Origin of the sequence: Bartonella sp. AP19HLJMH (genome assembly GCF_042196245.1) — a bacterium.
In the GTDB taxonomy this organism is placed as follows: Bacteria; Pseudomonadota; Alphaproteobacteria; order Rhizobiales; family Rhizobiaceae; genus Bartonella.
In genome coordinates, this window is record NZ_JBHIPX010000003.1 from 1 (window position 1) to 57,671 (window position 57,671).

Here is a 57,671-nt window from a genome sequence, read left to right on the forward strand (position 1 = left end):
GTGCTCAAAACTTGTAAAACTGAAAGGAAAAAGGGGAAATATTGATGAATAAAGTTCTCATAACAACATTGCTACTTGGCACTGGAATTATCGCTGCTGGATGTGAAAAAACCTATAGCGTCGCAGAATTTAAAAAAGATGAAAAATTACGCCTAGAGTGGGATGCTAAATGTGGATTTGCAGGAACTTCAAAAAATTGTGAAAACATGCGGTTAGCATTTTTAGAACTTGATAAGGAACGTCAGGCACAAGCAGCAGAAAGAGAGCGTCAAGCGGAAGAGAACAATCGCAAAAGATATGAAGAATTTATGGCGAAACAAAAAGCTGATCTTGAAAAAATGGAGGCTCATACTAAAAAAAAATTAGAAGAACAAAGAGCAAAACGACGTGCTGAGGAAGAACAAGAAGCAAAAGAGCGCGCGGCAAAACAACAACAAAATAACCATTAAGACATAATGAAAAGCGGAGCATCTCAATGGCAATAATAACGAAAGGCGTATTTACTGATATAGATGATATGTTGATGAACCCCATTACAAAAACAATGGATAGCGCCATTACACACCGCTATTGCGCTTTAGCTGCTCAACTTAAAGAACCTTACAGACTATACAATAGATTTATGGCAACATTATGTCTCTGCCCTAGATTTATCATCACTGGTTATAAAAAACCGATAACACAAGCAGAATTTAAAGATTGTGCTCAAAACTTGTAAAACTGAAAGGAAAAAGGGGAAATATTGATGAATAAAGTTCTCATAACAACATTGCTACTTGGCACTGGAATTATCGCTGCTGGATGTGAAAAAACCTATAGCGTCGCAGAATTTAAAAAAGATGAAAAATTACGCCTAGAGTGGGATGCTAAATGTGGATTTGCAGGAACTTCAAAAAATTGTGAAAACATGCGGTTAGCATTTTTAGAACTTCAGAAAGAATATGAAGCAAAAGCAGCAGAAAGAAGCCGTAAAATTGAAGAAGAAAATCGCAAAATAGATGAAAAGTTTCAAGCTGAACAAAAAGCTTGGATTGAAAAAATGGAAGCTAATACTAAAAAAAAATTAGCTGAACAAGAAGCAAAGCGACGCGCTGAGGAAGAACAAGAAGCAAAAGAGCGCGCTGAAAAAAAACAAAATAACCATTAAGACATAATGAAGAGCGGAGCATCTCAATGGCAGTAGAAAGCAAAGGCATATTCACTAAGATAGACAATATGTTAATGGATCCCATTACAAAGGCAATGAATGACGCCATTTCTAATCTTTCGTCAGGTTTAGGTGCTCCGCTTAAACTGTCTTGTACAATCTACATTATATTTATGGGCTACAATATCATCTATGGGCGCTCTTCCATGCCCTTATGGGAATTTATAGTAACAACTTTCAAACTCGGCATCGTTGTTTCACTTGCTACAAACGCTGCTCTTTATAATGAGTGGGTCAGTGGTATATTTTTCCATGATCTGCCGAATGCCATTGCAAATGTCACACAAGGAGCACATGTGGATCGAAATGTATGGGACAATATGATAAACAAAGCTGGAGCACAGGTTTTGGACGCAGCAAACCAGTACACAGGTCTGACTCAAATGGGGATGTTTATTGCGACATGGATTGCTGGTTTTATCTGCCTAGTTGCTGCTATCTTATTTTGTCTAGTCGGTTTTGTTGTTTCATTATTTGCTAAATTGGGTTTGTTTCTTGTCATATCAATAGGACCACTCTTCATAAGCCTCTATATGTTTTCCTCAACCAGAAAATTCACAGAAGCATGGTTAGGGCAAGTTGCAAACTTCATCATTTTATATGTGTTAGTCGTGCTGCTTGGTAGTTTATATGTTAACATTTCAATGAACGTTTTTTCAAGAGGTGTTGACAATATCATCACTACTTTAATTCAGTTCTTGGTTGTTGGTATTGGTGGTATTCACCTTTTCCTCAGACTCCCTGATATCGCATCAGCTTTAGCCTCTGGGGGGGCTTCTCTTACAGGATCAGGACCAGTCGCTAAAACAACGGCTCAACTAACAGGTAAAGCTGCTAAAGCAACAGCCAACACGATAACGAAGGGCATTAAAAAATTAGCATCACTATTAAAATAAAAAACTAGCATTACTATTAGCAAAGGTCTAAGTTCAAATGCGGGAATTTAAAAAAATTGGGGTCATCTTACCATTTCTCTTTCTCAGTGGCTGTGTGTCTTCACCAAACACACTGAAGTCACTCCCAAAATGTGATGGATATTCTAAACGTCCACTCAACAGATCAATGTGGAATTGGGAAGGGAAAAAACCCACGCCCACGCCCATTATCATCAGTAACAACACCCCTTCACCCCTAAAAGAAGGTAAGCTGGAAATGCTTCTGGCACAAAAATTAACGGATGAAGAAATCAAATCTTACAAAAATTGCGGGCAAAAAGCATGAAAGAAAAAGATATAGAACAATACATTGCTGAAGCACGCTCGTTCGATCAAGATCGCATGCTCGCCTCACGCCGCACCACCCGCGTCTCTCTTGCCATTGCCGGCATCGCGGTTGCTGTTGCAATACTGTCTTCTCTCGCAGTCATCACCCTCACGCCCCTTAAAACCGTGGAACCTTTTGTCATCCGCGTCGACAATTCAACCGGCATCACCGAAGTTGTGGAAGCCTTAAAAGAAGGTCCCACCAATGTCGACGAAGCAATCACACGCTACTTTGCTGCAAAATATGTCCGCTGCCGTGAAGGCTTCACCACAGAAGAAACACAACACAACTTCCAAACCGTCTCCCTCCTCTCTTCCTCTGAAGAACAGGAAAGATTTGCCAGCTGGTATGGAGCAAGAAATCCCCAAAGTCCTCAAATTCTCTATAAACACGCCGCCGTTACAATAACAATAAAATCAATCTCCTTTATCAATGACGATGTCGCCCAAGTGCGTTACTACAGAACCATTCATGACAACGACAACAACAAAGAATTCATCACCCACTGGGTTGCAACACTTACCTTTGAATACATCAATGCCCCTATCTCTGTCCAAAACCGTTTGATAAATCCTCTAGGGTTTATTGTTAGTGAATATAGAACCGATCCGGAAGTGGTCAACTGATCATGACAAAAAAAATTCTTTTTCTCATTCTTAACATCGCTATTACCCTTTCTTTAACGCCTAGCCATGCCAGTATTTTTCCCACCCGCGCGCCAAGCGATAGCCGCATTCGCTTTATCAACTATGATGCCTATAATGTCACAAAAATTATTGGCTCCATACGCTCATCGGTACAAATAGAATTTTCTCCCAATGAAGAAATTGCCCATGTGGCAATTGGCAACAGCGTTGCATGGGAAGTCGCTCCCGCTGGCAATATTCTTTTTCTAAAGGCAAGAGAAGTCCAACCCATTACCAATCTCCAAGTCGTCACCACAAAGCTTGATGGCTCAAAGCGCTCCTATCAATTTGAACTCATGGTCAAAGATGGGGAAATTTCATCTGGACAAGAAACATATTTCCTTGTGAAATTTCGCTACCCACAAGAAGAAGCAGAACAAAGAAGACTCGCAGCCCTTATGCGACAAGAAAAACAACAAGCCCAGCGTATCGATAATGTCTTCAACGCTTCTGAAACCTATGGACCACGCAATTGGGCTTACACCGCTCAAGGATCGAGCGTGCTCGAACCCTCCTCCGTTTATGACAATGGCAAAACCACAACATTTACATTTCCAGACAACCAAGAAATCCCTGCCATTTACATTGTCAGCAATGACGGTACAGAATCGCTGGTTCCCAAAACCACAAGAGGCAACATGGTGATAGTCCATGCCATTAGCGCACGCTTCACCCTAAGACAGGGCAAAAACGTCCTATGCGTCTTTAACGAAGCCTATCAACCAAAAGGCACAAATCCAAATACCGGAACAACCTCACCATCTGTTGAACGTAAAGTTGCATCAGATCTTTAAATAAGCGGGAATTGAAGGGGACAACACATGAGTGATAAACCAATCATCGAAGATCGCGGATCTATTGGGGATGGCAAAAACAATAGCGCCAAAAGCGCTGGCAAAAAAATAGTTGTCGCAATAGCCTGTATAGGAATCTGCGGCTATGTGCTCTGGAACATCTTATCCTCCCCCACAGAACAAAAAGACACCGCAAAAGCTCATAAAAAACAAGAAAAAAGCTTTCACAATTCCCTCGCTCCTTTAGAGCTCGCCCCCTCTGACCCGCGCGCCAACATAGCGCCAATAACCTTACCACCCCCACAACCACTCGCACAAGAACCCAAAAAAGATGACCCACTACTTGATGCCGCAAGACGTGCCCCTGTTTTAGCTTTTGCCAAAGGCTCTAAATCTCAATTAAAAGACATCGTCAACACCACTCTAAACCCCTTTGACAAACTCCATGCCCTTGAAAATCTCGCGAATGCGCAAAATTCTCCTGCCCTTCAAGACACACAAAATTTTGCAACCCTATTAAAGCCTACCAAAACAGAAGAAGCAAAAGCAAAAGCAAAACTCATCGGCAATAGAAACTTTATCATCGCCATGGGAACCTCTATTCCCTGTATCTTAGAAACCGCATTAAACAGTGAGCAACCAGGCTTTGCAAGCTGCATCATCAACCGTGATATCCTCTCTGACAATGGGCGCGTTGTTTTGCTTGATAAAGGAACCCAAGTGATTGGCGAATACCGCGGAGGGATAAAACAAGGTCAATCTCGCCTCTTTGTACTCTGGACAAGAGCAAAAACCCCAACCGGTGTCATCATCGACCTTGCCTCACCCGCAACAGACAGTTTAGGAAGAGCTGGTTTTGATGGCAACATCAACACCCATTGGTGGGAACGCTTTGGCTCTTCCCTTTTGTTGACCGTTATTGATGGTGCCACAACAGTTTTAACAAATAAAATAGTAGGCAATTCCAATAAAGAAGGTTCAAACAACTCTGGAGGCGGCGGTTTTGAAGGCGCAAACAACACTGGAAAAGAGGCCGCCAGTATTGCTCTTGAAAATCAAATCAACATCCCTCCTACCCTAGAAAAATTTCAAGGCGAACTGGTCAACATCTTTGTAGCAAAAGATCTCGATTTTTCCTCTGTCTATAAACTAGTCGTAAAGAGCAAAAGAAACCGCTCTACTCCCAGCTATTCCTTTTTTCATTAAGCCAATAAAGTCACATTATGCCATCAGCAAAAAATGCAGAACGCGCCTCCATCGTTTTAACAAAATTAAAGATCTTAGATGACTTCCTCAATGATGACAATTTATTTGAAATTGTCATCAATCGCCCTGGCGAAGTAATCGTTGAGGGTCCCAATGGTTGGCAAACCCACATCTTAAAAGAGCTAACCTACAGCGAACTAGAAGGGATTGCAAAAGTTGTTGCTGCCTACACAACACAAAAAATCAGTGTAGAAAACCCCGTTCTCTCCGCAACACTGCCAAACAACGAACGCATACAAATTGTTATGCCTCCAGCTGTTGCAGCCAATACCATTAGCATGACCATTCGTAAACCTTCATCACGCACTTTTTCTCTTGAAAGTTTACATGAAAACAATCTGTTTTCTGTCGCCCAAAACACCAGTTTCACACCCACGCAACAAATGACAGAACGATTATCCGAACTCTCTGATACAGACAAAGAGCTAACAGATCTCTTTATCGCCAAAGACTTTTGCAACTTTTTAGAAAGAGCCGTTATTACACAACAAAATATCTTAATATCGGGCAAAACCGGTTCTGGTAAAACAACCCTCTCCAAAGCTTTGATTGCAAAAATCCCTGACTATGAACGAATTCTCACCATTGAAGACACGCCAGAACTTGTCGTTCCGCACGCCAACAAAGTGCAGCTCTTTTATTCAAAAGATAACCAAGGCTTAGCAAAAGCAGGCGCAAAAGAACTGCTTGAATCAGGATTACGCATGCGCCCCGACAGAATCCTTCTACAAGAGCTGCGTGATGGTACAGCCTTTTACTATATCCGTAATGTTAATTCTGGTCACCCCGGCTCCATTACCACCGTCCACGCCTCAACAGCCCTTGCAGCCTTTGAACAAATGACCCTTTTAGTCAAAGAAAGTGACGGTGGTGGTAATTTAGCACGCGATGATATCCGCGGCTTATTAATCTCGATGATAGATGTCATCATCCAATGTAAACGCCTCGAAGGAAAATTTCGTGTAACAGAAATCTATTACGACCCCTTCAAACGCCGTGATGCTTTTTAAAAACTGTCGAAATGACTTAAATAACTCATTCATATCTTTCGCAAAGTATACATCTTATCCTTTTGCATTCTTTTCAAAAATTTTAAGCGTTTTCGCATTAGAAATAGACTTATCAAACGGCAATCGTTTTTCATGAACAACTTTTGTCAAAGCAATACGGATGAAATCAGACACCGTAAGTCCTAAACTTGCTAATATTTCACCGGATTTTTTTTAACGCCCTATCTATGCAGGCACATACAACATCTTTTGTCACACCCATATTAAACACCTCCTTTGATTACCTCTCTTTTACCGTATGGCTTAATAGGGCTTATACAGCATAAGGCTTTATCCTTGCCCTTACCGTATCATATCTATTGATCTTGCACGCGCTATTGCGTTGATTTTCTCCTGTTGTCTCTGTTGCAAAAACTTAACTGCCATTTGAAACTCTTTTATGCGTTCTTTATTATAAGACTGTTCTTTGGGGATTGCTTTTGATAAATCAAAACCATATTTATGAATGGCATCATGTCCAAAACGTTTATCTAAAACAATTTGTAGCTTTAAAAACTCTTGATTAACCTGCTCTGGTATCTTTGAATAACTATCACGACCAGCTTCAACATTTTTCATAAAAGTCACTGCTTCTTGTGAAAGTGACGGAACCTCTACTTTTAACTGTTCACGCTCCCGTGTAACACTAACCATCAGCGTCTCATAAGAATTCTCATAAAAGGATTGAAGCATTTTAATAGAAGAAAGTGCAAGAGGAACATGATAAAGCGCTTCTTTTCGTTCTTTTCCTGTAGCCTTCAATTTATCGATAAAACGATCTGATCCACGCAGTTCGCCCGCTCTATCAGGTGCCCTATCCAAAATATCAGAGAGTTTATCGCCTTTCCCTGCTAAAATCGTTTGCTCAATCCTAAGCGCAGCCTCTTGTGGATCTTTATAAATAGATGCTAAATGACTGTTTAACTCCTTAAACATATCAATGTAAGATTTTTTATTTCTAAGAGCGCTTAGCACCTTCTGTTCTAGATTAGAGTTATCCGTATAAGCCGCAAGGTATGGGGCTTTTTCCGTTGTTTTTGATGCAACATTCAACTCTTTTTGTGATTGCTCAAGTTCTTCTTTTTGACGTTTAGCAAAACTTGTCTTTTCTCTATCCCAAGGAGTTTCAATCTTCTCTTTTTGTTGTTCCAAGCACTCTTTATTAAGATCAACGCAAAAAGCAATATTTTTGCCAATACCTTGAGAAACATCATCCCTTTTATTTTCTGTAAACTTGGTAAGGTTCTTATAGATGAGTGCAGACAGATATTCTGAATTACCAAAATGTGCTTCAATTGACGCACGTGTCATTTCTTGTCGCTCAATACCCTTCCAGTTGATATGATAACCAGCTTCACGAGCAAGTTGCACCATAAATTCGCGCTGAGTACGCCCATTCCCCTCTCGAAACGGATGCAACGCATTCAACTCGCCCATGTAATATCCAGCCCTTTGGCTAAAGTCATAAGCACCAAGACCACGCAGATACTGTTCTTTTGCAAGCTTTTTTGTAATCTTCGGTGCATAACTTTCAATCTGATTATAACTAGCAAACATACTATTGCCTTTGGCAATATCCACTAAACGAACTTGTCCCGCCCATTCATATATGTCGCCAAACAGTCTTCTATGAATCTCTTTCATGTAATCCAGATCAAACTTACCACCAATAGGAGTATGTACAAATTCGAAAGATTTCACATAAGAAATCGTAGATTCTACACGTTGCAGCGTGGCTTTGTCTTTAATACCAAACCGATTATACATCACACCAGTTTCAGGATCAGTATAAGGATCACCGCTCCCCTTATACTTCTCCACGTTTTACCCTCTCCATATAATCTTTGAGGATATCACTTGTTTCAAACTCTCCAATAATAACACGTTCCATTTGCTCAACGACTTTTGGATCTGGCTCTAATCCCTCTAAACGTTGGCTTGCCAATGCATTTTCAGCATAGAGGCGACGCAGCTTAATTTCCTCTTCACTCAACATATTAAAACCCTCCTTTGCTTATATTTATTATAGCCAAACAGACTATAGAAACAAGATTTTATTCCTTGTCTTACCCGCGTTACATCTTTTGACCTTGTACGCTCATACGCATGATTTAGCTCTTGTATACGTTTCTGTTGCAAAAACTTAACTGCCATTTGAAACTCTTTTATGCAATCTTGATCATGGGACTGTTGTTAAGGATTTTTTTTTGATAGATCATAATTTGTTTGCATAGTAAGCCAAGCACGTGCTGTGCTTACACCAGCCATTTCAAGCCTAATAGCAAGATTAGCACTCATAGCGGCTTTTTCATTTAAAACTCTAGAAAGTGCTACACGAGATATACCAAGCCACTCTGCTGCTTCATTAAAGGATAAACCAAGCTCTTTGATCACATCTTCACGCAATAATTCACCGGGATGTGAAGGATTCTTCATCATTGTTTAGACCTGCTTTTTGATGATAATCCAGATAATCAAACATTTCGACATCTATGCTATCAAAGCGAAATATTACGCGACAATTTCCCTTTACAGTAATTGACTAATAATCCTTGAAATCGCCCTTTAGCAGATGTAATTAAAAGGACGGATAACTCAAATCTTTTGGCGATACATCTACTTCAAAAGCACCTAGAATACGCTTTAATTTTTGAGCATGGGCGGTTCTAATCCCTTCAGTCGTACCAGTATTATAGAAGGCTTCAATCCTTTTATGTTTAAATCTTAAAATTGTAAATGAATATAGAGTGTACCCTTCCAAGATCCAAAAAATGTTCATTATTTTTACATCACATGGCTTTTTTACTTTATAAACATTAGAACTGTCGTGAAAAAATCGATCATTCTCATCTCTTTCTCATTATTCTACTAATTATTGGAAAAGTATAAGTTCATAATTAGGAGGAGCTAAACGTAATAGGAGCGTATCATATCTCCAATTGGCAGCGGCACTTAGAAACATCAAGATGATATAACCACAATGATCATTGCTGTTTGATGTTCATGGGGCGCTGCACCCGCTGTATGTCCAGTAAAAAGAATGAATAACACTAATAAACTCCCCCCCTACAAACTCTGTTAAACTAATAACCGATTTACGAATAAGTAAAAGAAAAAGGAAAATCAAAAAAAGGCATATTTTTTATATCTTACGAACTATAGAGAAATCTATACGCATAGTAGTTATTAGAATTAGACTTTTCCCTTTTTTATTTAATTTGTTCGTAGATAGAGTATCCATTACCGTTATTACATCACTAACAGAGTTAATAATCATACCTTTTGTAATTGCCAAAATCCCGCATTAAAATCAGACCTTTATTCAAAGATGATCTGATAATTTTTTCAAAAAATTCAAGATTCCTCAAGTGCAGTCCCCATGCGTACATCATGATGAATAATAACATCCATCAACTCTGTCACGACAGTGTCCAATACTTCTCGTGCATCGCCTTCAGCCATAAGGCGGATAACCGGCTCAGTTCCAGAAGCGCGGATCACCAGCCTTGCCTCTTTTCCCAACCGCTTCTCTGCTTGATCAATGGCCGCTTTGACGGGATTTTTTTTCAAGACATTTTTATTTTTAATCGTTACATTTTTTAAAATTTGCGGTACAGGTTCAAACCGTTTACACAATTGGCTCATAGGGCTTTGACTTTCCTTCATACAGGCTAAAATCTGCAATGCAGCCACCAAGCCATCACCCGTGGTACCAAAATCACTAAGCACGATATGGCCAGAAGCCTCACCACCAACATTATATCCCTTTTGGCGCATGGCATCGACAACATAACGATCTCCAACTTTTGTCCTTACAAGGTGCAACCCTTTGCTATTCAAGAAACGCTCTAGTCCAAGATTTGACATAATCGTTGTGACAACACCATTGCACCGTAATCGTCCCATTTTATGCCAATTTTCAGCAATTACAGCAATCAACTGATCTCCATCAACCGTTTGTGCTTTTTCATCCACAATGAGAACACGATCTCCATCTCCATCAAGAGCAATCCCCACATCAGCACGCACTTCATGCACTTTTCGTTTTAAAGAGCTTAAATCGGTTGATCCACATTTTTGATTAATATTGGTCCCATTGGGTTCATCATGAATAGCAAAAACCTCAGCCCCCAATTCCCATAAAGCACGGGGAGCCGCTTTATAAGCAGCCCCATTAGCACAATCCACAACAATACGCACAGTATCTAAGCGAACATCACGCGGCAAAGTTCGTTTGGCATATTCAATATAACGATAAATATCTCCCTCAACCCGTTTTGCATAACCAATTTCGGCAGAACTTGCTAAAGATTTTGAAAGATCTGTATCGATCAATTGTTCAATTTTGGCTTCCATATCATCTGAAAGTTTAAAACCATCAGGACCAAAAAGTTTAATTCCATTATCATAGAACGGATTATGAGAAGCAGAAATCATCACCCCAAGATCCGCTCGCAAAGAGCGGCAAAGCATTGCAACAGCAGGGGTTGGCACTGGACCCAATAAAAAAGCTTCCATCCCCGCAGCAGTCAATCCTGAAACCAAAGCGTTTTCCAACATATAGCCAGATAATCGTGTATCCTTGCCAATCACCACACGATGAGATTGATGTTGTGAGCGAAATAAAACCCCTACAGCCATCCCCACCTTCATGGCAAAATCGGGTGTCATAGGAAATGAATTGGCTTTCCCCCGAATTCCATCTGTACCAAAATATTTTTGCACCATGCCTCTTTCCTTTAATATATAATTCTTCCCTTGTTTTTTTTAAAACCTAACAAGCCCCCTTGGTACAATAGTCCTCCTCTCCCCGTATAAAATCAGATCATTGATCTAAACCTTCATGCATTTAAACAATCAAGCCCCCTATTCACCATCTACACATCTAAACCACTCTCAAGCAATTATGTTTACACCCTCACACATAAAAGCAATATTATCTCCTCAAAATGCTCTATACATCCCTTTAACACAACCAACGGATAATTTCACACACTTGCTAAATCCGTAAAGAAACCCAGCACCAAACCTCATACCCTACCAAATCAGCAAGGAAATCTATCGCCTAACCTTACAACCCCCTACCACATTAGAAAAGCAACAGTCCACCTCGCCTTGTAGCATGCTAAAGCCGCCATCATACAACGGCTTTGCTTAATTTTTTGCTTTCATATTTTTGCAAATATTACAAGAAAGGCGCAAACAAAACTTGCGCCTTTCTCAAAAAAATTAGAAGTTTTCCTAAAACATCGTCACTCAAGCGATATTAAATAATTCTTATTTTTCTTTATCATGTCCCGCAGTATTGGACTTCTTTTCAGCATTACTTTTAGAGCGGTTGACTGATTTTGTGGTGCCTTTTGTGCTTTGCGCTTTTTTCTCAGTCTCATCCGATTGCACTTCTTTAGACTGAGCCTCCTTAGGCTCAACATTACCGGATTTTGCTGTTTTTTTCCCAACAGCTGCCTCTGCTTTGCCTGCCTCGCCTTTATCTGTCTCTGCTTTATGAAGCACTGTTTTAGGGGCTGCTTCAGCGTTTTTTTCATCTACCACTGTTGTCTCTGTCTTCATTTTTCCAGTTTTTGGAACAGAAGACCCCCGTGGCGCAGCACCCTCATCTTTCTGTGTGCGTGAAGGAGGCTTTCCTGCAATAACTTCGTTAATTTCAGCTCCCGTTAAAGTCTCATATTCCAACAAACCTTGTGCCAAAGCAAACCATTCTTTTCTTTTTGTTTTCAAAATGTTTGTCGCATTTTTATAGGCATCATCAATAAGCTTACGCACTTCCATATCAATCATGCGCGCTGTTTCTTCAGAGACATTTTGTGTTCGCGCAACAGAATGACCCAAAAAGACTTCATCTTGGTTATCGCCATAAGCTACATTTCCAAGCAGATCAGAAAATCCCCACCGTGTGATCATCGCGCGAGCTAATTTCGTTGCTTGTTCAATATCAGAAGAAGCACCAGATGTGATATTTTCCTTTCCAAACTTTAATTCTTCAGCCACACGTCCACCCATCATAATGGCCAGACGAGAAATCATCCACCGATAACTCATAGAATAGCGATCGCCTTCAGGCAATTGCATCACCATTCCCAATGCTCTTCCCCTTGGAACGATTGTTGCTTTGTGGACAGGATCAGCAACCGGCACATTAAGAGCCACAATAGCATGTCCTGCTTCGTGATAAGCAGTGAGTTCTTTTTCCTCTTGTGTCATAGCGGTTGAACGACGTTCCGCCCCCATCATCACCTTATCTTTGGCATCTTCGAATTCTTGCATCGTGACAACTCTTTTATTACGGCTTGCAGCCATAAGAGCAGCTTCATTGACCAGATTCATCAGGTCTGCACCAGAAAATCCTGGTGTTCCCCTTGCCAAAATTTTCAAATCAACGTTAGGCGCTAAAGGCACGTTGCGCACATGCACTTTCAAGATTTGTTCACGCCCAGAAACATCAGGGTTTGGCACAACAACTTGTCGGTCGAAGCGCCCTGGTCTTAACAAAGCGGGATCAAGCACATCGGGACGGTTTGTTGCAGCAATAAGAATAATACTTTCATTGGGCTCAAACCCATCCATTTCGACAAGCAACTGGTTTAAGGTCTGTTCACGTTCATCGTTTCCACCGCCAAGACCAGCCCCCCTATGGCGCCCAACAGCATCGATTTCATCAATAAAGATAATACAAGGTGCATTTTTTTTAGCCTGTTCGAACATATCGCGCACACGGCTTGCCCCAACACCAACAAACATTTCCACAAAATCAGACCCTGAAATGGTAAAGAATGGCACATTGGCTTCACCGGCCACAGAACGTGCTAGCAAAGTTTTACCGGTTCCTGGAGGACCAACAAGCAAAACACCGCGTGGGATACGCCCCCCTAAGCGTTGAAATTTTTGTGGTTCGCGTAAAAATTCAACAATTTCTTGAAGATCTTGCTTTGCTTCTTCAACGCCAGCAACATCTTTAAAGGTAATACGTCCTTGCGCTTCATTAAGCAATCTTGCTTTCGATTTCCCAAATCCCATTGCACCGCGTGATCCATTTTGCATTTGCCGCATAAAAAAGACCCACGCCCCCACGATAATAATAACAGGCAACAAGGAAAAGAGGAGATTGAGGAAAATGCTATTTCCAGAGCTTTCAGGAATAGCTTTAACATTGACGTTTTTGCTTTCCAATTTTTGTATCAAACCTGGATCGCGAGGAGCATAGGTTGAAATAGCTCTATGTTCAATGGTTTTTCCTGTTAATTTTTGACCTTGAATGGTCACAGATTTCAACTCATTATTCTCAACTTTTTGCAAAAATTCAGAATAGGAGACTTCTCCACCACCAGAACGTTGGCTATCTCCATTAAAGAGAGAAAACGACACAATCAAAATCAAGGCAATAACTCCCCAAATAAGGAGAGAGCGGTAATTGGAATTCATATTCAGCCCACTTAATCAAATATAGATTTCAAACAGTTCCCCTTAACATATAACCTTGTCAGCCCCTTGCCAAGGGATGAGAAGCTGTTTATTTTCTTTTAGAGTAATTTTCCTTTATCTTTTCACCTCAATATTAAAAAAAGGTTCCACAACATTCACCAAGGCAGCATCTTCTCGTGAGGAAAGCCAATCGAAAGGTGCCATAATCCGCTTGACGATAACATGTTTATGAACAACTGCTTGAGAAATCAACTCTGGAATATCATACCCTTTATGATTTGAGATCATCAGCAGCGATTGTAAAGAGGGAAAATGAGGCTTTTCAAGCTCAAAATCGCTATTTTTTAATAAAAATTTCAGCTGTTCTAAATTTGCGGCTCCAACCTTTATAGCCTCATATCCATGATTTGTGATATGATAGCGCCCATCCCATATAAAAGTTTTATCTGGCTCAACAATAGCCTCTTTCATATTTCGCCCTTCACGCCACAAAGAAATTCCCTGCTTGTTATATTCAATAACAGAGCCCGCATAAGTAAAACGCCGCTTTTCTGAAGAATCGAGACAGAGTTTTTGAACAAGCATGCTTAATTTCTGATTGGGGAGCAAATAAAATCCCCCTCCCATCAGCACAGCAAAGAGCCCCACCACAAAAGGAAAACTGGAATGTTTCTGTAAAAACAGCGCAGGCTTTGCTATGAAACAACGCCCATGTTGGACAGTAATATCCAGCGCTAAGATCAAATCAGCAATATTTTTGGCTTGTTGACGACGCTGCAATGCGGCTTCATTTATTTTTTGAGCAATATAAGCCAATTTTTGTGGAGAAAGAGATTGACGCACGCGCACACGTTCAAAATTGCGATCTTCATTGGTTGGATCATCAATCCATGTTTGTCCTTGTAAGCGTAAATAATTCCGTAATGTTTGGCGTTTTACACCAAGGAGTGGCCGAATCAAACGCACTTTTCTATGCAACAACGCCTCACGCGGAATACAGGATAAACCACGCTCATAAAGGGGACCATAGTTTTTTTCGGCAATATTTTTTTTTGTTTTTCTGGTATGATCCTCATCACGTATACCCTCGGCTTCACCGCGCAAAGCACCAGCAAAACCACTGGCATAAACCTCATCGCACATGGCAACAGCTTCACTATATAAAGCACCTCTATTCTTTTGGAGACGTTGATACCGCATATGATAGGTCTCAACCTGATCATTGAGTGTATGCCCCGTCATAATAAGTGATGCGCCTTGTTTTTGTGCTTCTTTAACCAAGAGATCATAGCGTGCAACACGCGCGCTGGAAGCAATATGCGTCTTTGGCTTTTCGCCTTCCCATCGCACAGTGATATGTTGAATATCATGGACACGACAAATTTTCGCAACAGTTTCTGCTTCACGCATCGATTCTTTACGCAATTGATGATCAACCGTGACAACAATCATTTCTGGAGGAAATACGAGTGTTTCCAAATGCTCTTTGACCAAAAACATCAAAGCCAAAGAATCACTTCCCCCTGAGACGGCAAGAATCAACTTCTGACATTGAATAAAATCCGATGTTTTAAAGAGATTTCTTGCCAGTCTAACGCACACCGAAAACGACCTCGCTGTTTATTTTGCAGGTTTACAAAAAACAGATGCTAATGTTTGTTGACGTTTTGATTTTTTCACAAAATGAGCACAATCGTCTTTATTTGGCTCAAGAGCGACCATACTTCTTGCTAATTTCAGTAAAATCTCGGAGGTATAGAGCTTCTTTTTATCTGCATACCATGCGGTAAGATAAACTTGTGCTGCTTCATGATAGCGTTTTTGCCCCAACAAAGATTCGGCCAACCAAAATAAAGCATCATCACTCAAAGAATCTTTTTTGTAACGATTTTGAAAAGCGCAAAAGCTTTTTTCAGCATCAACATAGTTAGCAGAACGAATAAAATCATACCCTTCCTTATACAAAGCTTTAGAAGAAGAAAGATTGTCACTCTGATGTGCTTCAATTGGAGCACTTACTTCATGCGCTTTGTTAAAAGGTTGACTGTTTTCATGGTCATGGCTCTCCACCTTAGCTTCCACAGCAGCAACCTTTGTATGGTCACCTGTACTATGGTCCTGCTCCATCTCTTCTTTTACAGTCTGAGATTTTTCATCTACAGCAGACTTTTCAAAAGAACAAGAATAAACAGAAGAGGCTTCTGTATCAAAAAGCTCGTGAAACTGCTTGTTAACATTTTTTAAACTGTTATGCTCAAGCACCATTCGTATCTTATGCAAAAGCTTATCTAAATCATAATCTTTAAATAAAGCCTGTTGATTCTCTAAAATAATCCCTTGGTGCTCCGCAACACTAGTAGCTTTTTCCACCACATCAGATGCTGCTTTATCAGCTGCTTCAGGTGCTTCTTTCACAGCATCAACAGCCTTATTAACAGCGTCAGTGGCTTTTTCCACCGCGCTAGATGCTGCTTTATCGGCTGCTTCAGGTGCTTCTTTCACAGCATCAACAGCCTTATTAACAGCGTCAGTGGCTTTTTCCACCGCGCTAGACGCTGCTTTATCGGCTGCTTCAGGTGCTTCTCTCACAGCATCAACAGCCTTATTAACAGCGTCAGTGGCTTTTTCCACCGCGCTAGATGCTGCTTTATCGGCTGCTTCAGGTGCTTCCTTCACAGCATCAACAGCCTTATCAACAGCGTCAGTGGCTTTTTCCACCGCGCTAGATGCTGCTTTATCAGCTGCTTCAGGTGCTTCCTTCACAGCATCAACAGCCTTATTAACGGCGTCAGTGGCTTTTTCTATCACATCAGATGCTGCTTTATCGGCTGCTTCAGGCGCTTCTTTAACAGCATCAACAGCCTTATCAACAGCGTCAGTGGCTTTTTCTATCACATCAGATGCTGCTTTATCGGCTGCTTCAGGCGCTTCTTTAACAGCATCAACAGCCTTATCAACAGCGTCAGTGGCTTTTTCTATCACATCAGATGCTGCTTTATCAGCTGCTTCAGGAGCTTCCTTCACAGCATCGACAGCCTTATTAACAGCGTCAGTAGCTTTTTCCACCGCGCTAGATGCTGCTTTATCAGCTGCTTCAGGTGCTTTCTTCACTGCATCAGTTGCCTTATTAACAGCGTCAGTAGCTTTTTCCACCGCGCTAGATGCTGCTTTATCGGCTGCTTCAGGAGCTTCCTTCACAGCATCAACAGCCTTATTAACAGCGTCAGTGGCTTTTTCTATCACATCAGATGCTGCTTTATCAGCTGCTTCAGGTGCTTCCTTCACAGCATCAACAGCCTTATTAACAGCGTCAGTGGCTTTTTCTATCACATCAGATGCTGCTTTATCGGCTGCTTCAGGCGCTTTCTTCACGTCATCAGTTGCCTTATCAACTGCATCAGTGGCTTTTTCCGCCGCATCAGATGCTGCTTTATCGGCTGCTTCAGGTGCTTTCTTCACGTCATCAGTTGCCTTATCAACTGCATCAACTTTATCCGTATCATGTGCAGGATATTCGGAAGCCTTTCGTGCCGCACTTTGAACAAGTGAAGTAGAACAAGCTATGAAAACCCCCATATAAAAGAGTGTTTTCCAATTGATTTTACGATACATTCTTTTTTCCCCTTAAGAGCTTATTGAATAGTTGAAACAAACAATCTTCTTTTTAATGATTATTCATGTCACTCAACGTTGTCACAGCACGTCGATTTTGATTCCAACAGGAAATATCATCACATACTGCTACAGGTCTTTCTTTTCCGTAAGAAATTGTTTGAATCCGTTGTGCGGACACACCAAGAGACACCAAATAGTTTCGCACAGCAACAGCACGGCGCTGTCCAAGTGCCAAGTTATATTCACGTGTTCCCCTCTCATCAGCATGACCTTCGATCATAATAGAATAATAAGGATAATGAAGCAACCATTCTGCTTGGCGCGTTAAAATACGTTCAGCATCAGCATCAAGTGAAGAAGAATCGAGACCAAAAAACACGCGATCACCCACATTAACCGTAAATTCTTGTCCTGAGCCTGGTGACACCTGATTCAAACCAGCATCATTCATATAAGCGCCATTCATACCGTTAAGTGCACCAACATTTTTTTTGCCACACCCACCCAGGCATAGTGAGAAAAGAAAGAGGATAGCTAAGGAATGAGAGATGGTTTTTTTGGTAGAGCGCATAGTCCGTTTCTCCTTGAATTTCGTAAAGAAGGGTCAATTCTTAAAAATATTTTTAAGAATAACCGTTAATTCCTAATGAAGAAGAAATTTTTTCTGTTTTTTCGTCCTCATTTTTACTTTTAAGTCTCTGCCAATTTTTCTTCTCTTCAGCCATTCCTCTAACATTTCCATAAGAAATGTTTCCCTTATGCGTCATGGCTTTTTATGCATCATCTTGATCTTGACGATTTTTTTGCAGCGCGTTCAGCTTTGCAAAAACTTTATCAGCGTCAAAAGTCTTATGCAGATTTTCTTCACTCTCATTTTCCTCTAGAGCAGCGTTTTCCGTCACAGAAGCGGGAAGCAACGACCTATCTTCTTCTGCTGCAACAGGACGATTTTTCGCCGCACGCTGGAGCTCAAAATCTAAATCGATTTGCGAACACAAACCAAGTCCTACAGGATCAAGAGGAACCAAATTTGCACTATTCCAATGGGTTCTAAGGCGGATTTGTTCAATTGTCGCTTTTGTTGTCCCAATCAACCGTGCAATTTGCGCATCTTTCAACTCGGGATGGTTCGTAACCAACCATAGGATACCATTGGGACGATCTTGGCGTCGAGAAAGAGGGATATAGCGCGCCCCTTTACGTTTTTTTTCAGGAATATGCACCCTCGATTGAGAAATTTTCAATCGTGCGTTTTGATCAGCCTCCACCCGTGCAATTTCACTGCGCGTCAATTGCCCAGAACTAATCGGATCTAAACCTTTAATACCATAAGCCGCATCACCATCGGCAATAGCTTTTACTTCCAAGACATGCAATTTACAAAATTCTGCAATCTGATCAAAAGAAAGAGCTGTATTATCAACCAACCAAACAGCTGTTGCTTTGGGCATCAAAAGTTGCGTTGCCATTTTTATAAATCCTCTTCTGCGCCTCTTCTATGAGGCAGGTTACCGCCCACTCAAGAGCACTGGAACTTTTTTATATGTTTAGGTCTCTCCAACCACTCCTAAAACAAAGCGAGGCATGGAATAAACCATTTTGCTATGAGATTACATTCTGTTATAGCGTTATTTTTGCTCAACGACAAGAGATCTCTCTTGTAATGATCCTCAACTAAGGTGTCTTTACCTTTAAGATGAATTTTCTTATAAAGGGTTTATTCGATTATTTCACCTCATGCTGTGGCACATTTATTCTGGTGGGATGCGTGCTTTATCGTCTTAAATTCTAAAGAGTATCCAACTGGAAAGAAAGCCCTCAAATAGGAAGGAAAACTATGGCAGGCCATTCACAATTTAAAAATATTATGCACCGTAAAGGGCGTCAAGATGCAATGCGCTCGAAAATATTTTCTAAGCTTGCGCGCGAAATTACCGTAGCAGCAAAACAAGGTGCTCCTGATCCAGCCATGAATCCACGTTTAAGGCTGGCTGTTCAAAATGCCAAAGCACAATCGATGCCGAAAGATAATATTGAACGCGCGATTAAAAAAGCGTCAGGCGCCGATGTCGAAAATTATGATGAAGTACGCTATGAGGGCTATGGACCAGGTGGCGTTGCCGTCATTGTTGAAGCTTTAACTGATAACCGCAACCGCACCGCTTCAAATGTGCGCGCCGCCTTCACAAAATCAGGAGGAGCCTTAGGGGAAACAGGATCGGTCAGTTTCATGTTTAATCGGATTGGTGAAATAATCTATAAGCCAGAAGCAGGAACAGCCGATAACATCATGGATGCAGCAATTGAAGCCGGTGCCGAAGATGTGCAATCAGAAGAAACCGGACATCATATTACCTGCGCATTTGAAGATATTGGTGAAGTTTCCAAAACACTTGAAGCAAAACTTGGTGAAGCAGAATCGATTAAAACGATTTGGAAAGCCACCACCCTTGCACCAATAGATGAAGAAAAAGCTTTGTCCGTTTTACGACTAATTTCAACATTAGAAGAAGATGATGATGTGCAAAATGTTTATGCAAATTTTGATGTCAGTGATGAGATTTTGGCAAAATTATCTGTATAATTGCCATCATTTGCATAAGCCCTCTCTTCATGCATGAGGGCTTCAAAAGCATCTGTCACCTCTCCTCTCTATCCGCACATATAAAAGCCCCGCGTCAATAGCGGGGTAAGCCATTGATGCAATAAAAAACCACAATCAATCGCAGAAAACATAATCCCAAAAAGAAAGCATACAAAACTCTGTAGCCTTACGCCTTTCTTACATGCCCCAAAGATTATCCCTATATCCCCTCTCTATTTGATCTTTTTGTTCTTTAAGATTAACCTTCTCTCTCCGCTCTCAAGTAATGAAATGATCTAGCCTCTAAACAATTAGGGGTTTCTTGACGTATTCCTATGACGAATCACTCATAAAATTCACTTGAAACTTAAGGCTCAACAAACATGCACTCCCCTAAATATTCGCTACGCACTTAAAAAACACTTAAATATAGCAAGAGGTTTGTCCTATTTATACGCCCTATATCACCACACTTCAAAGGACAGTGTTTTTACAACATCACAGAATAAAAATAAGCAAATGGAAAGCCAGAGCTGATTGTTTAGCAAAGTATTGTACAAAAAGCCGGTACATCTCTCTAATCCGTTGCGGATAAATTTTTGACTTTATGGCATTAACTTTATGGCATCGTATATTTCTAAAATAACGTCGTTTATCTTAAAAATCTGTCCTTTTGCTCTTACCAATCAATCAAGATTCAGATCTAAAACAACCGCGTACTTGAATAAAACACATCAAAGAGCAACAGCCCCCCCTGACAAGACCAAACTCTTCACAAACAAAATTGAAGAAGAAGTTTAAAAAAATATATATAGCGACACTTTGAATAAAAAGTTGAAATCTAAAGACCTCAGAATTTTCGACTCTATTTTTTCAAGGTCTTGTTTTGAATTTTTTTAAGCATTTTCCCCCAAGGAAATTCCATTATCGATCAACAACCGTAGATGATAGATGAAATCTACATAACTCCCCATACCCACTATAATCAATTCCTTCTTTTAAATAATTAAAGACAATTGAGATTGTTTAAACTTGAGACTGTGTAGACTATATTCCTTCTATATTCTGTTTTTAAGCATTTTGTTTTACTGTACATTGAGCAAAGGCGACCATGCTGGATCTGAAGCATCATTGGGGGTAGGGAGTTGTCGTTCATTGCGACCCGTAATATCAATCGTATAAATTTTTGGTCCCATACCGGGATTTTTGCGAAAGAACATCAGCACACGACCATTAGGGGCCCACGTTGGTCCTTCATTGTGAAACCCTGTGGTTAAAATTCGTTCTCCTTGTCCATCAGGGCGCATAACACCGATAGAAAATTGTCCGCTTAATTGTTTTGTAAAGGCGATATAGTCACCCCGTGGAGACCAAATAGGTGTTGAATAACTCCCATCGTTTGAAGAAATACGCTGAATATCACTCCCATCCGCATTCATTTTATAGATTTGCGGCTTTCCACTACGATCTGAAGAAAAGACAATTTGTTTTCCATCCGGTGAATAAGAAGCAGAAGTATCAATAGCAGAAGTTGTTGTAAGTCGCGTCATCGTACGGGTTCGTAAATCCATAGTGTAAAGATTGGCACTCCCATCATTTTGTAACAAACTCATGATAACTTTTTGTCCATCAGAAGAAAAACGCGGAGCAATTGTCATGTTATTAAACGTTCCGATCAACTCTCTTTGCCCCATTTCAATTTGTTGGAGATAAACATGAGGTACTTGATTGTCCTCGTAAGCCATATAGGTCAATTCTTGTCTTTTTGGTGAAAACCGCGGTGTAAGCACCAATTCACTTCCATCAGACATATAAATCAAATTTGCTCCATCTTGATCCATCATTGCTAAACGTTTAATGCGTGCATTTTGAGGACCTGTTTCATCGATAAAAACAATCCTTGTATCAAAATAACCACTTTCTCCTGTCATCTCACTATAGATCTCATCTGCGATCATATGTGCCACACGCCGCCAACGTTCTGTCGCGGTATAAAAACGCCGTCCTTTCAATTGTCTTTGTCCAAACACATCCCATAAACGAAAATCGACCCTCAAACGTCCATCGATTTCTCTCATGACTTGCCCAGTAACTAAACCTTGCGCTTTTATTTTCTGCCAAGAAGCAAAATGTGGTTGTTTATTAGGATTAGAAATGTTTTCAAAAAAATTCGCTTTATCAAGCGGTAAAAACAGCCCCGACCGTTCGAGATCAGCTGTCACCACAGCAGATATTTTCAACCCAATCGAATCATTGGAAATAAAGTCTGTAATTGCAATGGGAATGGGATTAAAATCAGCGCTCGAAATAGTTCCTTTCAATTGCGCATAACCCGATGAAATACTTGAAAGCCACAACCCACAAGTGACAATAAACCAAGCAAAAACTTTATGTCTCGTTATAGTCATCATGGAATGTGTCCTTTCGTTAAGCGCTTTTTTCTCGTTTATCATCTTATTTCTTGGAGGGGATCAACATTAAAGTCAAAACCTTGCCCCCATAGATCATATTGATCACGTGGGAGATCTGCATAAGGTTGGCATGAAAAGACAGCAGCATACACCTGCCTTATCATAATAGCTTGTTGACTCTCAAGGCCGCTTACGGGATCAATGATAGGATCGCCCACAACCATCCCTTCACGGTCTAAATAAAATCGCAACCGCACGACCGGACGATTTTTTAAATCGCCGCCAAGCGCCACAAGTTTAAGCTTCTGTTGAATACATCCCCCCGCAATATTGACCAATGTTTGTGCCATTTTTGTGGTATCATTAATATTTTTTCTTGCACCCAAAGCTTCTGGTGTATGAGAACGTTTTGCTCCCCCTCCTTGTGACCGCGCACGATTGAGCAAATTATTTTCCTCCAGAGCTAAAATATCTTCAATGGTCTGTTTCTCTTGGTTTTTCTTGTTAAGCTTTGGCGTCTTTTGATTCAATGCAGTCTCATTCTTCCTTGGAGATTTTTCGTCAAACTTTGGTTTAAACTGTGGAAGAAGAGATTTTTCTGGAAGTACAATTTTGGACGCTTGATGAACAATCTGCTCTGCTGGTACTTTTGGGACCGTTGGAGCCAATTCTTTTGGCGATATCATTTCTTCATTTTTGTGAGCAGGCTTGAGCGCATCCTTAGAGGCATCTTCCGGCACCTCCAAAGGCGTCTCAGGTGCAGCCTTGGGCGCATCCTCCGGTAGTGCCTCCAAAGGCATCTCAGGTGCAGCCTTGGGCGCACCCTCCGGTGGTGCTTCCAAAGGCATCTCAGGTGCAACCTTGGGTGCATCCTCCAGTGCCTCCAAAGGCATCTCAGGCGCAACCTTGGGTGCATCCTCCAGTGCCTCCAAAGGCGTCTCAGGCGCAACCTTGGGCGCATCCTCCGGTGGTGCCTCCAAAGGCATCTCAGGTGCAACCTTGGGTGCATCCTCCAGTGCCTCCAAAGGCATCTCAGGTGCAACCTTGGGTGCATCCTCTGTTTTTGCTTCTAATAATTCTGGTTTTGTAAGTTCTGGTGCAAATGTTTCTGATGTGTTCTCGCTTGATGGTGGCGATGCTGTTTCAACGGGACGCGGCTTTTCCTTTGATTGAAATGGTGCAAGACTATCTATTTGTCCCTCTCCAATATGGCGTGCATCTTCTTTCTCTTGTGGTTGCATAGTTGGTTTGACGGCAGGGATTGCACGTATAGGAGCCTTCACGGCTCCTTGTTGAGAAGAAAACTCGTCCACCAAAGGAGCAAGAGTGATGGGAATTGCTTCCAACGGTTGTGGTAAAGAGACAGAGCTTGTAAACTGAATAGCTCCCCAACTGAGAAAAATGACATGGACCACAAGGGATAAAGCCAAGCCTCGTTTCATACTATGATAGGAGTCTTTGTTCATTCTTTATGCCTTACTTATGCCTTACATTTTTTCATTTTTAATCACTCTATGCTCTTTTAAAAACATCTTAAAAACAACCGGTTATGCACAATTTTATTACTTATTATTTATTGAGCTAAACTTGCTAACGCAACTTGAGAAAACCCCGCTTTTTGAATATCTGCCAGCAGTTTTAATACTTGCTGATATTCAACAGTTTTAGCAACCCGTACAAAAACCCGTTGATCTTTTTGTGTAGAATCTGCTTCCAGAAGAGTTTTCAGGTGTGCAATCAGGGACTGTGACGTTTCATAATAATCTTGATTAATGGCAAAGCGCCCTTGCGCGTCAAGTGAAACCGTCAGAGGTGTTTTTTGAGCTCGTACGGGACCCGCTTGACTACGAGGCAAATCTAGAGGAACACCGTTCACTAAAAGGGGGGCAGAGACCATAAAAATAATCAACAAGACCAGCATGACATCCACAAAAGGAGTGACATTGATCTCACTCATCAGTTGGCTTCGTGAATGATGCCGCCTACGTGTATTTTTGCGAGAAGAAGAAGCAACAGAAACGCCCATGGATAAGCTCCTTTTTATAAAGAGGAAGGTGCTGTGCGTGTTTCATCAATACGCCGCGATACAATTGTTGAAAATTCATCGGCAAAATTTTCTATTTGTGCAATGATGCGCGCACTTTCATGAGTCAACTTGTTATAAGCAATAACGGCTGGAATTGCTGCAAACAAACCAATAGCGGTTGCCAAAAGCGCTTCTGCAATCCCTGGCGCGACAATGGCAAGTGACGTATTTTGAGAAGCTGAAATAGAAAGAAAAGACTCCATAATACCAATAACTGTTCCAAAAAGTCCGATAAAAGGTCCCGCAGATCCCAATGTCGCAAGAAAACTTAATTTTGATTCTATTTTTTCACTTTCACGTCCCAGCGTCAAATCCATAGCCTTATCAATTCTGCTCTGCAAACTTTTCGATGTATGGGTCCCTTTTTCAAGAGATTTTTTCCATTCAACCATTGCTGCCATAAAAACTGCGGATATACTATTGGTACGTTGACTTTTGCATGATGCATAAAGATCTTCTAGCGCTTTGCCAGACCAAAATGTGCGTTCAAACTGCTTTATTTCACGCCGTATTCTCCGATACGTAAAAATTTTATCAAAAATAATTGCCCAACTCCAGATGGAAGCGAGCAGCAACCCAATCATAACACCTTTCACGATCCAACTCGCTTGCATAAACAAATGCAACATTCCAATTGTTTCCGGATTTGTTAGTTCACCATGCGGCATAATTTTTATCCCTCTAAATGAAAGGTGTATTTTTAAAAGTTTTATAAAACAGATTATTTTATAGTTTCTAAATTTAAGTAAAGACTTTAGTTTCACATAAATCCATGCGCTAAAACAAGACTTGTTTCTTAAATTTCCTTAAAAAGTGATGACGAGAGACATCCCTCAATGCACACCCCCCTCATTTCACAACAGCATTTATGAAAAATATAACGATAAGGATTTCTCCATAAATGCTATAAAAATAAAAGATATAAAAATGCATGATATAAAATCTATTATGCACCACCATCTTTACGCTTATGAAAAGAACGCTAAATCATCATACGCGTTTTAAGCTTAAAATACAGCGATAAGTCTTAGCACTTGAAAAGATTCATAAGAAGCATTTTATTCCTTTCTTAAGTGTTTTTGTACCCACTCATCAACCCCGCTTGTGACATGTAAGAAAATGTTTTTAATTAATTCGCAGCAATAGAGCTTGAAAAGAAAAAATCTTACAAGTTTCAGAATTATCTGAAAGTGACAACGCAATGAATTATCATTGTAAATAAATATGTTATCATCATAAAAGATAACGCTTTGCCTCAGGCTATTATTTCTCTCATTTTCCATCGAATTGAATACGGGGTACACCATCGGGCACAAAAAACGACACTAAACCACCCTACAACACCTCACAACAATGCGCCTCCCCCATGCACCCCTATTATAAGTCCTATATAATCTAGTGTAAGTCTCATGTAATCTCATTGTGTTGTGAATTAGCCCCTTTCAATGCCTATCATCTCTCTGGCACCATGATATAACGTACAAGCTTCCGTGACATGAAAAAAGCCTTTTCACATCTTTACTTCATGAAAACCGGCTTCTTCGCTCTCTTTGCTCACTTGCGATATTTGATCATTATTGCATTGAGAATGATCCATAAAAAACATTTTTACAATTTTTTCAATGATTTATATTGTTCTCTTATGATGTGTAAGCAAATGATTTTAATTGTTTCAACATGAACAGATTTGAAATGAAAGTATTTTATTCTCTTCCTCTATTAGGGTTTGTGCCCGTAAGAAGTGATAATATATCTTTCTAAGTCAATATATTATATAGAATAATATGCTTTTGAAACTTTAAATCAAGAATGCATTTCTGCTTTGTATACATTGATCTCTCACTCATTTACTACGCTTAGAAGCGCACATAAATCGCGCATTATAGCACATAAAGTGATGCATTATAGATAGAAATGGATGAAACACGCGCTCTTGTGATGCCAAATGACAATCCAGTAAAAAAACAAATCAAATTGCTTAAAAACACCCTTTGGGTGTTTTGAGACAATTTTCGACCTAATGGCTTATTATCACTTTATTGCAATATTGCGCTGGGTATGTGCATTTTTATAAAAATAAATCTTAATCCATTTTTATTTCTTTTTATATTTTGTACTTTTTCGCTGCTTTCCGATGCCAACAAACCTTTCTTCAAAAGAAAGAAAATATCTTGAGTTTATAGCAGAAAATGGATGAGGCGACATTGTTTTTGAATCATAACATGGATGAGGCGTGTTTAATTTTGTGAAATATCATCTTCAATTTATTGTAGTGTTGTAGCAGAGGTGCTTTCTTTTGCTGTATCGTGTAACCTTGTTAGAAAACATCTAGGCTATGATAAATGTATAGTCTTAGATTGTAGATTACTTTATATCTGCTGATCTCTCCTGAAACTGCTAATTCAATGAATAACACTTTTAACCAAGCATTTTTGCAAAAAGTTCTTTGGGTAAACGTCGCGGTTTTGCCTCCTCATTAATCAGAGCAATTTCAACTTTGGCTGTTACCAACGTAGTCATCTCATGCAAAATAGATTGCTCCATAAAAAAGCGTGCCCCTTGGATATGAGTAACACGTGTTTTAACGACTAAAAGATGATCAATTTTAGCGGGTCTTGAAAAATTAATTTCCATATGACGAACAACAAAAAACAGTTTTTCCCCCTCACCCCCTGCTGCTAACATCTTATTATTAAAACCGGTATCCCGTAAAAACTCTGAACGTCCTCGTTCAAAAAACTCAAGATAACGCGCATGATAAACTACACCGGAAAAATCTGTATCCGCAACATAAACGCGGACCTGAAAATTATGAAAAGCGTTTGTATGATTGCTCTTAAAAGGTGTTATTTCTGTCATCGACTTCATATCCCATAAAATCATCTAATATAGCAAATTATCTATCAATCAAAAGATTGAACACATTTTTGTGTTGAAGTTGTGAAAAGCAAAAAATCTTTAATAGTGCCAAACCTTTTTAGCCAGAATATGCTAAAAGAAGGCACGTCTCTTGTATTTTATGACCTTGCTATAAAATATTCACATAGTTTCTTTTAACAAAGAGAATGCCTTAGTCATCTTCCCCATCCCATAAAGATGTCTGAAGTGATGAATTGTCTTGAGCATCAGAAAGTTGAGAACGCCTTTGTATAGACGTTGTAGAAGCTGGAGCAGAAAGCCCTAAATGGCTCCAAGCCTTTTCAGTTAGAATGCGTCCACGAGCGGTTCTTTGAATAAAACCTTGTTGGAGCAAATACGGTTCAACAATATCTTCAATGGCATCGCGTGGTTCTGATAAAGCAGCAGCAATTGTTTCAATCCCCACCGGTCCCCCTAAAAAAGTTTCCGCAATCAGGAGCAAGTAGCGGCGGTCAAGCGGATCAAGCCCAAGATGATCAACCTCAAGGCGCGAAAGGGCTTCATCGGCGATTTTTTGGTCAATTTGTTTTGCCTGTTTAACCAGAGCAAAATCACAAACGCGCCGTAAAAGCCGTCCGGCAATACGAGGCGTCCCGCGTGCTCGGCGTGCAATTTCATGAGCACCATCATCACTGATCTTAACGGCAAAAAGTCGTGCATTACGCTGCACAATATATTCCAATTCTTCTATCGTATAAAAATTGAGACGAATTGGGATGCCAAAACGGTCTCGTAGAGGTGTGGTTAAAAGCCCCAAACGTGTGGTTGCTGCCACCAAAGTAAATTTAGCCAGATCAATTTTCACCGAGCGTGCGGCCGGCCCCTCCCCAATGATCAAATCAAGTTGATAATCTTCCATGGCTGGATAAAGAATTTCCTCAATCGCCGGATTTAAGCGATGAATTTCATCAATAAACAAGACATCACGTTCTTCAAGATTGGTCAAGAGAGCGGCTAAATCTCCTGCTTTAGCAATGACCGGCCCTGAAGTAGAGCGAAAATTAACGCCTAATTCTTTTGCCATAATCTGTGAAAGCGTTGTTTTTCCCAACCCCGGTGGCCCTACAAACAAAACGTGATCCAGCGCTTCTTGCCGCGTTTTTGCTGCTTCAATAAATATTTTTAAATTAGCCCGCGCCGCTTCTTGACCAATAAAGTCATCGAGAACTTGTGGCCTCAAGGAACGATCTGGATCGTTAGGAAGGGGGGCGGAACCCAGAAGGCGTTTATCTTCATCTTTATGCATTGTTACCTTGATTTTAAGTAGGAGAAGAAAGCAATTTGAGACTATGGCGGATCAGCAGGGCAGAAGAAACAGTTTCCCCCTCAAGAGCATTCATCGCAAGAGCAAGAGCACGAGATGCATGCTCCCGTTCAAACCCTAGCTTCATCAACGCGGAAAGCGCATCATGCGCAGGTTGATTGGTCATCTCACGCTGAGAAACCGAAACAGTCTTGACAGCTTGTTCAAAGGGGAGTGTTTTACTTTTCAGTTCACCCACAATTCTTTCACTGACTTTTTTACCAACGCCTGGCGCTCGACTAATCATCGCAACATCGTTTAAAGCAATAGCCTGTGCAAGTTCATCTGGCGATAAAGTACCCAAGATTGCCAAAGCAACCTTTGCCCCTACTCCAGGAACATTTTGTAGAAGACAAAACCACTCCTGTTCAGCTCTTGTAGCAAAACCAAAAAGGCGGATTGCGTCTTCCCGAACATGCGTTTCAATAAAAAGGCTTAACGCCTCCCCAACAGAGGGTAAAGAAGGACGCAGCCGATTTGACACAAAAACAACATACCCCACACCGTGAACATCAAGAAGGATATGATCATCAAAGATATGTTCAAGAGTGCCCTTTAATTTGCCAATCATGCTTCCACCCCACTCATATCGCCATCCTTGCCTGATAAGATCGGTCAATACTGTTACGGTGCATACTATGACAAAGAGCAAGAGCAAGAGCATCAGCCGCATCACTGCTATCAAATTCAGCCCGTGGGAGAAGAACTTTGACCATCATATGGATTTGTTCTTTAGCCCCATGTCCAACCCCAATAACTGATTTTTTCACTTTGTTGGGCGCATATTCAAAAACAGGAAGATTTGCTTGCGCAGGAACCAGCAGTGCAATTGCACGCGCTTGCCCAAGTTTTAAAGTTGCTGTAGCATCTTTGTTGACAAACACATGTTCTACAGCAGCTTCATGGGGCATAAATTGATGCACAACCTCTGAAAGACCTTTGTGGATCTGACATAGTCTGGAAGCCAGCTCACACTGTACATCAGAAGAAACCGTCCCTGCTGCAATAAACTGAAGACGATTACCCGCAACATCGATAACGCCCCACCCTGTACGCCGTAATCCGGGATCAATGCCTATAATACGAATCGTCTCTGCCATAAACTACAGTCTATACACTTTTCCCCCCTGTGAATAAAGATGTGAATAAAGACAAGACCACAAAGAAACCAGCAACCCAAGACAAAACCAGTAAAAAGATAATCATATCCCCCAAATTTATACAATTATAACACACAACGAACAGCATCTTTATGGAACACACTTCATGAAGCATAACTGAAATCAATCAAAACCATTCACACATCACAAGCAAGCACCTTATCAAGCACCCTCTAAAGCATAAAAATTCCCTTTCTGTATCATTTCCAATGCCATAATGGTTAAACATCGCAAACGAGCAAATAGATCAGTGCTGGATTGCACATTCATAAGTATAAAGAGGCTATGCAATGGATAGTATACACTTTACGGAAACTTTTTACATTATAGCATGACGCTACCACAATAACTCAACACATTGATTTACAAAGATAATTAATTATTTTGTATGTTGCATAAGAATCCCGAATATCCTAAGATTTTCTCATTACAAATCTGTTTATATTGAAGCAATCAAAACCATTCTCTTACATATGAAACGTGGGATTGCCGTATAGAGTGAAACTGTACAAGAAAGGACTAAAAATGCCTCTAATGAATTGTCTCAAGTTCCAAAAGCTGTTGCAACATTGGGGACTGGCAAAGATGATGATAGTGCCGGCTTTTTCCTTTGCAAGCGTAAAAATGAGAGAGGCTCAACGAATGTGAATAAGAACTGAGAGGTGTTTTTGAGTATACTCATCACACCACAATGACATTGCGTAGAGAGGGACATTGCATGGGGGCACAGGGAACCCATGGGGCATTCATTATATGGCACTTTATTTTGGATATTTTATTTTACGCGAGGAAAAATAACTTCCATTCAAAACAAAAGAAGCCCCAAAACTGCAACAATGTGTATCATCCTCATTAACACACACTTTACAGCAGCTTTATAGGCATAAATTATAGAGCATAAATAAATTGATGTACAAGCCCCTGCTCTATCTCAGAGCCAAAACAAAATCACACGATAGATCAACAGAAAGTGTTCCAGCTGCAATCAACCAAAGTCGATTTCCCACAAAACCAACCATACTCCATCCCATGCCATATTCGAAATCAATACTTATACACCCCCTCTAAGCTATAAGCTCAAGATATTTCTACGCCAAATAGAAATTAGGCAGAAAAAAACACTCTAGATTAGTTTTAATTGTGAAATTTCGGTTGTAAAAAAAATGGGTATACTGCTCTAAATATCGTAAGAAAGAAGCAAGGAGCTATTCTTCTCAGAACGCCCAAAAGCTGTTTTCAGTAATTCAATTTATTTTCCCACTGGATTATCATCGTTCAAGATAAAGCCGCCGCTTATTGACCAAAGCGCTTAAACTACAGCAGCATCTCTAAATGAAAAAAATGCACGCTTCTAAACGCAATGAATGAGAACAAATTGACGGAAAGTTTCTGGCAATTCATGCCAATGAGGGGTTTCAAGTTCCAATGTCGGTGTATGAAGTGACACTTTTACAATTTCTTTTTTTTATTTGTTCTGATGATATTTCTCCTTCGCACAAAGCAAGGGGAGTCCCTCTAAGAACGCCCAAAGGCTGTTTTGAGCAATTCGATTTGTTTTCCCACTGGATTATCATCTTCTAGAGCACAGGAGGCCGCAGTTTCCCACCCAGCACGCATATAGGTTATCCGCGCTTCTAAACGCAATGAATGAGAAACAAATTGGCGAAAAACTTCTGGCAATTCATGCCAATGAGGGGTTTCAAGTTCCAATGTCGGTGTATGAAGTGACACTTTTACAATTTCTTTTTTTATTTGTTCTGATGACATTTCCCCTTCACGCTCTGCGCGAAGAAGAAGGAGTTGAGAAGCGATTTGCATAAGTCGTGTACTTAAATACATAGCCTCTTTCGCATAGACTGCAGAAACCTCTGCCGAAAGAGAGCGTGCCACTAATTTCCCTTCTGAGTCAATATACGCTGCGGTTTCTTCAATCAGCGCCATTGTTTCTTCATAGAGACGATTAAAAGCATTTTCAAAAGCATTATGCTCAATCATGATAATAGGTTCATCATATGGACGTTTATGTACACTCACGCTTTTATACTCCAAGTATCAGCACAAAATCACACCCCTTAACGAATAGAGTATTAAAAAGTTTCTTTTGTTGCTGTATAGAACGCTTTTTTTTAAAACTGCTACCTCTTTTAATTTTTTTGCGCAACGCACTTTTTATACTAAGGTTAACGTGCCCAACAAACACTACAGGAATATTTTTTATAAACGGATCATTTTCCTTGAAAACGACCACTGCCAAGATTGCCGTTTTTCACAATAATAAGCGACTCCAAATTGCAAAGCAATACCCGTTATTATTAAGAGGGTATCGGAAAAAAACGTTTCTGTCATCACTGTTTTTATAATTTGTCCAAACATCGCAAAAATGGTTCCCGTTACAAAGACCGGTAAACTATGTTTTCCTAAAATTGCTAAAGGATGTTTCTGAGAGACATAAAACCATTTATTGATGCGCGGCAAAGAAAGAATGAGAAAGGCTAATGCAAGAACATGGAGTAAACGTGGCAAGCTTAAAAAGGTTTTATTAAAGTTCACCAATGGGGAAGACCAGCCAAGCCACCCCAAAATGCCCCACCAGTTTAAGCGAACCCATAACAGCGCCAACAAGAGATACGCTGCCGCACAAACAATCCAAAAAGACTGAAAAGCGATTTTTTTTCCTTGTTTAAGCGCTAAAGTACTGGTCAATCCTATGACAAATAAGAATTGCCAAGACAAAGGATTTAAAAACCACTTTCCCTTTAAAGGATAAGAAGGAGGAGCAATTTTATAAAATCCGCAGATAAGATACAGTGTAAAGGAGCCCAAAAGCAGCCATTTTGTCTGCTTACAACTCAAATAAAGGATAAAAGGCGCAAAAAACATCAAAACGATATAAAGAGGAAGAATATTATTATATCCCAATTGATGCCCAAAGCTTAAGGTACTCAAAAATGCGATACTAGGCTCTTTAAAAAAGAGTCCCACATTGTTCATCGATAAAAGTTTTTCTGTTTTCCATAATAAAAAGGCAGCAAAAAAAAGACTTAACGTGACAAAAGTAGTAGAAAGATATGCACCATAGAGCTGCAGAGCTCTGTACCAAAGTTTTCGGATAATAAAAGCAAAGGATTTTTGCTGTAACCGTCCATGAAAGCTTAACCCAAGAGCAATCCCTGAAAGCAAAACAAACACTTCTGCACAATCAGAAAAACCGAAATTTCTATGAGTAAAAGACTCATAGATCGTTCTGGGAATATGGTTGATGAAAATCGTCAATAAGGCTAAAGAACGAAAAACATCAATACGTGTATCACGGCGAAAAGGTTGAGTATTATGCTCACGAATACCTTGGTATTTCATCAGTGGACTCCCACACGTCACACCCCCCTTGAAGTCCCATAAAAATGGTGCTTACCCTTATTGCCAACAAGCATGAACAGGATGAAATTTTAATTTTTAAGTGTCAAGTTTCATTTTAAGCGTTTATTTTTTAAAAGGCAAAAGTTTTTTAAAGGCAAAAGAACGAAAAGCGTCCATACGTGTATCACAGTAAAAAGGCAACATATTATGCTTAAAAACACTTTCATTTCTCATAAGCAGGCTCCCACACACCCACAAATCCTTTAAATTACGTGAAAATGGTAGTCACTTTCATCGCAAATAAGCATAATAGAATGAAACTTTAATTTTTAAGCGTTATTTTTTCTAAGAAACAGGGATTTGACATGACAGAACAAAAAAATAAACCAATTGATCCACCTCTTTTCCCTCAGTTGATTTTAACACTTGATGTTCGGCGCAACACCCCAAAAACATTTTTGCAGCAAATTTTGCAAACAAAGTCTTTTGCATGCGTCATCCTCTATGATTCTGAAAGGTTGAAAGATGATGGCTCTTTTTTACAACAACAAGCGCAAACTTACGCAGAAGATATTCAACATCATGACGCAGCCCTTCTCATCGCTGATGACAGCCGCATTGCTGGGCGCATAAAGGCTGATGGATTACACATAGAAGATGATCTTAACGCTCTTGAAAGCTTCAAAAATCAGCAAAAGGAACAAAAAATCATAGGCTTTGGCAATCTACGCAATCGCCATAGTGCTATGCTTGCAGCGGAAACAGGTGTTGATTACCTGTTCTTTGGAAAACTCGGGGCTGATAAAAAACCCCAAGCGCACCCCCGCAATCTCCAGTTAGCAACATGGTGGGCAGAAATTATGCAAACCCCCGCCATTATCCAAGCAGGAAGCGATTTTTCGACCTTTGATGAAGCCTTAAAGACTGGATGTGAATTCATTGCTGTAGAAGAAGTCATTTTGGGGAACGACAACCCCTTAATACTGCTTAAAACAATGCAAGAAAAATGTGAGAAAACCCCCTTGTAATATAGGAGGAGAATTTATAAATAAAGTGTTAATAAAAATCCAAATACTCACCACTATATTACTTATATAGAACACACAATAACAGATAAAGAGAATACCTCGAAACTCAATAAAATTGCTTAATAATTCAATCAAATTGATAAAAAAACTAGCGTCTTTTTTCATATAATATATAGAAAAAAGGATCATAGAAACTTTCTCGTTCAATGTCTTATAAAGACAAAGCATTGTGATTGGGGAAAATGGTCATTTTCAATATTGGTACTGAATACCAATAGCTGACGATACAAATATGCAGGGGACATAAAAATGCAATATAGCGGAACACTTGAAGATCTTAAAAACATAATTCGCAAAGCTGGATATCAAATCAAAGAAACTAAACCTCTATCACATCCATCCCCTGAAGGATATCAGATCAAAACCTCCGAAGGAGGCACTACTAATTGGTTTAAAAGCACAGGAAAACTTCAAGTTCAAGGCAGCGCAAACATAAAACAAAAGCTAACAGAAGATTTAGCAAAGCATCTAGAAGAAACATCAACGATTCCTTCCTCAAAAACTGCTTCCAATCCTTCAAATAAAAAAATCTTTATCGTTCATGGCCATGACCATATTGCTCTAGAGCAACTTGAACTTATTCTTCGCAGGCTTGGTCTCGAACCATACATCTTAAAAAATACTGGTGGTAATGGTTTAACCCTCATTGAAATTTTGGAAAAAGAAGCTTGTAAAGATTCTATAGGATTTGGTATTGTACTATTTACTCCCGATGATATAGGCTATGCTAGATCTGACAGAGAAAAAAAAGAACAATTTCGTGCACGACAAAACGTTATTTTCGAAATGGGCATGTTAACCGCTGCACTTTCTCGCAAAAATGTCGCTATTCTAAAAAAACAAGACCTTGAACTCCCTTCAGATTTTGGTGGGCTTAAATACATTCCTTTTAATGAACACGTAAAAGAAACACTTCCGGATCTTATTGATCGACTATGTGAAGCCGACTACAATTTAGATGCAAAAAAATTTGCTACAGCATCACGTTAAATTTGAATAATGCTTATGTTTATTTTTTAAAGCGCACACCCAAAACCACATGCCACCCCACCACATTCCACAGACACACACATCCTATAGCACAGAGAAACGATCACCCCCCTTCTTCAAACAGCAAGCGATTGTGCAAATTTAAATGAAGAGACCGCAATTCATTACCGTGGAAGAAATCATTTTAGTCTCTTTGATAAACGCGGGGCTGTTGTCATGATTTTGGTAATTGTTCCAGAAAAGTTTAAGAGGCAGATAGCCTCTGATTAGATTAAAGAAAAATAGGAAATTCACGTCGGGCATGTACTACAGCTACAATTTCGATTTGATGTGCAGCTACTCGATACAATATAAGGTAATTTGGATGCGCTACAATTTCTCGTAATCCTAATACCTTCTCACTCTGTCTGTATAAATATGGATGTTCAGCCAATGGCAGTACGGATGCTTCCAAAAACCTTTTCATTCGGCGCGCAGCAGATGGATTTTCGCGAGCAATATAGGTAACATCTGACGCAAATCGTCACGTGCCGAAGACAACCAAACAACCGGAAGCATCACTTGTCCTGTTCAGCTTCAAGCTGACTGATTATAACTTCCATTTCAGCCATAACCTCATCATGCGGAATAGGATGATATGGATTTGCAAGACTTCTCGCTACCTTATCGCGCAGCCATGCAGTGTAGCTGCTTTCCTGTTCAACGGTTTCGAACTCTGAAATTAGCGGAGAAAGGGTGGGCTTCATAATATATGTCCTTTCTATTCCTGAATATTGGAGATAATTACTCTTGTCTATGTTGTCAATATTAGCGAATTGAAAATGTTTAACTTTTAAGCGTCCAAAGTTCTTTTGATCTTAAAACTTAAGGCTTTTTAACCCTCTCAAAAAACACGAAGGCTAATGTCATGATTTTGACAATCATTCCAGAGAGATTTAAGAAGCGGATAGCCTCTCATAAAAAAACAAATTTTGTAAGTAAAAAACTATTTTTATTGTAAATTTCCTGAAATTACTTTATGAATTAAAAGATGTTTTGGTCGCATACGCAACGACCAAAAGGGGCCTTGAAAACCCTAAGTTCTAGCGTAAAGATGAACCCACTTTGTGGGTATCCCGGAATTCCGGGAGTTTTTGCTATGTCCAGGTGCTTTAAGCACTAAAAGCAAAAAAAGCTGATTAGATTTCAGTACTTTCAAGCTCCCGGAATACTCATGCGAGGGCGCTCGCGACCGGCGGGGAAAAATGCAATCTCAAAATCTTAATATTGATCTTTTTATTGGCAAAAAAAATTCGTTTGAGACGAAAAATGCTAAAAATGTCTCAAAAAACATTAGGTCAACATCTAGGCGTCACTTTCCAACAAATCCAGAAATATGAAAAAGGCTTAAATCGTGTCAGCGCAGGGCGTTTAATGGAAATTTCTGATATTTTAAATGTTCCACTTTCCTTTTTTTACGCGGATATCTTAACAAAACAACAGCCCCCATATCATCATGATGAAATCGCATCGAGCACAGAGGAATATCTGCTGCTCAAAAGATTTAGAACTCTCACAACGGTAAAAAAGAAAGCCTTTTTACAGCTGATCTCTGATGAGAATACAAGCTAACATAACGCGATAGTGTGTGCTATTCAAAGTCCCCTTTGTGAACGCTTTATTGCTTGAATGCAAAACATGCCACCCCTCCATTTTAAGAAACGACACGTTAAGAGACACTATTTTAATTTTTATTGTAAATTTCCTAAAATTACTTTATGAATTAAAAGATGTTTTGGTCGCATACGCAACGACCAAAAGGGGCCTTGAAAACCCTAGATCCGAGCGTAAAAATGAACCCACTTTGTGGGTATCCCGGAATTCCGGGAGTTTTTGCTATGTCCAGGTGCTTTAAGCACTAAAAGCAAAAAGGCTGACTCGGATTCAGTGTTTTCAAGCTCCCGGAATACTCATGCGAGGGCGCTCGCAACCGGCGGGGAAAAATGCAATCTCAAAATCTTAATATTGATCTTTTTATTGGCAAAAAAATTCGTTTGAGACGAAAAATGCTAAAAATGTCTCAAACAACTTTAGGGCACGCTTTAGGCGTCAGCTTCCAACAAATTCAAAAATATGAAAACGGCTTAAATCGTGTCAGCGCAGGGCGTTTAATGGAAATTTCTGATATCTTAGATGTTCCACTTTCCTTTTTTTACGCGGATATCTTAACAAAACAACAGCCCCCATACCACCATGATGAAATCGCATCGAGCACAGAGGAATATCTGCTGCTCAAAAGATTTAGAGTTCTAACAACGGTAAAAAAGAAAGCCTTTTTACAGCTGATCTCTGATGAGAATGCAAGCTAACATCACACGGATAGCGTGCGCTATTCATAAGCATTCATACGTATTTTAAAAAGCAACCTCCATTGTAAGCATTTTTTCATTTTAGGGGGATAAGCCATTGATATAATAGAAGATAAGCATCTTTACATACGATAACCCCTCATCATTATTATTTTTAACAGGACTGTATTATTTTTAACAGAACTGTTTTAAACAGTCTGTCTCTCGTCGACATTTATGCTACTTTTTTAACTTACCCAACCCTACCTTGAACCAAGACGAAAAACTGAGAGATAAAAAGTAATATAGAAATGAGATTCTTATACGGCTTGTAATGATGAAAAAAAAATGTGAAAATTCTGATTGGTAATGAGGAGAAAACACCATGATCAAGAGAAGCGTGAAGCTGCTTATCTTAGGCGTGATTGGGCTTGCAAGTTCTGCTGTAAGTTCAGCGGGAAACACTGAAGAAATCTCAAATTCTGAAAGCTCTTTCAATACGATTCAAGAAGCTTCAAACACTCAAGAACCCTTTCAGCCCTTAAAAGCTGGAGACTATGATCAAGCCTATGACTATTACATCCAAGGTTATTATTTAAAAGCTTTTCGTGAAGCACTCCGACGTGCTGAAAAAAATGATCCTTTTGCACAAACTCTTCTTGCCAGAATTTATATGGAGGGATGTGCTGTCCCTATTGACGGTGCGCGTGCTGCTTTATGGTTTGAACGCGCCGCAAAACAGGGAGAACCCCAAGCACAACTACGCTATGGACTTATGTTGTTTGATGGTCACTTTATAAAACAAAATCAAAAACTTGGCGAACAGTTCATTCAAAAAGCTGTCAATGCAGGCGTCAAGGAAGCCTATTTTTATTATGGACAACTGCTTCTTTATAAAGCCTCACAGGAAAAACAAGCTCTCCCTGGTGTTTCTTCCCAAAGTCGTGAAAATGAAGCAATCGAGCAAGCCTTAAAATGGTACTTAAAAGGTGCTGCTCTTGGCGATGCTGAAGCGGCTTTTTCTGCTGCAAAAATTCTTTCCTTAGGCACGTTAAAGCGACCAAAAGATGATCGCAATGCCCGCAAGCTCATGGAGGTAGCGGCTCAAAACAACCACTTAAAAGCTCAACTTCATTTAGCACAATGGCTTGTACAGGGGCGTGGAGGAGAAACAGATTTTCAGCGTGCTTTTCATTTACTTCACAGAAATGCCGTCAACATGATTGCACCAGCACAGATTTCCCTTGCAAGGCTTTATCGAGATGGCACAGGAACAAAAGGCGATATAATAATGGCAGCGGCATGGTATATGCTCGCAAAGGAAGCAAAAATGCAAGCTCCTGATCTTGAAATAATGCTCCAAGGCATGGACAAGACACAACTAGAAAAAGCGCACAAAGAAGCAATAAAGCTCCTTCCTGTTTTTTAAAATACTCCTCTCTGCTTCAAAAAGATAAAATTTATAGAAATTCCGGGAGATTTTGCTCTGTCCAGGTGCTTTAAGCACTAAAAGCAAAAAGGCTGATTCGAGGTCAGTGTTTTCAAGCTCCCGGAATACCAACGCGAGGGCGCTCGCAACCGGCGGGGGCTTTAAAATGCGAGCCAAAAATCTTGATAATGACATTTTCATTGGTAAAGAAAACGCACTGGTATCATTTGCTTAACAAACAATATCCAATAAGCAAAAGAGCTAGACTATCCCGAAAATTCCGCAAGCTCTATTTTTTCATTCTTTTTGCTTGGACGAAAAACACGCCGTCTCTTATAAAAAAACTATTTTTTATTGCCAAGCCTCCGAAATTACTTTACATATTTAAAGGTATTTTTGATCGTATACGCAACGATCAACGGGGATTAAAAACCCTAAGGTCCGATACATAAAAATGAACCCACTCTGTGGGTATCCCGGAATTCCGGGAGATTTTGCTATGTCCAGGTGCTTTAAGCACTAAAAGCAAAATGCTGATTCGGACTCAGTGTTTTTAACTCCCGGAATACCAATGCGAGGGCGCTCGCACTCGGAGGGGGCTTTAAAATGCGAGCCAAAAATCTTGATAATGACATTTTCGTTGGCAAAAAAATTCGTTTGAGACGAAAAATGCTAAAAATGTCTCAAAAAACATTAGGTCAACATTTAGGTGTTACTTTCCAACAAATCCAGAAATATGAAAACGGCTTAAATCGTGTCAGCGCAGGGCGTTTAAAAGAAATTGCCGATATCTTAAATGTTCCACTTGTCTTTTTCTATGCGGACACCTCAGCAAAACAACAGCTCCCATACCCTCATGATGAAATCGCATCAAGTACAGAAGAATACCTACTGCTCAAAAGATTTAGAGTTCTAACCTCGATAAAACAAAGAGCCATTTTACAATTACTCTCTGATCAAAATGAAAGCTTTTAACATCATAATATAGGGCGCTACACTCTCTATTCTTGACTTGCCTCCCACCCCTCAAAGGACAGAAGCCCCTTCCCTATCCAGTTGGGAAACAATCCGTCTTCTCAGAACAGAACTCTTTTAGCTTCCCATTTTATGTGGTTCATTTCACAAGATTATCCGGACAAGCTCTCCCTCAAATATTCACCACACACTCTCATAAAAACATCACATGTACAAAATTTGATGCCTTACAAACACCACACCTCAAACGATAGTATTTTACAGCAAACAGGATAAGCATTCATACGTATTAAAAAAAAGATAGCCCTCAAAAAGCAATGCTTGAAAATTTTTTTGGTCGATCTGAAACAGCACCTAACGCATCATTTTATAATAGTGATCGAGGATATGATCTTAACATGCAACCGCAAAAAATTGCTTTTTTATCATAATCACTAAAAGCAGCTGTTTATTAAAATATACGCCACCAGAAGCACTTCAAGCAGCCTTTACAGCTGAAACCATTATTCATTGATTAATTAACCGATTGATTAGATACCGATATGTTGTTAATGTGCTATAAGTAAAGTTGCTCTTATTTCTGGAAGAGGAGCTTCGCAAATAAAGAGCAACAATAAGTAAGGGGAATTAAAGATGTTAAAATATTTATTGCTGTCACCGGTTGTGTTGGTGGCTGGTTGCGCATCTGTAGGCAGTTATTCATCAAATTATGTTGATCAAAGTCTTACAAAGCGTCAGGCACAATTAGTTGCTAACAAATTTATTAGCGATATCAAGAGACCTCTACCACCAGCTACAACCACATTTCTTATAAAGAAAAATAATACAGCAGACAACTTTACTCCTTTATTTATCAATCTGTTGCGACGGAATGGATATAATGTGATCTATACAGATCAACCTCAAAAGCAACAAAACATGGGTGTGAATTTGAGGTATAGAATAAAATTAAATAGTAGCACTATAGTGTCTCTTTTTCAGTATAGTGTGAACGGAGAACTACGTGCTCATATAAGTACTCAGCCCAGATGAACCCGCTATTTAATGTAAACATACTCTATATTTTACACGTAAAGACTTAAAAGCTCTTGCGAAAGGCAAAGAGATTTGCATCTCAATAAAAACCCTCATTTTTAGCCAGAAAAGAAGAATACTAAAAATAATGAAAATGCCCCACACCCTAGTGAATTGTTACGCGAAGATGTAAATGCAAAACTTGGACTATCTGTGATTGAAGCAGCTGAAGAGTTTTCTATATCCCGTGTAGCATTTTCTAGGGTCTTGGTAAAATCCTTATAACGACATTTTCAGTGGCAAATTCATTGGCAAAAAAATTCGTTTGAGACGAAAAATGCTAAAAATGTCTCAAACAACTTTAGGTTAACATTTAGGTGCCACTTTCCAACAAATCCAGAAATATGAAAACGGCTTAAATCGTGTCAGCGCAGGGCGTTTAAAAGAAATTTCTGATATCCTAAATGCTCCACTTGTCTTTTTCTATGCTGATATCTTAACAAAACAACTGCCCCCGTACTCTCATGATGAAATCGCATCAAGTACAGAAAAATACCTGCTGCTCAAAAGATTTAGAGTTCTAACCTCGATAAAAAAGCCTTTTTACAGCTGATCTCTGATAAGAATACAAACGAACACCCTGTGACAACATACACCACGCTCTATCCCATGAGACACTCATAATAAACTCCGTATTCACATATTCTTAATTAAAAACACCTCATGGTTTTAGGGAACTTATATCATTACCATCAATTATATCATTGCCATCAATGATGATATTTTACGACACAACGGGATAAATTTCCCCCAAAATTCTAAAAAATTTTTGTGCAAATTTTTAAAAAGCTTGCGTCTGAGCGCTTTTTATGGTCTTGCAAAGAGCTGAAAAGCAAAAATACATAAAGGTCCTTTTTTACTTAAGCTTTTCTCTTTGCAAAAAGCAGGAGAAAGCCCATAAAGAGCACACAGGACCATGAGAGAGCAGCAAGGTTAATCAAAGGGATTTTAGCCCGAAAATAACAAAAGAGCTTGACCGTTAAAGGCAGCAAAGAAAAGCGCCATAAAGACAACAAGAGAGTTCTTTTTGCAAGAATAGAATTGGATAGAAACGATGAAAATTAATGGCAATGAAATTCGCCCTGGTAATGTGATCGAACATCAAGGAAGCTTATGGGTTGCTGTTAAATGCAACGCTGTAAAACCAGGAAAAGGTGGTGCATTTAACCAAGTTGAAATGAAAAATTTGATTGATGGTACAAAACTTAATGAGCGATTTCGCGCTGCTGAGACAGTTGAACGCGTGCGCCTTGAACAAAAAGATTTCACCTTTCTTTATCAACAAGGGGATGCTTTGGTCTTTATGGATTCAGAATCTTATGAACAACTAGAACTTCAAAAGGATTTTGTTGGTGAACGTGCTGCTTTTCTCCAAGATGGGATGACTGTCACAGTTGAACTTTATCAAGAAAAGCCTATTGGCATCTCACTTCCTGATCAAGTTGCTGTCACGATTGCAGAAGCCGATCCTGCCATCAAAGGACAAACGGTTACCTCCTCTTATAAACCCGCCATTCTTGAAAACGGAATTCGTATTCTTGTTCCCCCCTTTATGAATGCTGGTGAACGTATCATTGTAGACACCAATGAGTTGATTTATTTGCGTCGTGCAAATGAAAAAGATAAATAAAGGAATAAAAAATGGCCCATTCTGCAGTCATGAATGTCATGGTGCAAGCTGCAATGAAAGCAGGACGCTCGTTGGTACGTGATTACGGTGAAGTGCAAAATTTGCAAGTGTCTTTGAAAGGACCAGCAGATTATGTCAGCCAAGCAGATCGCAAAGCGGAAAAAATTATTTTCAATGAACTAAGCAAGGCGCGCCCCAAATTTGGTTTTCTGATGGAAGAGTCAGAAGAAATCATTGGAGAAGATTCACAACACCGTTTTATTGTTGACCCTTTAGATGGCACCACAAATTTTCTCCATGGCATTCCTTTTTTTGCTGTTTCCATTGCCTTAGAAAGCCAAGGAAAAATCGTTGGTGGTGTCATTTACAATCCCGTGAATGATGAACTCTTCACCGCAGAACGCGGGTGTGGTGCTTTTTTCAATGACCGCCGCTGTCGCGTTTCTGCTCGACGCAGACTAGAAGATTGTGTCATTGCCACAGGAATGCCTCATTTTGGTCGCCCAAATCATGGAACCTACCTTATTGAATTACGTAATGTGATGGCAGAGGTTGCCGGACTTCGCCGTTTTGGGGCTGCTGCTCTTGATTTAGCTTATGTGGCTGCTGGAAGAACCGATGGCTTTTGGGAAGATAACCTGCAAATTTGGGATATGGCTGCTGGAATACTGATGGTTCGTGAAGCCGGTGGTTTTGTCACCGATAAAGAAGGCGGCAACAATATATTTCGCAAAAAAAATATCATTGCCGGCAATGAACACATTCGCCTAAAATTAGAAAAAACCCTCAAAAAAGGCATTTAGACCTCAGAAAAGATCTAGCAGATGACCTCAGCCAAGCAGATCGCAAAGCGGAAAAAATTATTTTCAATGAATTAAGCAAAGCGCGCCCCAAATTTGGTTATCTGATGGAAGAGTCAGAAGAAATCATTGGAGAAGATTCACAACACCGTTTTATTGTTGACCCTTTGAGATGGCACCACAAATTTTCTCCATGGCATTCCTTTTTTTGCTGTTTCCATTGCCTTAGAAAGCCAAGGAAAAATCGTTGGTGGTGTCATTTACAATCCCGTGAGTGATGAACTCTTCACCGCAGAACGCGGGTATGGTGCTTTTTTCAATAACCGACGCTGTCGCGTTTCTGCTCGACGCAGACTGGAAGATTGTGTCATTGCTACAAGCATGCCTCATTTTGGTCGACCAAATCATGGAACCTATCTTATTGAATTACGCAATATAATGACGGAAGTTGCCGGACTTCGCCGTTTTGGTGCTGCTGCTCTCGAATTTAGCTTATGTGGCTGCTGGAAGAACCGATGGCTTTTGGGAAGATAACCTGCACATTTTTGATAAAACTACCAGCATACTGATGCTTCACGAAGCCGGTGTTTTTGTCACTAATAAAGAAGGCGGTAGCGATATATTCCGCAAAAAAACATCATTGCCGGAAATGAACACATTCGCATCAAACTATAAAAAAAACTTCAAAAAAGCATTTAATTCTTACAGTTTTTTACAAAACCCTTAGAACCTTAAACAAACACATGAAGAAAGAGTTTTTAATTTTCTTTACAGAAAACGATAGGAAATAACTGATTAGATAGTGACAAAAAACATCACCACGAACAAAAAATGTACTTGCTATACCCCCCACAAAAGCAATCCCCAATAGCTTACCTTATTGACGTTTCTGTTATTCAAATTCCCCTGCAAACAAGCTGCAAAAGGCAATAAACACAAATCCCATCATAACCAAACGCCCCAAAAAGCAATTATCGAACCTGAGGCAAAAGCCTCTCCTACTTCTCTTGAGAGATCATTCTTACACTGCGCGCAAAAATATTGACTCTAGAAGAGCCCACTCTCTCCTTTTTGGTAAGAGCTGCTCTACATTACTCTCACTGCTTATCAATATGTTTCACCACCGCGTGTGATAACAGAGGTTTCAGTAAATTCACCGATTCATACAATTGTTATCAGCTTCTCCTTCTTTTCAGCATTATTCTAAAGTATGTATCAAATAGGCATGGGATTTATAAAAATGCACATTTTTGTTCTCGAGAATTGCTTCTTGAAATTCGCTCACGAACTGTTCTTGATCTTTTTTGATAGCCTCTTCCAGTGCATTTACCTTTTCATCACCGAAAATGATTTTTAATTTTTCTTTTGAATTTCCTATTTTGACAAGCATTTTCCAAAAGATCCATTGATTATCACATTTCTTACTTGACCACTTCATCCATTCTATGACTCCTAATTTATAGGCTTTTTCATATGTTGGAGTCTCTTTAGAAATACGCAACCCCTTTTTCTTTTCTTTATCTTTCTCTCTACAAACATCAATGTCATTTCTAACCGTAGAGTAACGACAATCCTTATCAAAGGCAATATATCCTTCTTTTACCGTATCAATAAGCTGCTTATAGTAAATAAAAGTTTTTCTTGCCGCTTTATAAGCACTGGAAATATCATACAATAATGCTAGAAGCTCTCTTTTACGAATGCATAGTAATTTAGCATCTCTAGGCAGACTAAGATACCAACAAGACAGTATCTCTTCTAGCGTTTCATATTCTGTATATTTAGGTATATCTTCATAATAAATTTCCAAAGACTTTAACTCTTCATAGTATCCTGAAGCCTTGTCTTGTAGTTGCTGTTCATATTCAGCCATAATCATATCATCAACCATATATAAACACCAATGAAGCGACAACATTGTATGTTTATATCGTTTTTTTTTCGTAAGAGGATCTACAAACTTTTGCAAAGTGATCCTATTCTTTCTCATCAATCGCACTGCTTTTAGATAAGTTTCCTTAAAAGTGATTATGAACGCATTTATTTTTTTGATATGTTCATCAGTCAGTTCTTTTGTCAGCGCCTTTTCATACAAAAACCACGCTTCTCCATATCCTTGCATACAAATATCTTTTACCATCAAAGGCCATTGTCCGCTCGATTCAGAAGATAGCCAATGTTCAGGATTTTTTATCTCCAGTAAATCTCTTTCCCAATGCTTTGCTTCTTCATCCCATTGTTTAATCCATTTTGGCGATATTTTTTGAGTTTTTTTAACAAGCCTTTGTTCCCATTGTGCAATAATATTTTGGTATATCGCGCACTCTCGATCTTTTAGCTGCAGTAATTTTTCAAACTGTTCAAGTTGTTCATTTAATTGCTTTTTCTGATAATTTGCTAACCAAAGACTATAGATTATGCTCCCTATTATAACTATTCCTACTATAACTATGAAAGTATCGTGATCACTCATTCTTGCTTTCTTCTATCCTCACCAACATTTAACGCAGCTCTTTTATCGACTTCTCGATATTGCATCATTATGTGTATATCTGATTTGAAAATCACTACATATTCTATTTTAATAAAAACAATACACAAAATATAGATGTTTTTATTGGTGAAATAAAACAATTTGTATTTAATAATGCTGTTTTAATGATTTATGTACTTTAAAGAAAAGCCTTATAAGCCCTCAAAATGCATGATCCATGAAATATTGATTTTCAAAGTAATAAAAACCTTAACTCAACCAAACAACAAAACAAACTGCGTGCTTTGTTCGCACTGTTTTATAACATCAATAAAAAGCGCCTCTCTGCCTATTTAGCAGTTCTTCTTTAAGTAGCCCAGCACCATCATACTCTTATGCCAGCGCCCCCCGTTGTGATAGCCCCTAAAACTTGAGACACTTCATGAAGAAGACTTATTCTTTCTTTAAGTATTTTTACTTCACGCGAGCTCTCTCTGCTTGCAGCATGCAAGAGAAATGGTTTTGATTAATGCAACATAACCAAATTTGAAACGAGAAATTCCATGTAAGATCTTTCATGAAAAACAATGAGTTATCATTATAAATCAACGTGACAGTGCTGTTATGAAGAGAACTCCTTGCTCATCTTAATAGTCCATAGCGATTTAACTGGGTATTATTTTATATTCTGTACACAGAAGTGTCTTTATAAAAATACTTCATCTCAGGCAAAAAAAAAGAACCGCCCGTTAAAAAAGAAAAACACCTCAATGCTTGCCTTTCTTTTTTCCATGAGAGTTTCAAATTGATAAGCCTGTCTGAAAAGAATACTGTTTATGCCCTTAAAGATACTGCTCTTGTATCAAGATCACTTACTCAGATGAAAATTGCAGTTGAGCCAAATGCGCATAAACATTATTTTTTATAATGAGTTGTGTGTTCCTTCTTCCACAAAAGCGCCTTTATCCATCACGAGAATACGATTAGCTTTTAAAATTGTTGCCAAACGATGTGCAATGACCAGGATTTAGGATTTTGTATCAATCCTTCTAAGGTATCTTGCACCAACTTTTCACTGTTTTCATCTAAAGCAAATCTTGCTTCATCAAGTGGCAACATTTTGATTTATAATAATAATTCATTGTCTTGTATGTTGAATGAGAATCCCGAATACCGTAGGATTCTCTCATTTCAAACCATGTTTCATGGTGAACCAACCAAAACCATGCCTTTTGCACGTACCAAGCGGGGAAAGCCCGCGTGAATAAAAAACTATTAAGAAAGAACTTAAAATGCCTATAATAAATTATCTCAAGTGCCAAGGGCTGTAGCAACATCCACGAGTTGGCAAATATAATGACGGTGCCGGCTTGCAACAAGAGGGCTGCATTTCTTAAAATCGCCAGTGCAATACCAATGCGTTGTTTTTGCCCCCCAGAAAGCATAGTACCACGTTCTTCTACTTGCGTATCCAAGCCATCTGGTAAAGCTTGAATAAATTCAAATGCATTGGCAGCTTTAGAAGCGGAAAATACTTCCTCTCCATGGATATGTTCAGTTCCAAAAAAAGAAGAAAAGTTTGCAATTATTTTATTTCAAGTCTTTATACTCTAGGGAAGAAAGGATTTATGCGTATATTTCAAAATGATTTTTGAATTTAAAAAACGCAACCACAATGATTTATAAGTGTTTAAGACCCATCTGTTTATGTCGGATGCGTTTTTGAATTAATATTTAAAGTGCACTCTTTGATAGGATAAAAAATCCATCCATTTGCAATCGATTTGTTTAAAACCTTTGTACCCCATAAAAGGAGGCTTTTACATGCCAATATTACCAAAACGATTTTTGAATTTAGAAAGACGACCACCACGATCTACGAGTGTTTGGGAGCCACCTGTCCATGCCGGATGCGTTCTTGGATCAATATCTAGATTAAGAGTATCGCCTTCTTTTCCCCAAGTAGAGCGCGTCGTATATTGGGTTCCATCCGTCATAACAACGGTAATTTTATGATAATTGGGGTGAATATTCGCTTTCATGCGTCGAACCTTTTGCGTTTATAGAATGAAATAGCACTTATTTGTTTTTTTAAGTGCACTTCCTTTGTCTTTTTGATACATTGATTTAAAGTATTTATTTCTATAACTGAGCACGCATCAAAAAACAAGTGTTCAAGATACATCATTGTATCAAGTGTTACAAATCCAATACAGTGAGCAAAATTTTATGACATTACGTTCTCGTTCAGAAAAATCGACAAAGTCTTCCCCTAAGAAATCTTCATTCTCTTCGCTTGCAATTTTTTTTCCCTATATTTTGCGCTATCGTTGGTTGTTTATCTTTGCTTTTCTAGCGTTATCTGTTGCTGCTCTTGTCACATTAGCTTTGCCTGTGGCTATCCGCCAAATGTTTGATCATGGGTTTTCTACTTCAAGCCATGGACATATCAATTTTTACTTTGGAATTTTGTTTATCTTAGCCTTGTTTCTCGCATTTGCTTCAGCAGCCCGTTATTACTGTGTTATCACCTTAGGAGAACGGATTGTTGCCGATTTACGGCGTGATGTGTTTGTCCATATTATGAAACTTTCTCCTGCTTTTTTTGATCGATCACATTCAGGAGAGATTGTTTCAAGGCTTCTAACAGATACCACACAAATAAAATTAGCTGTGGGCTCTACCGCCTCTACCGCATTGCGTCAGCTGATTATCGTGATCGGAGCCGTCGTGATGATGGTGATCACCAATGCTAAATTGTCTTTGTTGGTTTTAGCTGCTATTCCTGTTGTGGCCATTCCCTTGGTAGTCTTTGGACGTAAAGTTCGCTCTCGTACCCGCGCGGCGCAAGATCGTCTCGCAGATGCCAATGCTGTTGCTACAGAGCAGGTAAGTGCTATTCGCACTGTGCAAGCTTTTACCGCTGAAAAACTCGTTACAATACGTTTTTCACAATTGATAGAACGTGCTTTTCAAACAGCACGTGCTTCTGTAATCTTGCGCTCCTTTTTTACGGGGTTTGCAATTTTTTTGGTTTTTAGCAGTGTGGTTGCTGTTTTATGGATTGGATCGCGTGATGTTTTGAATGGAACGATGACAGGAGGGACATTAGGGCAATTTGTCCTTTATGCGGTTTTTGGAGCTTCTACTTTTGCGCAATTATCGGAACTGGGAGCAGAATTAATCCAAGCAGCAGGCGCTGCTGAACGGCTTGCCGAATTGTTACAAGAACAACCTACTATTGTAGCTCCTAAAAATGCTTTATCATTAGAGCAACCTGTTCGAGGTGAACTTGTTTTTGATCAGGTTGATTTTACCTATCCTTCTAGACCACAAGAGAAGGTTTTACGCTCGCTTTCATTTTCTGTAAAAGCAGGCGAAACGGTTGCTTTTGTTGGGGCTTCCGGAGCAGGAAAAAGCAGCATTTTTTCTTTGATCCTTCGTTTTTATGATCCGACAAATGGAACAATTCGGTTGGATGGCATAGAAATTAATCGCCTTTCTTTACAAGATTTACGCAGTGCAATTTCCTATGTTCCACAAGATGTTGCTATTTTTGATGGAACATTGCGTGATAATATTATTTTTGGAACTGAAAATACCCATGAAGAAGAAATCCTTGCTGCTGCTAAAACGGCTAATGCACTTGAATTTATTCAAGCTTTACCAGATGGCTTGGATACGCAAGTAGGAGAACGCGGTACCATGCTTTCTGGGGGACAAAAACAACGCATTGGTATTGCGCGGGCAATTTTAAGAAATGCACCCCTGTTGCTGCTTGATGAAGCAACATCTGCTTTAGATGCAAACAGTGAAAAGTTGGTGCAAGACGCCTTAGAAGGGTTGATGCAAAACCGCACAACCTTGGTCATTGCACATCGTTTGGCAACAATTTTAAAAGCAGATCGCATTCTTGTTATGGATAAAGGCGCCCTTGTGGAAGAAGGAACCCATGCCGAACTTGTGGCAAAAAATGGCGTTTATGCTTACCTCGCAAAATTGCAATTTTCACCCGAATAAGTAATCTTGATACAAGAGCAATATCTTTAAGGGCATAAACAGCACTTTTTTCAGACAGGCTTATCAATTTAAATCTCTCATGGAAAAAAGAAAAGCAAGCATTGAGATGTTTTTCTTTTTTAACGGGCTGTTCTTTTTTCTGCGCAAGATGGAGTATTTTTATAAAGACACTTCTGTGTACAGAATATAAAATAATACCCAGTTAAATCTCTATGGGCTATTAAGATGTGCAAGGAGTTCTCTTCATAACAGCACTGTCACGTTGATTTATAAGGACAATTCATTGTTTTTCATGAAAGATCATGAATACCATAGGATTTTCTCATGTCAAACCCTCATAGTGAGTCAAACAAAATCTCTTGGCTTGCTCATCACAAGCAGAGTTGGCGTGTGAAGTGAAACGGTACAAGAAAGGAATAAAATACCTCTCTTGCCCCTTTACGTTCTAAGGGCTGTCAAAACATTGGGGCGCTGACAAAAGAGTATACGCTGGCAAAGAGTATAATGGTGCTCGCTTGCGAAACCCTTATGCGGCTCACTTGATAGGCTCTAGGGACACAAGCACTACCCTAAAGACTGACCACACTCTTTAAAAAAACTGAATATGAAAATTTTTTCATGCCCTCTCTCACCGCTCTAAACAATAGTGTTTACCGAAAATCATGACAAATTGTAATTCACAAATACGCTTCTCTCTATTGCAAGAATATCCTTTTATTCTCTTTCAAACACACGAACACTTTTTGAATATTGTTTGCAGATTCATATTATTGAAAAAGAGCAAAGACTTTTTTAGCACTTTTGGGCTTCTTATAACTTTGTGAGAGCACATGAGCAACAGCTTTTATAATAAACCGGCTTTTGGCAAAATTGTAAAATTTTATCAAATTTATTGTTTGTAAATATCACCACGATCACTGTTCTGCTCTTGCAGACACCGCAACCTCAAAACACCGTTCTCTTTGCTCATAAATTGTCTCTCCAGCTCTCTCTTTCAGGCATAGCCCATAAAAATAAGGATAGAGTACTTCGATTGAACACCATCTTCTCACCCCCTCCAAGCCCCATATATTTTACAGCTCTCAACTTTATAGCACCCCCTATCATGCTTTAAGAAGGCACATTAACGATGATAAGAACATATACAAAGAAGATATATCTTTAGGGTATTTATGTTTAAAAGCTTGCACTAAATCATAATTTTTTTGTATAGCGAGCCAAGCATATGCAGAACTGACACCCTAACCATTTCAAACCATTCAACTGTTTCAGGAACAGATAAGCCAAGTTCTACGATTATATCTTCAACCACGAATTCACCGAAGTACGGAGGATTTTCATCATTTTTTAGCGCTCCCTCTTCAGTGATCCTCTCGATAATTAACCCATTCAGCATCTATACCAGAAAAGCGAAATATTACATGCTAATTTTCCTTTACATTCATTAGCCAAGCCCCCTCAAAATGACCTTTTAATAAATAGAGCTAAAAGGATAAGTCTTCAAAACCATTTGGTGAGATAGCTATATCAAGAGCACCTAAAATACGCCTTAGTTTCTAAGATAGGCAACTTCCCCCCTTTATCGTATCAGTCTTGTAGAACTTTAAACCCTTTATCTTCAAATCAAAAAATCATAATTGGATTATATTGCATAAAGATGCTTTTTCTCATTTTTCCATTTAACACACGATAAGTTACCATTTAGGCACGATGAGAAGCTTGCCCCTTATATCATGATTTCAGAACCGCATGAGAAGAATAAAAGATGATGTGGCTTAATAAGAGAGTTTGTTCATAAGCCGTTTGGGTATCTTAAGGTCAAGGATGCCGTTAGGCGCACCGCCCTTGTAAAGGGTTGCCTTGAGGCTTAAGGACCCAAGGCTTGTTAGTCCATTCATTAAACGCGGGTTTGATGTTATGATTTTGGAGAGCGATTATTAAGAATTTGAGAGGCAGACAGCCTCTCATTTTTATTTGTATGCAAACGAATTGCACTCTATTTATTCAGGGAGAATAAGAACATACCCAGGAGGTGCTAAACGGAACAAGAGAGCGTCGTAACCCCACGCAGCATACAGGGAGCAAATAGAAAAAATGCCTTCACCAATTGCTAAAAGTAATGTGAGCGATATACCGGCTTCATCTGCTGTTGCTTCGCGGCGTTGTAAGTAGTATCCGACAAAAAAGAAAAAGCACGTTATTCCACTCGCACCTGCAAAGAAGCTTAGTACGGCATGAACCGGTCCACGTATGCTGAACAGGATAAGAAAAATTGTGAAAGTAAATACTGTAAAGATCCCTTCGAATACCCCACGCACCATATTGCACAATTTTCGCATCATAATTGCAGAAAAGCTCTGTTCTGCGTATCGATTTTTTCTTTTGATGCTTGTATTCTTAGAAGATATACTGTTATTCTTAGAAGATATACCGTCCACAATTCCCCCCGTTTTAAGCCAAGATGCTATGAAGTTAATCACTTTTAATTATATCATCAAAAAATACAAGAAAAATTTATCCATTTTAATGAAAAAATAGGTGTTTTATTGAGGTGCAAATCTATTTTCTTTCGCAAGAGTTATTCAATTCGCTCGTTAATAGAAAAACTACCCCCATTGAAGAGGAAGCTATCCTGACGTAGAAAAGCTTCATAAGCTGTATTCCAATCCGCTCAGAAATCGCAACTTTCTAATCTACCCGCTTAATCCACCTTTGAAACTGCAATCAAATGAATTCTGCCGATGACAAGTAATGATAACATGAAAAAGAAAAAATATCACAATATCAAACTCTTCAATACAGTATGAGCTTTATGATTTTCACGCAAAAAGTAAGTACCACCTCATGAACGACACCATACTAAAGTGCTGTGCATTCACAAATTTCCTAGCATTGTCTCCCCTTCTCGAAATTGCACCTCTCCCGCAATCTTATCTCTCGATAGCACCCATTAAAGACTTTTAAAAGGTCCAAGGAAAAAACTCTCTGAGAAAGCTTTCAAGCCTAAAATGCCCCCGCCATTCTTATCATGATGAGGGCACAAAAAATCACGCAGAAACATGCAAAATCTCTCCGCATTTAAGAACAGGGCTTGTGCTTCAATCGCACACTTTTTCTTGTTCTTTTGTCCATTGTCCCAAAGCCGCAAGATGGTTCATCCGAGCCCGATGACGAAAGGCCTTCTGTGCAACAGCAATATTTTCATCTTTTCCCGCCCATGCTTTTAAGGCAGCTGCTTGCAGTGCTCGTCCATAGGAAAAGGTCAATTTCCAAGGCAATACGCCCAAAGAATTCATAGCAGATAAATGCGCCGTTGCTTCCTGATCAGACTGCCCTCCAGAAAGAAAAGCAATTCCTAGAACAGCAGCAGGAACAGTTTGTTTAAGCACTTGGACGGTCTTTTCAGCAACTTCTTCAACAGAAGCCTTGCGTGCATCCTTTCCATCAATCACCATATTGGGCTTTAAAATCATCCCCTCCAAAAGAACCCGAGCTTCAAACAATTCTTTAAAGACAGCCTGCAAAACAGTGCGTGTCACCTCAAAGCAGCGTGTAATTGAATGCCCACACGATGATCCATCCATCAACACTTCCGGCTCAACAATGGGCACAATATTGAACTCCTGACATAAGGCAGCATAGCGTGCAAGAGCTTGTGCATTTTGTCTTATGGCGCCTCTTGTTGGCAAAGTGTATTCATCAATAGCAATTACCGCACGCCATTTAGCAAAACGTGCTCCCAAAGCATAATAATCTTTTAGCCGCTCACGAAGACCATCCAACCCTTCGGTAATTGTCTCTTGGGGAAAAGCAGCCAAGGGTTTTGCACCGGTATCAACTTTAATCCCTGGCAAAGCGCCTGAATCCCGAATAAGATCCGTCAACATTTTCCCAGTTGATGCTTTTTGCCGAATGGTTTCATCAAATAAAATAACCCCAGAGATGGCGTTTTCCATCGCTTCTTTTGTACTAAAAAGCATTTCACGATAAGCACGGCGCTTATCTTCATTGGATTCAACACCAATGCTTTCAAAACGCTTTCCAATGGTCGCCGTACTTTCATCTGCCGCCAAAATACCTTTACCCGCATGCACCAAAGCAAGTGCAATATCTTCAAGCCGTTCATTCATAAAAAATTCCTCTTATTTTGTCTTAATTTCTAAAAATGCGCAACACTATCAAAACACTCTACACGACCGTATAGTTTTTCTTTAACCTTCCCCTTCAAAGAAGCCCTTTAAGCCTGCATAAGGGCAAGAATACCAGGAAGAACCTTACCTTCCATCCATTCCAAAAAAGCTCCTCCAGCAGTCGAAAGATAAGTAAAATCATTGGCAACACCGGCATGATTAAGGGCAAAAACCGTATCGCCCCCTCCCGCAATTGAAACCAACTTTCCCGTCAAACTACGTTCTGCTGCATGGCGTGCAACGGCAATGGTTCCCTTATCAAAGGGAGGCATCTCAAAAACACCAAGGGGTCCATTCCACACAAGAGTAGCAGCTTCATCTATCGCAGCATTGATATGCGCAATAGAGCGCGTCCCAATATCCAATATCATGCCATCTTGTGGAATATCTTCAATGTCATAAAGACGATGCGGTGCATCTTTTTCAAAACGAAATCCCACAACAGCATCCTGAGGGAGCAGAAGCGTACAGTGACACTCTCGCGCTTTTTTAATAATTTTTTTTATCGTTTCCATCAATGCATGTTCACACAGTGATTTCCCTACATGGATACCTTGCGCAGCTAAAAAACTGTTAGCCATCCCCCCACCAATAATTAAGGAGTCAACTTTTTCCACCAAATGATTGAGCACAAAAAGCTTACTAGAAACCTTTGCTCCTCCCACAAGGGCAACCACAGGACGTGCTGGATTGCCAAGTCCTTTTTCTAATGCCTGCAATTCACCTTGCAAAGAGCGTCCTGCATAAGAAGGCAACAAATGCGTTATTCCCTCCACCGAAGCATGGGCACGATGAGAAACTGAAAAAGCATCATTAACATAGAGATCTCCATTATGAGCCAAAGCTTCTGCAAAAGAACAATCATTCTTTTCTTCACCAGCATAAAAACGAACATTTTCAAGCAGTAAAACACCACCATTTTGTAATGACTCAACTGCAACCTGCACCGCCGAACCGATACAGTCAGGAGCAAAAGCAACCGGCTGATTAATGATCTTTTCCAGCACTTGCACAACAGGACGGAGTGAAAACTCTTGCTCTACCTTTCCTTTGGGGCGACCACAATGAGAAAGCAGAATAAGTTTAGCACCACGCTTTTGTAGCTCAACGAGTGTCTCTTTATGTCGCACAAGACGCGTCTCATCGCATACCTTACCTTGCGCCATAGGAACATTAAAATCTACGCGCACCAGAACACGTTTACCCAAAACATCAACATCATCAAGTGTACGAAACCCCATCACTGCTTCCTCTTCACTTTCCATTGTTTCAAATAAAAACGCATCCAACAACCCTGCCCACTTTTCTTTCCACTTATCCCCCCCTCTTTGCTTTTACAAGAGATCCACGACAGCCCATCTCTCACCCTCTGTTTGAAAAGCCAAAGCTTTTATCGTCAAATGTACAAAAGCCCACCATTGCTCTTAATCTTCATATTCCATTGTGGCAAACAAATGCATTGGCTCAACTTGATCTCTATTAAAGCTTCCTTTTACTTCTAGGAAAAAGAGTTTACATCTCCTGTTTTCTAACGTTTTCTCAAAGGGTATCTCGTTCAGATCTTACTTTTTAAAGTTTACTCTTTCATTCATCTTTTAAAAGCACGTATTGACACAGTATTAAAACAAAACACATCATCAATGTTTCAATAGCCTCTTCTCTCTAGCGCATGAGAACAACAGCCTCTAACTGTTTTTCTCAAAATTGCACAAAAATGAGACTTTTCCTTATAAAAAGAGGACCCTGAGGTCCTCTTATATTGTCTGAGCAAAAGCTACAGCAGTATCACTCATACGGTTAGAAAAGCCCCATTCATTATCATACCAAACCAGAACGCGACAGAGCTTACCATCAATCACTTTGGTTTGATCATTGTGGAAAATAGCTGAATGAGGATTATGATTAAAATCACAACTCACAAGTTTCTCTTCTGTCGTGTCCAAAACGCCCTTCAAAGAACCTTGTGCAGCAGTAGCAATAGCTGTATTAATTTCTTCGATTGTTGTGGAACGCTTAGCGATAAATGTCAAATCAACGACAGAAACATTAGGGGTCGGAACACGAATCGATACACCATCAAGCAATCCCTTTAATTCTGGCAAGACCAATCCCACAGCTTTTGCCGCTCCTGTTGAGGTAGGAATCATAGAAAGAGCTGCCGCACGTGCACGATAAAGGTCCCGATGCATTGTATCCAACACAGGTTGATCACCCGTATAAGAATGGATTGTTGTCATAAAGCCCTTTTCAATGCCGACCGTGTTATGCAAAACTTGTGCAACAGGCGCCAAACAATTGGTTGTACAAGAAGCATTTGAAACAACGCGATGCTCGCTGCTTAAAGATTGATGATTAACCCCATAGACGACCGTAAGATCTGCTCCTTCAGAAGGCGCAGAAATAAGAACACGCTTTGCCCCCGCATCTAAATGAGCACTTGCTTTATCACGCGCAGTAAAAATACCCGTACATTCCAAAGCAATATCGATATCCAAATCTTTCCAAGGCAATTGAGCAGGATCACGCTCTGCGCATACCTTTATTAAACCACCCCCTACATCAATAGCATCCCCTACCACCTTAACGATCCCAGGGAAACGCCCATGAACTGAATCATAGCGTAATAAATGGGCATTTGTTTCCACCGATCCCAAATCATTAATTGCAACCACTTCAATATCTTGTCGTCCACTTTCCACAAGCGCACGTAAAATATTGCGACCAATACGACCAAACCCATTAATTGCAACACGAACTGTCATTTCACATGTTTCCTCATCAATTTTTAAAAGCACAACATTTAAAACACAATAAATGGGTATTTCACCAATCCAAAATCATTAATTCCTATAACGTCAATATCTTGATCACTCACTCACTTATCCACAGTAATGCACAAGATCATCCACAACACTGTACAAAATAGATGCCTACGACCAAACCCACTCATGACAACACAAAGCTGTCATTTTGTACTTTGCTCTTTGATCTTTTCCAGCTCTTTTTCAACGGTGGCAACGACATTTTCCCAAGTAATATTAAAATGCGCATAAAGGGCATCAATCGTTCCACTTGCTCCAAAGCCATCCATGCCAATAAAGATACCATCACAGCCAATAAAACGGTCCCATCCTTGCCGAACAGCGGCCTCAATGGCAACTTTAATCGGCGCCTCTCCAATAAGAGCACGCTGATAGGAGAGAGATTGTTGAGAAAAAAGTTCAAAACAAGGCACAGAAACCACACGCGTTGGGATGCCTTTTTCTTCTAACACCGCATGTGCCTCCACTGCAATTTGCAATTCTGAACCAGAAGCAAACAGCGTCACTTGTGCATCATCGCTAGCTGTTAGGAATTCATAAGCACCAAGCATACAGAGATTTTCTTCTTCATACTCTTGACGCAAAAGCGGTAGATTTTGTCGACTTAAAGCCAAGGTAGAAGGCGTCCCGCATGCTTTCAAAGCCAATTGCCAACACTCGACTGTCTCCATAGCATCTGCAGGACGGAACACAAAATGATTAGGCATTGCACG

At 39.7% G+C, this 57,671-nt stretch carries 51 protein-coding genes and 5 pseudogenes (1 of these 56 running past the window's edge); 22 read left to right on the forward strand and 34 right to left on the reverse strand.

Annotated features, from left to right (window positions below):
• The first annotated feature begins 44 nt into the window (after positions 1-44).
• The 9 genes from ACFINR_RS02545 to virB11 are packed head-to-tail and all read left to right on the forward strand — an operon-like array spanning position 45 to position 6,226.
• On the forward strand, positions 45-449 hold the full coding sequence (locus ACFINR_RS02545; protein ID WP_375652427.1) for an EexN family lipoprotein: 405 nt from the start codon (positions 45-47) through the stop codon (positions 447-449).
• A 26-nt stretch (positions 450-475) separates the two neighbouring features.
• On the forward strand, positions 476-718 hold the full coding sequence (locus ACFINR_RS02550; RefSeq protein ID WP_375652428.1) for a hypothetical protein: 243 nt from the start codon (positions 476-478) through the stop codon (positions 716-718).
• Between the two features lie 27 nt (positions 719-745).
• Positions 746-1,147 (forward strand): EexN family lipoprotein, encoded by a 402-nt coding sequence (locus ACFINR_RS02555; RefSeq protein WP_375652429.1) that lies wholly within the window; start codon positions 746-748, stop codon positions 1,145-1,147.
• 26 nt (positions 1,148-1,173) lie between these two features.
• A complete protein-coding gene (locus ACFINR_RS02560) occupies positions 1,174-2,103 on the forward strand; it encodes a type IV secretion system protein (protein WP_375652430.1) in 930 nt (309 codons plus the stop codon).
• A 37-nt stretch (positions 2,104-2,140) separates the two neighbouring features.
• Positions 2,141-2,428, forward strand: a complete 288-nt coding sequence (locus ACFINR_RS02565) for a type IV secretion protein VblB7 (RefSeq protein WP_375652432.1) — start codon at positions 2,141-2,143, stop codon at positions 2,426-2,428.
• Positions 2,425-3,096: a virB8 family protein gene (locus ACFINR_RS02570; RefSeq protein WP_375652433.1), complete on the forward strand. Its 672-nt coding sequence runs from the start codon at positions 2,425-2,427 to the stop codon at positions 3,094-3,096. Before ACFINR_RS02565 ends, ACFINR_RS02570 begins: the two co-directional genes overlap by 4 nt.
• Before the next feature lie 2 nt (positions 3,097-3,098).
• Complete coding sequence (virB9, locus tag ACFINR_RS02575; protein ID WP_375620970.1) at positions 3,099-3,950, forward strand: P-type conjugative transfer protein VirB9; 852 nt, start codon at positions 3,099-3,101, stop codon at positions 3,948-3,950.
• A gap of 27 nt (positions 3,951-3,977) precedes the next feature.
• Positions 3,978-5,156: a type IV secretion system protein VirB10 gene (gene virB10, locus ACFINR_RS02580; RefSeq protein WP_375652434.1), complete on the forward strand. Its 1,179-nt coding sequence runs from the start codon at positions 3,978-3,980 to the stop codon at positions 5,154-5,156.
• Between the two features lie 17 nt (positions 5,157-5,173).
• Positions 5,174-6,226 carry a P-type DNA transfer ATPase VirB11 gene (gene virB11, locus ACFINR_RS02585; RefSeq protein WP_375644464.1) on the forward strand — a complete coding sequence of 351 codons (1,053 nt, stop codon included), beginning with the start codon at positions 5,174-5,176 and terminating at the stop codon, positions 6,224-6,226.
• Positions 6,227-6,280: 54 nt separating this feature from the next.
• On the opposite strand, the gene ACFINR_RS02590 is transcribed toward virB11, so the two are convergent.
• The 11 genes from ACFINR_RS02590 to ACFINR_RS02640 all read right to left on the reverse strand — a co-directional run bounded on the left by ACFINR_RS02590 (position 6,281) and on the right by ACFINR_RS02640 (position 18,789).
• On the reverse strand, positions 6,281-6,400 hold the full coding sequence (locus ACFINR_RS02590; RefSeq protein WP_375652435.1) for a type II toxin-antitoxin system RelB/DinJ family antitoxin: 120 nt from the start codon (positions 6,398-6,400) through the stop codon (positions 6,281-6,283).
• A 168-nt stretch (positions 6,401-6,568) separates the two neighbouring features.
• Complete coding sequence (gene vbhT, locus ACFINR_RS02595) at positions 6,569-8,086, reverse strand: type II toxin-antitoxin system protein adenylyltransferase VbhT (RefSeq protein ID WP_375652437.1); 1,518 nt, start codon at positions 8,084-8,086, stop codon at positions 6,569-6,571.
• Positions 8,073-8,261, reverse strand: a complete 189-nt coding sequence (locus ACFINR_RS02600; RefSeq protein ID WP_375632029.1) for an antitoxin VbhA family protein — start codon at positions 8,259-8,261, stop codon at positions 8,073-8,075. Before ACFINR_RS02600 ends, vbhT begins: the two co-directional genes overlap by 14 nt.
• Positions 8,262-8,458: 197 nt before the next feature.
• Positions 8,459-8,704 carry a HigA family addiction module antitoxin gene (locus ACFINR_RS02605; protein ID WP_375632031.1) on the reverse strand — a complete coding sequence of 82 codons (246 nt, stop codon included), beginning with the start codon at positions 8,702-8,704 and terminating at the stop codon, positions 8,459-8,461.
• A 915-nt stretch (positions 8,705-9,619) separates the two neighbouring features.
• On the reverse strand, positions 9,620-10,993 hold the full coding sequence (gene glmM / locus ACFINR_RS02610; protein WP_375613213.1) for a phosphoglucosamine mutase: 1,374 nt from the start codon (positions 10,991-10,993) through the stop codon (positions 9,620-9,622).
• A gap of 549 nt (positions 10,994-11,542) precedes the next feature.
• Positions 11,543-13,705: an ATP-dependent zinc metalloprotease FtsH gene (ftsH, locus tag ACFINR_RS02615; protein ID WP_375632033.1), complete on the reverse strand. Its 2,163-nt coding sequence runs from the start codon at positions 13,703-13,705 to the stop codon at positions 11,543-11,545.
• Between the two features lie 114 nt (positions 13,706-13,819).
• Positions 13,820-15,307 (reverse strand): tRNA lysidine(34) synthetase TilS, encoded by a 1,488-nt coding sequence (tilS, locus tag ACFINR_RS02620; RefSeq protein WP_375652439.1) that lies wholly within the window; start codon positions 15,305-15,307, stop codon positions 13,820-13,822.
• A gap of 18 nt (positions 15,308-15,325) precedes the next feature.
• Positions 15,326-17,317, reverse strand: coding sequence for a tol-pal system protein (locus ACFINR_RS02625; protein ID WP_375652440.1), 1,992 nt, complete (start codon positions 17,315-17,317; stop codon positions 15,326-15,328).
• Positions 17,318-17,369: 52 nt separating this feature from the next.
• Entirely contained in the window at positions 17,370-17,891 is a 522-nt protein-coding gene (gene pal / locus ACFINR_RS02630; RefSeq protein WP_375611765.1) for a peptidoglycan-associated lipoprotein Pal, read from the reverse strand.
• A gap of 52 nt (positions 17,892-17,943) precedes the next feature.
• Entirely contained in the window at positions 17,944-18,087 is a 144-nt protein-coding gene (locus tag ACFINR_RS02635) for a hypothetical protein (RefSeq protein WP_375613210.1), read from the reverse strand.
• 6 nt (positions 18,088-18,093) lie between these two features.
• Positions 18,094-18,789: a DUF1013 domain-containing protein gene (locus ACFINR_RS02640; RefSeq protein WP_375611764.1), complete on the reverse strand. Its 696-nt coding sequence runs from the start codon at positions 18,787-18,789 to the stop codon at positions 18,094-18,096.
• Positions 18,790-19,157: 368 nt separating this feature from the next.
• On the opposite strand from ACFINR_RS02640, the gene ACFINR_RS02645 reads away from it, so the two are divergent.
• A complete protein-coding gene (locus ACFINR_RS02645) occupies positions 19,158-19,904 on the forward strand; it encodes a YebC/PmpR family DNA-binding transcriptional regulator (protein ID WP_254492472.1) in 747 nt (248 codons plus the stop codon).
• A 1,085-nt stretch (positions 19,905-20,989) separates the two neighbouring features.
• On the opposite strand, the gene tolB is transcribed toward ACFINR_RS02645, so the two are convergent.
• The 11 genes and pseudogenes from tolB to ACFINR_RS02700 all read right to left on the reverse strand — a co-directional run bounded on the left by tolB (position 20,990) and on the right by ACFINR_RS02700 (position 33,140).
• The gene (tolB, locus tag ACFINR_RS02650) at positions 20,990-22,315 is read right to left on the reverse strand and encodes a Tol-Pal system beta propeller repeat protein TolB (RefSeq protein WP_375611763.1); all 1,326 of its coding nucleotides are present in this window, start codon (positions 22,313-22,315) and stop codon (positions 20,990-20,992) included.
• Positions 22,316-22,353: 38 nt separating this feature from the next.
• Complete coding sequence (locus ACFINR_RS02655; RefSeq protein ID WP_375652442.1) at positions 22,354-23,781, reverse strand: cell envelope biogenesis protein TolA; 1,428 nt, start codon at positions 23,779-23,781, stop codon at positions 22,354-22,356.
• A gap of 107 nt (positions 23,782-23,888) precedes the next feature.
• Positions 23,889-24,341, reverse strand: a complete 453-nt coding sequence (tolR, locus tag ACFINR_RS02660) for a protein TolR (RefSeq protein ID WP_375652443.1) — start codon at positions 24,339-24,341, stop codon at positions 23,889-23,891.
• Between the two features lie 14 nt (positions 24,342-24,355).
• Complete coding sequence (tolQ, locus tag ACFINR_RS02665; RefSeq protein ID WP_375606538.1) at positions 24,356-25,069, reverse strand: protein TolQ; 714 nt, start codon at positions 25,067-25,069, stop codon at positions 24,356-24,358.
• A 1,750-nt stretch (positions 25,070-26,819) separates the two neighbouring features.
• Positions 26,820-27,260 (reverse strand): tol-pal system-associated acyl-CoA thioesterase, encoded by a 441-nt coding sequence (gene ybgC / locus ACFINR_RS02670; protein WP_375611759.1) that lies wholly within the window; start codon positions 27,258-27,260, stop codon positions 26,820-26,822.
• A 211-nt stretch (positions 27,261-27,471) separates the two neighbouring features.
• Positions 27,472-28,566: a Holliday junction branch migration DNA helicase RuvB gene (gene ruvB, locus ACFINR_RS02675; RefSeq protein ID WP_375613207.1), complete on the reverse strand. Its 1,095-nt coding sequence runs from the start codon at positions 28,564-28,566 to the stop codon at positions 27,472-27,474.
• Between the two features lie 13 nt (positions 28,567-28,579).
• Positions 28,580-29,194, reverse strand: a complete 615-nt coding sequence (gene ruvA / locus ACFINR_RS02680; protein WP_375611757.1) for a Holliday junction branch migration protein RuvA — start codon at positions 29,192-29,194, stop codon at positions 28,580-28,582.
• A gap of 13 nt (positions 29,195-29,207) precedes the next feature.
• On the reverse strand, positions 29,208-29,723 hold the full coding sequence (gene ruvC, locus ACFINR_RS02685; protein WP_375613206.1) for a crossover junction endodeoxyribonuclease RuvC: 516 nt from the start codon (positions 29,721-29,723) through the stop codon (positions 29,208-29,210).
• Positions 29,724-31,032: 1,309 nt separating this feature from the next.
• Positions 31,033-31,276 (reverse strand): annotated as a pseudogene (locus tag ACFINR_RS02690) (DUF1465 domain-containing protein); the annotation flags it as partial.
• A 22-nt stretch (positions 31,277-31,298) separates the two neighbouring features.
• Positions 31,299-31,817, reverse strand: a complete 519-nt coding sequence (locus ACFINR_RS02695; RefSeq protein WP_375652444.1) for a DUF1465 family protein — start codon at positions 31,815-31,817, stop codon at positions 31,299-31,301.
• A gap of 180 nt (positions 31,818-31,997) precedes the next feature.
• The gene (locus ACFINR_RS02700) at positions 31,998-33,140 is read right to left on the reverse strand and encodes an OpgC family protein (RefSeq protein WP_375652446.1); all 1,143 of its coding nucleotides are present in this window, start codon (positions 33,138-33,140) and stop codon (positions 31,998-32,000) included.
• 365 nt (positions 33,141-33,505) lie between these two features.
• Between ACFINR_RS02700 and ACFINR_RS02705 the strand changes: the two genes are divergently transcribed.
• Together ACFINR_RS02705 and ACFINR_RS02710 are read left to right on the forward strand one after the other, a co-directional pair.
• Positions 33,506-34,168, forward strand: coding sequence for a thiamine phosphate synthase (locus ACFINR_RS02705; RefSeq protein WP_375652449.1), 663 nt, complete (start codon positions 33,506-33,508; stop codon positions 34,166-34,168).
• Positions 34,169-34,477: 309 nt separating this feature from the next.
• Positions 34,478-35,218 carry a TIR domain-containing protein gene (locus ACFINR_RS02710; RefSeq protein ID WP_375652451.1) on the forward strand — a complete coding sequence of 247 codons (741 nt, stop codon included), beginning with the start codon at positions 34,478-34,480 and terminating at the stop codon, positions 35,216-35,218.
• Between the two features lie 271 nt (positions 35,219-35,489).
• Here the strand turns inward: ACFINR_RS02710 and ACFINR_RS02715 are convergent, their stop codons facing one another.
• Together ACFINR_RS02715 and ACFINR_RS02720 are read right to left on the reverse strand one after the other, a co-directional pair.
• Entirely contained in the window at positions 35,490-35,717 is a 228-nt protein-coding gene (locus ACFINR_RS02715; protein WP_375652484.1) for a type II toxin-antitoxin system RelE/ParE family toxin, read from the reverse strand.
• Positions 35,718-35,775: 58 nt separating this feature from the next.
• Positions 35,776-35,964: an antitoxin gene (locus ACFINR_RS02720; protein ID WP_375652452.1), complete on the reverse strand. Its 189-nt coding sequence runs from the start codon at positions 35,962-35,964 to the stop codon at positions 35,776-35,778.
• A 571-nt stretch (positions 35,965-36,535) separates the two neighbouring features.
• Between ACFINR_RS02720 and ACFINR_RS02725 the strand changes: the two genes are divergently transcribed.
• The 9 genes and pseudogenes from ACFINR_RS02725 to ACFINR_RS02765 all read left to right on the forward strand — a co-directional run.
• Entirely contained in the window at positions 36,536-36,829 is a 294-nt protein-coding gene (locus ACFINR_RS02725; protein ID WP_375652453.1) for a helix-turn-helix domain-containing protein, read from the forward strand.
• A 371-nt stretch (positions 36,830-37,200) separates the two neighbouring features.
• The gene (locus tag ACFINR_RS02730; RefSeq protein ID WP_375652454.1) at positions 37,201-37,566 is read left to right on the forward strand and encodes a helix-turn-helix domain-containing protein; all 366 of its coding nucleotides are present in this window, start codon (positions 37,201-37,203) and stop codon (positions 37,564-37,566) included.
• A 364-nt stretch (positions 37,567-37,930) separates the two neighbouring features.
• Complete coding sequence (locus ACFINR_RS02735) at positions 37,931-38,974, forward strand: tetratricopeptide repeat protein (RefSeq protein WP_375632052.1); 1,044 nt, start codon at positions 37,931-37,933, stop codon at positions 38,972-38,974.
• A gap of 606 nt (positions 38,975-39,580) precedes the next feature.
• Positions 39,581-39,949, forward strand: coding sequence for a helix-turn-helix domain-containing protein (locus tag ACFINR_RS02740; RefSeq protein ID WP_375629713.1), 369 nt, complete (start codon positions 39,581-39,583; stop codon positions 39,947-39,949).
• A gap of 633 nt (positions 39,950-40,582) precedes the next feature.
• Positions 40,583-40,981, forward strand: a complete 399-nt coding sequence (locus tag ACFINR_RS02745) for a hypothetical protein (protein ID WP_375613197.1) — start codon at positions 40,583-40,585, stop codon at positions 40,979-40,981.
• Between the two features lie 271 nt (positions 40,982-41,252).
• Positions 41,253-41,647: pseudogene (locus ACFINR_RS02750) on the forward strand (helix-turn-helix domain-containing protein).
• A 430-nt stretch (positions 41,648-42,077) separates the two neighbouring features.
• Positions 42,078-42,653 (forward strand): elongation factor P, encoded by a 576-nt coding sequence (gene efp / locus ACFINR_RS02755; RefSeq protein ID WP_015856958.1) that lies wholly within the window; start codon positions 42,078-42,080, stop codon positions 42,651-42,653.
• 11 nt (positions 42,654-42,664) lie between these two features.
• Positions 42,665-43,456, forward strand: a complete 792-nt coding sequence (locus ACFINR_RS02760) for an inositol monophosphatase family protein (protein WP_375620999.1) — start codon at positions 42,665-42,667, stop codon at positions 43,454-43,456.
• Between the two features lie 8 nt (positions 43,457-43,464).
• A pseudogene (locus tag ACFINR_RS02765) lies at positions 43,465-44,145 on the forward strand (inositol monophosphatase family protein); the annotation flags it as partial.
• A 506-nt stretch (positions 44,146-44,651) separates the two neighbouring features.
• Here the strand turns inward: ACFINR_RS02765 and ACFINR_RS02770 are convergent.
• The 4 genes and pseudogenes from ACFINR_RS02770 to rpmE all read right to left on the reverse strand — a co-directional run bounded on the left by ACFINR_RS02770 (position 44,652) and on the right by rpmE (position 47,968).
• The gene (locus tag ACFINR_RS02770; protein ID WP_375613195.1) at positions 44,652-45,926 is read right to left on the reverse strand and encodes a hypothetical protein; all 1,275 of its coding nucleotides are present in this window, start codon (positions 45,924-45,926) and stop codon (positions 44,652-44,654) included.
• A gap of 872 nt (positions 45,927-46,798) precedes the next feature.
• A pseudogene (locus ACFINR_RS02775) lies at positions 46,799-47,045 on the reverse strand (ABC transporter); the annotation flags it as partial.
• A gap of 254 nt (positions 47,046-47,299) precedes the next feature.
• Positions 47,300-47,491: pseudogene (locus tag ACFINR_RS02780) on the reverse strand (ATP-binding cassette domain-containing protein); the annotation flags it as partial.
• A 255-nt stretch (positions 47,492-47,746) separates the two neighbouring features.
• Complete coding sequence (gene rpmE / locus ACFINR_RS02785) at positions 47,747-47,968, reverse strand: 50S ribosomal protein L31 (protein ID WP_005774581.1); 222 nt, start codon at positions 47,966-47,968, stop codon at positions 47,747-47,749.
• 187 nt (positions 47,969-48,155) lie between these two features.
• Between rpmE and ACFINR_RS02790 the strand changes: the two genes are divergently transcribed.
• Positions 48,156-49,946: an ABC transporter transmembrane domain-containing protein gene (locus tag ACFINR_RS02790; protein ID WP_375652455.1), complete on the forward strand. Its 1,791-nt coding sequence runs from the start codon at positions 48,156-48,158 to the stop codon at positions 49,944-49,946.
• 1,189 nt (positions 49,947-51,135) lie between these two features.
• On the opposite strand, the gene ACFINR_RS02795 is transcribed toward ACFINR_RS02790, so the two are convergent.
• The 6 genes from ACFINR_RS02795 to tkt form a co-directional block, all read right to left on the reverse strand.
• Positions 51,136-51,258, reverse strand: a complete 123-nt coding sequence (locus tag ACFINR_RS02795; protein WP_375628678.1) for a hypothetical protein — start codon at positions 51,256-51,258, stop codon at positions 51,136-51,138.
• 688 nt (positions 51,259-51,946) lie between these two features.
• Positions 51,947-52,288, reverse strand: a complete 342-nt coding sequence (locus ACFINR_RS02800; RefSeq protein ID WP_273790485.1) for a hypothetical protein — start codon at positions 52,286-52,288, stop codon at positions 51,947-51,949.
• Positions 52,289-53,044: 756 nt separating this feature from the next.
• Entirely contained in the window at positions 53,045-54,076 is a 1,032-nt protein-coding gene (locus ACFINR_RS02805) for a class I fructose-bisphosphate aldolase (protein ID WP_375652456.1), read from the reverse strand.
• A gap of 107 nt (positions 54,077-54,183) precedes the next feature.
• Entirely contained in the window at positions 54,184-55,377 is a 1,194-nt protein-coding gene (locus tag ACFINR_RS02810; protein ID WP_375632092.1) for a phosphoglycerate kinase, read from the reverse strand.
• Between the two features lie 513 nt (positions 55,378-55,890).
• Positions 55,891-56,898: a type I glyceraldehyde-3-phosphate dehydrogenase gene (gap, locus tag ACFINR_RS02815; RefSeq protein WP_375621005.1), complete on the reverse strand. Its 1,008-nt coding sequence runs from the start codon at positions 56,896-56,898 to the stop codon at positions 55,891-55,893.
• Positions 56,899-57,101: 203 nt separating this feature from the next.
• Positions 57,102-57,671: the final stretch of a transketolase gene (gene tkt, locus ACFINR_RS02820; protein WP_375652457.1), read on the reverse strand. It continues 1,437 nt past the right edge of the window; only the last 570 of its 2,007 coding nucleotides appear in the window; its start codon lies beyond the right edge, outside the window; its stop codon occupies positions 57,102-57,104.

Excerpts from the sequence above, each read along its gene's own strand:
- ACFINR_RS02545 (WP_375652427.1), top strand. The coding sequence starts at position 45 with ATGAATAAAGTTCTCATAACAACATTGCTACTTGGCACTGGAATTATC.
- ACFINR_RS02550 (WP_375652428.1), top strand. The coding sequence starts at position 476 with ATGGCAATAATAACGAAAGGCGTATTTACTGATATAGATGATATGTTG.
- ACFINR_RS02555 (WP_375652429.1), top strand. The coding sequence starts at position 746 with ATGAATAAAGTTCTCATAACAACATTGCTACTTGGCACTGGAATTATC.
- ACFINR_RS02560 (WP_375652430.1), top strand. The coding sequence starts at position 1,174 with ATGGCAGTAGAAAGCAAAGGCATATTCACTAAGATAGACAATATGTTA.
- ACFINR_RS02565 (WP_375652432.1), top strand. The coding sequence starts at position 2,141 with ATGCGGGAATTTAAAAAAATTGGGGTCATCTTACCATTTCTCTTTCTC.
- ACFINR_RS02570 (WP_375652433.1), top strand. The coding sequence starts at position 2,425 with ATGAAAGAAAAAGATATAGAACAATACATTGCTGAAGCACGCTCGTTC.
- virB9 (WP_375620970.1), top strand. The coding sequence starts at position 3,099 with ATGACAAAAAAAATTCTTTTTCTCATTCTTAACATCGCTATTACCCTT.
- virB10 (WP_375652434.1), top strand. The coding sequence starts at position 3,978 with ATGAGTGATAAACCAATCATCGAAGATCGCGGATCTATTGGGGATGGC.
- virB11 (WP_375644464.1), top strand. The coding sequence starts at position 5,174 with ATGCCATCAGCAAAAAATGCAGAACGCGCCTCCATCGTTTTAACAAAA.
- ACFINR_RS02600 (WP_375632029.1), bottom strand. The coding sequence starts at position 8,261 with ATGTTGAGTGAAGAGGAAATTAAGCTGCGTCGCCTCTATGCTGAAAAT.
- ACFINR_RS02605 (WP_375632031.1), bottom strand. The coding sequence starts at position 8,704 with ATGATGAAGAATCCTTCACATCCCGGTGAATTATTGCGTGAAGATGTG.
- glmM (WP_375613213.1), bottom strand. The coding sequence starts at position 10,993 with ATGGTGCAAAAATATTTTGGTACAGATGGAATTCGGGGGAAAGCCAAT.
- ftsH (WP_375632033.1), bottom strand. The coding sequence starts at position 13,705 with ATGAATTCCAATTACCGCTCTCTCCTTATTTGGGGAGTTATTGCCTTG.
- ACFINR_RS02625 (WP_375652440.1), bottom strand. The coding sequence starts at position 17,317 with ATGTATCGTAAAATCAATTGGAAAACACTCTTTTATATGGGGGTTTTC.
- pal (WP_375611765.1), bottom strand. The coding sequence starts at position 17,891 with ATGCGCTCTACCAAAAAAACCATCTCTCATTCCTTAGCTATCCTCTTT.
- ACFINR_RS02635 (WP_375613210.1), bottom strand. The coding sequence starts at position 18,087 with ATGACGCATAAGGGAAACATTTCTTATGGAAATGTTAGAGGAATGGCT.
- ACFINR_RS02640 (WP_375611764.1), bottom strand. The coding sequence starts at position 18,789 with ATGGCAACGCAACTTTTGATGCCCAAAGCAACAGCTGTTTGGTTGGTT.
- ACFINR_RS02645 (WP_254492472.1), top strand. The coding sequence starts at position 19,158 with ATGGCAGGCCATTCACAATTTAAAAATATTATGCACCGTAAAGGGCGT.
- tolB (WP_375611763.1), bottom strand. The coding sequence starts at position 22,315 with ATGATGACTATAACGAGACATAAAGTTTTTGCTTGGTTTATTGTCACT.
- ACFINR_RS02655 (WP_375652442.1), bottom strand. The coding sequence starts at position 23,781 with ATGAACAAAGACTCCTATCATAGTATGAAACGAGGCTTGGCTTTATCC.
- tolR (WP_375652443.1), bottom strand. The coding sequence starts at position 24,341 with ATGGGCGTTTCTGTTGCTTCTTCTTCTCGCAAAAATACACGTAGGCGG.
- tolQ (WP_375606538.1), bottom strand. The coding sequence starts at position 25,069 with ATGCCGCATGGTGAACTAACAAATCCGGAAACAATTGGAATGTTGCAT.
- ybgC (WP_375611759.1), bottom strand. The coding sequence starts at position 27,260 with ATGACAGAAATAACACCTTTTAAGAGCAATCATACAAACGCTTTTCAT.
- ruvB (WP_375613207.1), bottom strand. The coding sequence starts at position 28,566 with ATGCATAAAGATGAAGATAAACGCCTTCTGGGTTCCGCCCCCCTTCCT.
- ruvA (WP_375611757.1), bottom strand. The coding sequence starts at position 29,194 with ATGATTGGCAAATTAAAGGGCACTCTTGAACATATCTTTGATGATCAT.
- ruvC (WP_375613206.1), bottom strand. The coding sequence starts at position 29,723 with ATGGCAGAGACGATTCGTATTATAGGCATTGATCCCGGATTACGGCGT.
- ACFINR_RS02700 (WP_375652446.1), bottom strand. The coding sequence starts at position 33,140 with ATGAAATACCAAGGTATTCGTGAGCATAATACTCAACCTTTTCGCCGT.
- ACFINR_RS02705 (WP_375652449.1), top strand. The coding sequence starts at position 33,506 with ATGACAGAACAAAAAAATAAACCAATTGATCCACCTCTTTTCCCTCAG.
- ACFINR_RS02710 (WP_375652451.1), top strand. The coding sequence starts at position 34,478 with ATGCAATATAGCGGAACACTTGAAGATCTTAAAAACATAATTCGCAAA.
- ACFINR_RS02720 (WP_375652452.1), bottom strand. The coding sequence starts at position 35,964 with ATGAAGCCCACCCTTTCTCCGCTAATTTCAGAGTTCGAAACCGTTGAA.
- ACFINR_RS02725 (WP_375652453.1), top strand. The coding sequence starts at position 36,536 with ATGTCTCAAAAAACATTAGGTCAACATCTAGGCGTCACTTTCCAACAA.
- ACFINR_RS02730 (WP_375652454.1), top strand. The coding sequence starts at position 37,201 with ATGCAATCTCAAAATCTTAATATTGATCTTTTTATTGGCAAAAAAATT.
- ACFINR_RS02735 (WP_375632052.1), top strand. The coding sequence starts at position 37,931 with ATGATCAAGAGAAGCGTGAAGCTGCTTATCTTAGGCGTGATTGGGCTT.
- ACFINR_RS02740 (WP_375629713.1), top strand. The coding sequence starts at position 39,581 with ATGCGAGCCAAAAATCTTGATAATGACATTTTCGTTGGCAAAAAAATT.
- ACFINR_RS02745 (WP_375613197.1), top strand. The coding sequence starts at position 40,583 with ATGTTAAAATATTTATTGCTGTCACCGGTTGTGTTGGTGGCTGGTTGC.
- efp (WP_015856958.1), top strand. The coding sequence starts at position 42,078 with ATGAAAATTAATGGCAATGAAATTCGCCCTGGTAATGTGATCGAACAT.
- ACFINR_RS02760 (WP_375620999.1), top strand. The coding sequence starts at position 42,665 with ATGGCCCATTCTGCAGTCATGAATGTCATGGTGCAAGCTGCAATGAAA.
- ACFINR_RS02770 (WP_375613195.1), bottom strand. The coding sequence starts at position 45,926 with ATGAGTGATCACGATACTTTCATAGTTATAGTAGGAATAGTTATAATA.
- rpmE (WP_005774581.1), bottom strand. The coding sequence starts at position 47,968 with ATGAAAGCGAATATTCACCCCAATTATCATAAAATTACCGTTGTTATG.
- ACFINR_RS02790 (WP_375652455.1), top strand. The coding sequence starts at position 48,156 with ATGACATTACGTTCTCGTTCAGAAAAATCGACAAAGTCTTCCCCTAAG.
- ACFINR_RS02800 (WP_273790485.1), bottom strand. The coding sequence starts at position 52,288 with ATGATGCGAAAATTGTGCAATATGGTGCGTGGGGTATTCGAAGGGATC.
- ACFINR_RS02805 (WP_375652456.1), bottom strand. The coding sequence starts at position 54,076 with ATGAATGAACGGCTTGAAGATATTGCACTTGCTTTGGTGCATGCGGGT.
- ACFINR_RS02810 (WP_375632092.1), bottom strand. The coding sequence starts at position 55,377 with ATGGGGTTTCGTACACTTGATGATGTTGATGTTTTGGGTAAACGTGTT.
- gap (WP_375621005.1), bottom strand. The coding sequence starts at position 56,898 with ATGACAGTTCGTGTTGCAATTAATGGGTTTGGTCGTATTGGTCGCAAT.